The following is a 57671-nucleotide window of genomic DNA, read 5'->3' as shown; positions in this document are numbered from 1 at the left end:
GGTAGTTCCAGGGGGCGATCAGCGCGCAGACGCCCACCGGCTCGTGCACGACGATGCTGTGGACGTCGGGGTCGCCCGCGTCGACGACACGGCCGCCGCTCTCGTTCATCACGAGGTCGGCGAAGTAGCGGAAGGCGTTGGTCACGTCGTCGACGTCGACGCGTCCCTCTTCGAGGGTCTTGCCGGTGTCGCGGCTCTCGACGAGGGCGATCTCCTCGCGGTCGCGCTGGAGGAGGTCCGCGACGCGGCGCAGCAGCCCGGCGCGGTCGGCGACGGTCCGGTGGGGCCAGGGGCCGTCGTCGAAGGCGCGGCGCGCGGCGGCGATCGCCCGGTCGGTGTCCTCGGTCCCGCCTTCGGCGACGAGGGCGAGGACGGTGGCGTCGGCGGGGTCGATGATCTCGCGCGTCGCGCCTGATGCGGCGGCCTGCCAGATGCCGTCGATGTGAATGGTGTCGAGCGCCGCCATGTCCTGTATCTGCCTTCCGTACCGAAATGCCCCCGCCGGATCGGCCGGGGAGCGTATCGCGGGCGGCCACGACTCGGACGCACCAGCGGCCTGGGACCCTCCCCGGTCCGGCGGAATGTATGCCAGGAACTTCACGCTGAGTGACGCGGCTCACTCCGAGCAGCTGCGGTGGGGCGGCCGGGGCGGCCCGGGAAACACGGCGGCCCGCCGGGGGCCCCTGGTGGGGGACCGCCCGGCGGGCCGGCGGCGACGTCTGAGCGGGCAGGCGCACTCGGTACGGATGTGGTGCTTGAGGTGCTTGAGGTGCTCCAGTGCTCCAGTGCTCCAGTGCTCCAGTATTTGAGGTGCTCCGGTGCTCCCGGGGGTGGGCTCAGCCGGTGACGGTCACCGTCCCGGTTCCCTCCCCAGTCGCCCCCGACTCCTCCACGCTCACGCGGTACGCCCGGTCCGTTCCATCCGCCGTCACCCGCACGGTGCCGCCGTCGCGTACGACGCGGAAGACGGCGGCCGGAGCACCCGACAGATCCGGTACGGAGACGGCTGCCGACGCATCCGGCTCATCCGGTCCGAACACCCGGAGGGTGAGTCCGTCCAGCCAGTCACCGTCCGGCCGCTGGTCGTCGGCGCCCCAGGGCAGTACGGCTCCGGGCCTCACGAGCAGCGGCAGACTGTCGAAGCCGTGCGTCTCGTGGTGCCACGCAGGGCCGGTGATCCGCTCACCGGTCAGCAGCGAGGTCCAGGTGCCCTCGGGGACGTAGAACTCCACCTCGCCGTCGGCGGAGAAGACCGGGGCTACGAGCAGGTCGGGGCCGAGCATGTACTGGCGGTCCAGTGTGCGGGTGGCCGGGTCCTCGGGGAACTCCACCAGCATGGGGCGCATCATCGGGACGCCCGTGCGGTGCGCCTCGGCGGCCACCCCGTACAGATACGGCATCAGCCGGTGCTTGAGGAGGGTGAACTGCCGTGCCACGTCCACCGCTTCCTCACCGAAGGCCCACGGCACCCGGTAGGACACGTTGCCGTGCAGCCGGCTGTGCGAGGACAGCAGCCCGAAGGCGAGCCACCTCTTGAAGACCTCCGGGTCGGGCGTGCCCTCGAAGCCGCCGATGTCGTGGCTCCAGAAGCCGAACCCGGACAGGCTCAGCGACAGACCGCCGCGCAGCGACTCGGCCATCGCGGTGAACGAGGCGAAGCAGTCACCGCCCCAGTGCACCGGGAACTGCTGTCCGCCCGCCGTCGCCGAGCGGGCGAAGAGCACCGCTTCGCCGTGCCCGCGCTCCTTCTCCAGCAGCTCGAAGACGGTGCGGTTGTAGCTCTGCGCGTAGAAGTTGTGCATCCGTTCGGGATCGGAGCCGTCGTGCCAGACGACATCCGTGGGCACGCGCTCGCCGAAGTCCGTCTTGAAGCAGTCCACGCCCTGGTCGAGGAGGACCCGCAGCTTGCTGTTGTACCACTCGCGCGCGGCGGGGTTGGTGAAGTCGACGAGCGCCATGCCGGGCTGCCACAGGTCCCACTGCCAGACGTCGCCGTTCGGTCTGCGCACCAGATAGCCGTGCTCCGCGCCCTCCGCGAACAGGACGGACTTCTGCGCGATGTACGGGTTGATCCACATGCTGATCCGCAGCCCGCGCTCCTTGAGCCGGGTCAGCATGCCCTCCGGGTCGGGGAACACGTCGGGATCCCAGAGGAAGTCCGACCACTGGTACTCACGCATCCAGAAGCAGTCGAAGTGGAAGACGGTCAGCGGGATGTCGCGCTCGGCCATCCCGTCGACGAAGGAGGTGACGGTCTCCTCGTCGTACGAGGTGCAGAACGAGGTGGTCAGCCACAGGCCGAAGGACCAGGCGGGCGGCAGCGCGGGCCGGCCGGTCAGCGCGGTGTAGCGGGCCAGCACCTCCTTGGGCGTCGGCCCGGCGACGACGAAGAACTCCAGCGACTGGTCCTCGACGCTGAACTGCACCTGTCCGACCGACTCCGAGCCGATCTCGAAGGCGACCTTGCCCGGGTGGTTGACGAAGACGCCGTATCCGCGCGAGGAGAGGTAGAACGGGATGTTCTTGTACGCCTGCTCACTGCTGGTGCCGCCGTCGGCCTGCCAGATGTCGACGCTCTGGCCGTTCTTGACGTACGGCGTGAAGCGCTCGCCGAGGCCGTAGACGTTCTCACCGACCGCCAGGGCGAGTTGGGTGATCATGTGGTGCGCGCCGCCGGGTGTGGTGGCGAAGGCGGTGCCCTTGGCGTCGACACCGGTCAGGCGTCGCCCCTCGTCGTCCAGGAAGGTCATGCCCCACGGGCCGTCGCCGTCCATGCGCAGGGTCAGCGGGCCGCTGGTCAGCTCGGTGACCGTGCCGTCCCGGCGGACCTGGGCCGACGAGGCGGGGTCGGGGTCGGGCAGCAGGGTGAAGTCGGGCCCGCGTCTCGCCTTTCCGGCGTGGTGGGTGGTGCGCACGCCGATGATTCCCTCGGCCGGAGAGAAGCATTCGACGGTGATCAGCGGGGTGTTGAGGGTGTCTCCGCGTTCGGCGACGTGCTTGACCGCCGCGTAGGCGGTGAAGCGGTCGTCCTCGGCGCGCAGATCACGGATCTCGGTCGCGTAGCAGGCGCGGACGCCCTCACGCATGAGCCAGAAACCGTCGGTGAATTTCATGAGGACTCCTTGCCGGGGACGAAGGCGAGGTGGGCGAGGCGTACGCCGTCGCGCAGTGCGACACGTACGTCGTGGACTCCGCGGACGGAGAGCTCCGCGTCATGGGTGCGGAGGTCGTACGGTCCTTCGCCGCCCGGGACCGCGATGTCCGCCGACATTCCGTCCACCGTCACCACGACGGACCCCTGCCCCGCCACCGACACCGTGACGGCCCGGACGCCGTCGCCGAAGTCGCAGCGCGTGAAGAGGAGTTCACCGAACTCTCCGGCAGGGGACACCGCGTCCCCGTCCGTCTTCGAGCGGTCGACGATCACCGTGCCCCGCTGCTCGTCGTAGTCGGCCGCCTCGATTCCGTGCTCCAGGACGGGCCGGGGGCCGGACGGCTCGCCGTCGACGACGACCGTGGCGACGGCCCGGATGTCGGTGCTGGAGGCACCCGCCAGCAGTTCGTACGTACCCGGCTCGACCGTCCAGCGGCCGTGCGCCACATCCCAGTGGCCGAGCTCCGCCACCGGGACGAGGAATTCGACGCGCTCCCCCGCACCCGACGCCAGGTGCACCCTGCGGTGACCGATCAGCTTGCGCAGTGGCAGGTCCGTCGCCGGCCGGACGGCCCGCGCATAGAGCTGGGCGACCTCGTCGGCGTCGACGGCACCGGTGTTGGTGACGGTGAGCGACACCCGGATCAGGTCCTCCTCCCGTACGGCGCTCGGAGCGGAGTACGTGAAGTCGGCGTACGTGAGTCCGTGGCCGAACGGGTAGAGCGGGGTCCCCCGGAAGTAGAGGTAGGTCTGCCGGGAGCCGATGATGTCGTAGTCCAGCAGGTCCGGCAGATCGGTGTCGGAGGCGTACCAGGTCTGCGGGAGGCGACCGGCCGGGGACACGTCCCCGGCGAGGACGCGCGCGAGCGCGGTGCCCGCGGCCTGGCCGCCGTGGGCGGTCCACAACAGGGCGGGCAGGGTGGCCGCGGCCTCCGTCACCGCGTACGGGTAGGCCGAGGTCAGCACGAGCACGGTGCGCGGGTTGGCGGCGTGCGCGGCGCGCCACAGCCGCTCCTGCTGGGGCGGCAGGTCGAGCGTCGTACGGTCCTCGGTCTCCCGGCCGTTGATGTGCGGGTCGTTCCCGGCGACGACGACCACGGTGTCCGCGGCCGCTGCGGCGCGTGCCACGGCGTCCTCACCGCGCTCGACCACCTCGACCTCGAAGACCGCGCCGAGGGCGGCGGAAACTTTTTCGCCGGAGACGGCAACCTTTACCCCGTCGGTGGCGACAGATACGTACCCACCCGTCCCGACGTGCAGAAGGCGGTGCCCGCCGTCGTGTCCCTCCACCGCTTCCAGGCGGAACGTCTCCTGGACGACCCAGCCTCCCGGTTCGTCGGCGGACGCCCGTACGTACCCGTCGTCCGCGACCGACAGATAGCGGCCCCCGGCGGTACGCAGCGTGAGGACACCGCCGCCCCAGTCGACGAGGGCGAGTTCGGTGGCACGCTCCCCGCAGGTGAGCGGCGGCAGGTCGGTGCGGCCCGCGAGCAGCGCCGGGTCGAGGGCGCCCTCGGCGCCGCGCGCCCGGTCGGCGGCCTCGTCCGTCTCGGGGACCTGGAGCCAGCCGTCGGCGCACTTCAGCCGGACCCGGTCCGCGCCCTCGGCGAACAGGACGTTCTGCGCGCCGTACCGTTCCCGCAGTCCGTCGAGCGGGGTCGAGCGGTGCAGGAGCGTGCCGCTGTACCAGTCGAGTTTGCAGGCGTCCGCGAGGAGCCCGACGACGGCGACGGTCCGGCCCCGCTCCGGTGCGAGGGGGAGCAGCCCGTCGTTCTTGAGCAGCACCACGGCCTGCTCGGCGGCCTCCTGGGCGAGGGCGCGGTGCCCGGCCGTGTCGAAGTCGGCGGCGCCCGCGTACGGGTCGAGTCCGGGGTCGAACTCGCCGAGCGAGAAGCGCAGGGCGAGCAGTCTGCGCACCGCCGTGTCGATGTCGCTCTCATCGATCAGGCCCTTGGCGAGCGCGTCACGGATGCGCCCGGTCATCACGGTGGAGTCCTGGCCGTGGTCGGTGAAGCTGTCGACGCCGGCCTTCAGGGCGGCGGCGGTCGCTTCCTCATGCGTGTCGAAGTAGTGCTCGGAGTCGACAAGGTTGGAGGGCGCGCCGGCGTCCGAGCAGACGACGAGGGGCTGCTCGGTCCAGCGCCGCAGCTGCTGGCCGAGGAGCGGCGAGACGTGGTTGGGGCGGCCGTTGACCAGGTTGTACGCCGGCATGACACCGGCGACCGCCCCGGCCCGCACCGCGTCGCGGAAGGCCCGCAGGTCGTACTCGTGCAGTACGCGGGGCCGGACCGACGAGGAGGCGGTGTCGCGGTCGGTCTCGTTGTTGTGCGCGAGCCAGTGCTTGAGGACCGGGGCCGTACGCCAGTAGCGGGGATCGTCGCCGCGCAGCCCCCGGGTGTACGCGACGGCGATGGCGGAGGTCAGCGCCGGGTCCTCGGCGTAGCCCTCCTCGCCGCGGCCCCACAGCGGATGGCGCAGCAGGTTCACTGTCGGGGCCCAGACGTTGAGTCCGACCCGGTCGTCGTCGGCTCGCTTGGCGCGGACCTCGTTGCCCACGGCTTCGCCGATCCGGCGCACCAGTTCGTCGTTCCAGGTGGCGCCGAGCCCGACGGCCTGCGGGAAGACGGTCGCGGTGCCCATCCAGGCGACTCCGTGGAGCGCTTCCTGTCCGGTGCGGAACGCACCGAGTCCCAGCCGCTCCACCGGGGGCGCGAACTGGTGGAGCATCGCGATCCGTTCGTCGAGCGTGAGCCGCCGGAGCAGATCGTCGGTGCGCCGGGCGAAGGGCAGCTGCGGGTCGCGGAAGGGCAGCGAATGGTCCGTCACGTGCGGGTCCCCTAGGAGAGGTGGGAGGTCTGAGCGCTCCGTCGAGGCGCAAGCCTGAGAAGATCTTTCGAAGCGCTTCGATGCTCCGTGCCGGACCCGGCAGGTGTCAAGGGTGCGGCGCAGCTCAGCCGAGCCCGGCACCCCGTAGAAGCCCAGCTGGCGCCTTCAGCGCAGGGGAAACAGAACGGAAACAGCTCCGAGGAATCCGGGATCGGACTCTTGTGCGACCGGATGGCTTCACTTAACCTCGCTGCAACATCGAAGCGCTTCGACAGTGCTTCGAAACCGGCCGGTTCATCCGGCCCAGTCAGTAACGCCCCACCTCAGACACAGGAGCCGATCGGCGGTCACCCGCCGTGTGTCGTCCTGGTGCGCCTCGAAGGGTTGACGCAATGACGCCGAATTCCTCCTCTTCCCCGAGCCGGAGAAGCTTCCTCGCCTCCACCGCGGTCGTCGTGGCCGCCGTCGGCGGCGGGATACCGCTGCTCGCCGCGTGCGGCGGTTCGGACAACGAGAAGAACGAGGGCACCACGACCGGCAAGAAGCTCAAGGGCATGCTGCCGGCGTACGTGCCCTCGGAGGCCGTCACCCCGGACATCCCCGCCAAGAACGGCTCCGCGATCGGCTTCACCACCGCGAAGCCCGCCGACCAGCTGGCCGTGTCGGTGCCGAAGAAGCTGGGCAAGGGCGGCGAGGTCAGCATCATGGCCCCGCTGTGGGGCACCTCGCCGGGCACCGGCAACGCCTACTGGACCGCGATGGACGAGGCGGCCGGCGTCAAGGTCAAGTGGCAGAACCAGGACGGCAACGTCTACGGACAGAAGCTGGGTGCCGTTCTCGCCTCCAGCAACGTCCCCGACGCCGTGGTCGTGCCCAGCTGGGAGCTGAACGGCAAGATCCCGAGCGCGATCGCCAACAAGTTCGCCGACCTCGGCCCCTACCTGGCCGGCGACAAGGTCAAGGCGTACCCGAACCTCGCGGCCATCCCGACCGGCGCCTGGCAGCGGGCGGTCTTCGGCGGCAAGCTGCGCGGCCTGCCCTTCCCGGCCGAGTCCACGCCCAACATCGCGCCGTTCTACCGGCCCGACGTCTTCGAGGAGAGGGGTTACGAGGTCCCCACCACCACCCAGGAGTTCTACGACCTCTGCAAGGAGATGAACGCCCCGAAGAGCAAGGTGTGGGCCTGCGGTGACATGACCTGGTCGGCGTTCGCCTTCTTCGGGGTGCTGGCCGAGAAGCCGCACTACTGGAAGCTCGTGGACGGCAAGCTGGTCAACCGCTACGAGACCGACGAGTACCTCGAGGCGCTGGAGTGGTCGCGCTCGCTGTACTCGGCCGGCTTCGTGCACCCGGACGTCAAGGCCGAACGGGGCGACCAGAAGACCCTGTTCTCCTCGGGCAAGCTCATGATGTACAACGCCGACATCTCCGACTGGTACGGCTCGACGGCCGTCCAGCGGCTGGCCGACCCGAAGTTCACCATGGCGGCGATGGACATCTTCGCCCACGACGGCGGCAAGCCCACCCTCTACGCGGCGCCGCCCTCCAACATCTGGTGCTTCATCAGCGAGAAGGCCGACAAGAAGAAGATCGAGGACATCCTCGCCCTCGCCAACTTCACCGCGGCCCCGTACGGCACCAAGGAGCAGCGTCTGAAGGCGTACGGCGTCGAGGGCGTGCACCACACCGTCAAGGACGGCGTGATCGCCAAGACCGAGGACGGCAACAACCAGGTCTTCGCCACCTACGAGTACATCGCGGGCCCGCCCGCCTTCCGCGCCTTCCCCGACCACCCGGACGTCGCCAAGGGGATGGTCGAGTGGCAGCAGCGCCAGGGCGCGCACACCCAGAAGCCGCTCTTCTACGGCATGCAGATCCAGGAGCCGGCGCGCTACGCGGAGCTCAACGCCCAGTTCGAGGACCTGGAGAAGGACATCGTCCGCGGCCGCAAGAAGGTCAGCGACATGCAGCAGAACGTCTCCGACTGGCGCTCGCGCGGCGGCGACAAGCTCCGCGACTGGTACAAGAAGCTGCTCGACGAGACCGGCGACTCGGCCTCCTGACATGGTCGACACCGAACCCCGCCCCAAGGCCGAGGCGCGTCGCCCGGCCGTGAAGAGGAAGCAGGCCGGGGCCGTCAGGGCCGCGGGTGGGATCACGCTGCGGCACCGGCTGCGGCGTGATCGCACGCTGATCCTGATGACGCTCCCGGCGATCCTTCTCCTGGTCGTCTTCGCGTACATCCCGCTCGCCGGTAACGTCGTCGCCTTCCAGGAGTACGACCCGTACGTCGCCGACAACGCCTTCCAGGCCATCCTGCAGAGCCCCTGGGTCGGCCTCGACCAGTTCCAGCAGATGGTGAACGACCGCCTGTTCTGGGCGGCGCTGCGCAACACGCTCGCGATCTTCCTGATTCAGCTGACGCTGTTCTTCCCGGTCCCGATCCTGCTCGCCCTGTTCATCAACAGCTTCGTCCGGCCGCGCGTCCGCGCCGTCGCGCAGGCGATCCTCTACCTTCCGCACTTCTTCTCCTGGGTGCTCGTCGTCACCGTCTTCCAGCAGATGTTCGGCGGGGCGGGCCTCATCTCGCAGACGCTGCGGGACCACGGCCACGACGGCATCGACCTGATGACCGACCCGGGTCTGTTCAAGTTCCTGATCACATTCGAGATGATCTGGAAGGACGCCGGCTGGGGCGTCATCGTCTTCCTCGCGGCCCTCGCCTCCGTCAGTCCCGACCTGTACGAGGCGTCCGCGATGGACGGGGCGAACCGGTGGCGCCGGATGTGGCACATCACGCTGCCCGCCCTGCGCCCCGTCGTCGCCCTGCTGCTCGTCCTCCAGGTCGGCAACGCGCTGACCGTCGGTTTCGAGCAGATCCTGCTGCAAAGGACGGCGGTCGGCCCCGGCGCCTCGGAGGTTCTGGACACCTACGTCTGGAACGTCGGCATCACCAACGGCGGCTTCAGCTACGCGGCGGCCGTCGGCATCGTCAAGGGAATCTTCGGCCTGCTGCTCGTGCTCGCGGCCAACAAGGTCGCCCATCTCATGGGCGAGCAGGGGGTGTACAAGAAGTGAGCCTGCTCGCAGGGAAACTGAACGGACGGCAGCGGGGCCCGTTGGTACGGGGCAGGCTGCGGCCGGTCTGGGAGGAGGAGCCGACCAGGGCCGGACTCGCGACCAAGGGCGTCGTCCTGGCCGGGGTCTGCCTCGCGGTGCTCTTCCCCCTCTGGGTGGTGATCGTCACCAGCCTCTCCTCGGTGGACACCATCACCGAGACGGGCGGACTCGTCGTGATCCCCCGGGACATCACCTTCGTCGCCTACGAGGAACTGCTCGGCGGCGGCCAGGTGACCCGGGCCACGCTCGTCAGCCTCTCTGTGACGGTGGTCGGCACGCTGTTCAGCATGACGGTGTCGATCATGTGCGCGTACGGGCTCTCCCGCAGCGGATCGGTCCTCCACCGGCCGTTCCTGATCATCCTGCTCGCCACGATGTTCTTCGGCGCCGGACTCATCCCGACCTACCTGGTGGTGCAGGGCCTCGGCCTCACCGACTCGTATCTGTCGCTCATCCTCCCCAGCGCACTGAACGTCTTCAACATCCTGGTCCTGCGCGCCTTCTTCATGAGCACCGCGCAGGAACTCATCGAGAGCGCCAGGATCGACGGTGCCGGCGACTTCCGCATCCTGTGGCAGATCGTCATGCCACTCTCCCGGGCCGTCATCGCGGTGATCACGCTGTTCTACGCGGTCGGCTACTGGAGCGCCTGGTTCAACGCCTCGATCTACATCAGCGATCCGGACATGCTCCCGTTGCAGAACATCATGAATCAGCTGGTCCTCAAGCAGGAGCGGCCAGTCGGGCTCGCCCAGGCCATCAACACCGGGGGGCTTTCCCCGCTCGCCATCCAGATGGCCGTGATGGTACTGGCCCTGCTGCCCGTCGCGGTCCTGTCGCCCTTCGTCCAGAAACACTTCAAGAAGGGCATGCTCACCGGCGCGGTCAAGGGCTGAGCCCGGAAACCCCCGCCCGTTCCTCCCGCACCTCCTTCTGTTCCGTCACCTCTTTCTGTCCCGTCACCTCCTTCTGTTCCCGCACAGTGCGACCCCACCACTCCCCCACCGGAAGGTGTTCGTCATGCGCGATTCGTCCCTCCCCACGCCCCGCCGCCGTACCGTGCTCGCCGGAGCGGCCGTCGCAGCCGCGGCCGCCACCCTGCCGGTCGCGGCTCCCGCCGGGGCCGCGTCCCGTCGGGGAAGGGCGACCACCCAGGCGTACCGCTGGCGGACCGCCGCGATCGGCGGCACCGGCTTCGTGACCGGCGTGCTCTTCCACCCGGCCGTCGCGGGCCTGGCGTATGCCCGTACCGACATCGGCGGCGCCTACCGGTGGGACGCGGCCGAGGCCCGGTGGACCGCGCTCACCGACCACCTCGGCTGGGACGACTGGAATCTGCTGGGCGTCGAGGCCCTGGCCGTCGACCCCGCCTTCCCCGACCGGCTGTACCTCGCACTCGGTACGTACGCCCAGTCCTGGGCGAGTCCGGGCGCGGTGCTCAGATCGAACGACCGGGGCGCGACCTGGGCCCGCACGGACCTGACCGTACGGCTCGGGGCGAACGAGGACGGCCGGGGTGCGGGCGAGCGGCTGCTCGTCGACCCGCGCGACAGCGAAACGCTCTGGCTCGGCACCCGCCACGACGGCCTGCTGCGCTCCACCGACCGCGGGGCCACCTGGGCCCCGGCGGCCTTCCCCGCCACTGCGTCGGCAAGCGGCCAGGGCGTCACGTTGCTCGTGGCGGCGGGCCGGACGGTGTACGCGGGATGGGGCGACGGCGGCACCGCGCTCTACCGCACGGACGGTTCGGGCGGCTGGCAGGCGGTGCCCGGCCAGCCGTCGGCCGGCGCTGCGGCGACGAAGGTACCGATCCGTGCCGCGTACGACGCGGGCACGCGGGCGCTGTACGTGACCTACGCGGACGGCCCCGGCCCCAACAACCAGTCCAACGGCTCCGTCCACCGGCTCGACACGGTGACGGGTGTCTGGTCGGACGTGTCTCCAGTCGCCCCGAGCAGCGGCGATGCCTTCGCGTACGGAGGTGTCGCGGTCGACGCGAGCCGCCCCGGCACGGTCGTCGTGTCGACCAACAACCGCTGGGGACCCGTCGACACCCTCTTCCGTTCCACGGACGGCGGCGCGAGCTGGACCTCGCTCAAGGACTCCGCGGTCCTCGACGTGTCCGAGACCCCGTATCTGCGCTGGGGCGGGACCGACGCGAAGTTCGGGTGGTGGATCCAGGCACTCGCCGTCGACCCCTTCGACTCGCGGCACATCGTGTACGGCACGGGCGCCACGATCTTCGGGACGCGTGACCTGGTGCACTGGTCACCGGAGATCCGCGGGCTGGAGGAGTCCGCGGTGCGGCAGCTGATCGCGCCGCCCACGGGCGGTGCCCAACTGCTCAGCGGGCTCGGGGACATCGGCGTGATGTACCACGACTCGCTGACCGCGTCCCCGTCGCGGGGCATGGCGTCCAATCCGGTCTTCGGCTCGGCCACCGGCCTCGCGCTGGCCACGCTCAAGCCCTCGTACGTCGTACGGGCCGGCTGGCCCTCCGGGGGCGCGGCCGGGGCGTACTCGAACGACGGCGGCGCGAGCTGGCAGCCCTTCGCCTCCCAGCCGTCCATAGCCGCTTCGGCTCCCGGTCCGATCGCCGTGAGCGCGGACGGCAGGACGCTCCTCTGGTCGTTCATCCACTGGGACGGCACGAAGTACGCCGCCCACCGCTCGACGAACAGCGGCGCCACCTGGGCCGAGGTCCCCACCTTCCCGAAGGGCGGCACACCCGTCGCCGACCCGCTCGACTCCACCCGCTTCTATGTGTACGACACCGACACGGGTGCGGTGTTCGTGTCGAGGGACTCGGGCGCCACCTTCACCCGGGGGGCCGCGCAACTGCCTTCCGGCGACGTGCAGTTCCGCATCGCGGCGGCCCCCGGCCGCCGCGGTCACCTGTGGCTGTCGGCGAAGGACAAGGGGCTGTTCCGCTCGACGGACGGCGGCCTCCGCTTCACCCCGGTGGCGGGCTGCCAGGCATCGCACGCCCTCGGCTTCGGCAAGGCGGCGGCGACGACGGGCCGGCTGGCCTACCCGGCGATCTACCAGACCGGCCGGGTCTCCGCCACGTACGACGGTGTGGCGGTGCTGCGCTCCGACGACGCGGGCGTCACCTGGATCCGGATCAACGACCAGGCGCACCAGTGGGGATGGACCGGCGAGGTCATCACCGGCGATCCCCGCGTCCACGGCCGTGTCTACCTCGGCACCAACGGCCGCGGCATCCAGTACGCAGACCCCCAGTGAGAGACGAGTCGTCCATGCCGTCCCTGCGTGACGCCACCCGAGGCCGCGTCCTCTTCGGTGGCGACTACAACCCCGAGCAGTGGCCCGAGGAGGTGTGGGCCGAGGACGCCCGGCTCATGCGGGATGCGGGCGTCAACTCCGTCACCCTCGGCGTCTTCTCCTGGGCGATGATCGAACCGCGCCCCGGCGCCCGGGAGTTCGGCTGGCTCGACCGGCTGATGGATCTGATGCACGCCCATGGCATCGGAGTCGTCCTCGCCACGCCGACCTCGTCGCCACCGCCCTGGATGGGCGCACAGCACCCGGAGACGCTGCCGCGTGCCGAGGACGGTTCGGTGATCTGGTACGGGTCCCGGCAGCACTTCTGCGCGAGCTCGCCCGTCTACCGGCGCTACGCCGCCGCGCTCACCGAGGACCTGGCGGCGCGGTACGCGAACCATCCGGCGCTCACCGTGTGGCACATCAACAACGAGTACTGCACGCACTGCTGGTGCGATGCCACGGCCGAGCACTTCCGTCGCTGGCTGGCCAGCCGCCACACCACGGTGACGGCGCTCAACGAGGCATGGGGCACCGCCTTCTGGAGTCAGCGCTACGACTCCTGGGCGGAGATCCTGCCGCCCCGCAAGGCGCAGTACCTGCACAACCCGGCGCAACTGCTGGACTTCAAGCGGTTCACGTCCGACGCCCTGATGGAGTGCTACCTCGCCGAACGGGACATCGTCGCCCGGCACAGCCCGCACATCCCGGTGACCACCAACTTCATGCCGTTGTGGGCGGGCCAGGACGCGTGGGCTTGGGCGGCCGAGGAGGACATCGTCTCCGTCGACGTCTATCCCGATCCACGGGACCCGCAGGGCGGCCAGTACAACGCGATGCTCGCCGACATGACGCGCTCGCAGGCCGGGGGCCCGTGGATGGTGATGGAGCAGGCCGCCGGGCCGGTCAACTGGCGCGGGGTCAACCACCCCAAGCCCGCCGGGCTCAACCGGCTCTGGTCGCTGCAGTCCGTGGCCCGGGGCGCCGACGCCATCTGCTACTTCCAGTGGCGCCAGTCCCGGCAGGGCGCTGAGAAGTTCCATTCGGGCATGCTCAGCCATGCGGGCGAACAGGGCCGCACCTTCGGAGAGATCAAGCGGATCGGAGCGGAACTCGCACGCATCGGGCCGGAGGTGAGCGGCGCAGCCGTGGCCGGCGACGTGGCGATCCTGCACGACTGGGACGCGTGGTGGGCGGGTACGCAGGAGGGCCGGCCGTCCGCGCTCCTCTCGTACACGGAGGTCGTCCAATCCTGGCACCGCGGCCTCTGGGAGAGCGGGATCGCGACCGAATTCGCCCGCCCTGAAGCCGACTTGAGCGGATACCGGATGGTCGCGGTACCCCATCTCTATCTGCTCACGGACGCGGCGATCGATAATCTGGTCACCTACGTACGGGGTGGCGGCACGCTGGTATGCGGCTTCTTCACCGGCGTCGCCGACGAGGACGACCGGATCAGGCCGGGCGGCATGGACGCCCGGCTGCGTGAGCTGTTCGGCATCCGTACGGTCCACGAGTGGTGGCCGCTCGACGCGGACGCGGTGGTGGAGTGCGACGGCTTCGAGGGCGGGCTGTGGTCCGAGGAGCTGGAGCCGGACGGCAGTGCCGAGACGGTGGCGGCCTATCGTGGCGGCGAGCTCGACGGCCTGCCCGCGGTGCTGCGCAAGGGCACCGCGTGGTACGTGTCGACGCTGCCCGCCCCGGAAGCCCTGCGTGAGCTGCTGGGCCGCGCGGCGGCCGGGGCGGGCGCCCGCCCCGTACTGGCGGACCTGCCCGCCGGGGTGGAGGCGGTTCGCCGGGGTGACGTGCTGTTCCTGCTGCACCACGGCCGGGACCGGGTGACCGTCACGCTGCCGGGCCCGCACATCGACCTGCTGACCGGCGAGAAGACGGACGGCAGCGTCCAACTGGACCGCTACGGCGTCGCCGCGCTCAGGAGCACCACGGCGGCATGACCGACGGCATGGTGTACCGGCTCCCGCTCCCCCGGGGGCCGGTGCGCCATGACCGACGGTACGGAGTACCGGCTCCCGCTCATGCTCCCGCGGGGGCCGGTCCCGTGCTCGCCCTGATGGTCAACTCGGGTGTCAGCAACTCGACTTCGTCCGTGCCGCGGCCGGCGAGCTTGGCCACGACCTGCTCGACCGCCCGGCGGCCCATCTCCTGTGCCGGTATGGCGACCGAGGTCAGCCGCACCGATGCCTGGGAGGCCACCTGGTCGGGGCAGATCGCGACGACGGACACGTCCTCCGGCACGGCCCGGCCCTGCTGTTGCAGCAGGTTGAGCAGTGGCTCGACGGCGGCCTCGTTCTGGACGATGAATCCCGTGGTGCCCGGCCGCTCGTCGAAGATGCGGGCCAGCGTGCCGGCCATCGCCGCGTACCCGCCCTCGCAGGGCCGGTGCAGCACCCGGACGCCCGTGTCGCGGGCCTTGGCCCGCACCCCGTCCACGGTGCGCTCGGCGAATCCGGTGTGCCGTTCGTACACGGCGGCGGCCTCCCCGATCACGGCGAGTTCGCGGTGTCCGAGCCCGGCGAGGTGTTCGACACACAGCGCCCCGGTCGCCTCGAAGTCGAGGTCCACGCAGGTCAGCCCGGCCGTGTCGGCGGGCAGCCCGATGAGTACGGCGGCCCGGTCGGTCTCCCTGAGCAGGGGCAGCCGCTCGTCCTGGAGCTCGACGTCCATCAGGATCATGGCGTCCGCGAGGGAGCTTCCGGCGATCCTTCGTACGGCCGCGGGACCTTCCTCCCCGGTGAGGAGGAGGACGTCGTACCCGTGGGTGCGGGCCGTGGTGGCGACGGCGATGGCGATCTCCATCATCACGGGCACGTACATGTCGGTGCGCAGGGGCACCATCAGCGCGATGATGTTGGACCGGCTGCTGGCGAGTGCCCGGGCGCCCGCGTTGGGGTGGTAGCCGAGCTGCTGGATGCTCTGTTCCACCCGCTCGCGCGTGGAGGCCGAGATGGAGCGCTTCCCGCTGAGGACATAGCTCACCGTGCTCGCGGAGACTCCGGCGTGCTGGGCGACCTCGGCAAGCGTGACCATTCAGCTCTCCATTACGGGACGACGAATGACGGAATCTTCGAAGCGCTTCGACAAATCGACTCAGCGCCCTTCTTACCATCTGACATGCACAGATACCCTTGAGCCTAGAGCGCCCCGTACGGCCTGTCCAGACAGCCATCGAAGCGCTTCGATGACCCTCTGCCCCCGCCTCGCTGCCGGACGGTCCCGCCGGGGTGCACGGGCGGACACCGGGGGACAGTCCTTAGTCGCCGCCGACGGCGAAAAGGTTGCCGCGCACTTCCCCAGGAGTTTGCCGCGCACTTCCCTGAGTGTTGCCCGGACGGCGATGGGTGCGTCGCCTGCCAGTCATAGCCGCCAGACTAACCGCGGCCCACGGCGGCCGGACGGGAACCGGAGGCCACTGTCGGAGGCGGGTGATATCCATGATCCCCATGGACACCGAGCACGCTGCCCCCGCCGACCTCGACGCTCTGCGCGCCGCCTTCGGCATCGACGACGGCGGCGCGTCCGCCCTCGGCCGGACGGCGGTACACGCCTTCGAGACCGAGCACGGCGTCGTCCTGCCCGAGCCGTACCGGACGTTCGTCGCGGAGATATCCGACGGCTCGTACAGCGGGCCCCCAGGCTTCGGCCTCGTCGCCCTGGCCGAACTGCCGGACGACTGGGGGGACGACCGGCCGGAGCGCCGGCTGGATCTGCCCTTCCCCCTGACCGAGGCATGGCTGTGGGAGGACGACCCGAGGGCGCCGGAGGAGGTCGAGGCACTGCTCGACCCGGTCTTCGACCACGGCTCGATCGTGCTCGGCACGGACGGTTGCGGCATGTACTGGCACCTCGTCGTGACCGGACCGCACCGGGGGCACGTCTGGAACATCTGCGGTGAAGGGGCTTGGCCGTTCGGCGAGGAGTTCGGCTCCACCACCGGCACCGCCGGCTTCGCGGGATGGGTGGAGCACTGGGCCGCGGGCAAGCCGTGGTGCGACGCCCCTTGAGACCGCCCCGCTCGCGGCGGGGTGCCCCCGACCACGGCGCTCGCGCAGCCCTCCGCCCTCAGCCCTGCACCCCTCAGCCCTCCAGCAGGACGGGGAAGGACTCCATGTCGTTCTGTGTCATCACCGGCAGCTTGCGGATCTCCTCGTCCGCCACCGCGAGCCGCAGCCCGGGGAAGCGCCCGAACAGTGCGGGAAGCGCGATGGCCGCCTCCACCCGGGACAGCCCGGCTCCGGGACAGATGTGCGGACCGTGCCCGAACGTCATGTGGCGGATGGGAGCGGACCTGGTGATGTCGAAGGCGTCCGCGTCGGCTCCGTGCTGTACGGTGTCGCGGCCGATGGCCCGGTAGGAGATGACCACGCCCTCCCCCTTGGCGATCACCTCGTCGCCGACCTGGATGTCCTCCGTGGCGAAGCGCATCAGCAGGTGTGTGGTGGGGGTGTCCCAGCGCAGCGTCTCCTCGATCACGTTCTCCCAGGAGACCTCGCCGGCCAGCACCATCCGCAACTGCTCGGGGTGTGCGAGCAGGGCCCGTACGGCGTTGAGGATCAGTCCGATCGTCGTCTCGTGCCCGGCCGCGACCATCGCCTTGAGGTTGCCCACCACCTCCTCCTCGGTGAGCGGCTCGCCGCCCTCGTCGGCGAGGATGAGCGCGGTGGTGAGATCGTCCGTGGGCCGGGCGGCCTTCTCGCGTACCAGCCGCGTGTAGAAGACGTCCAGTTCGGCGAGCAGCGCCAGTCGTTCCTCCTGCGGCGTGAGCATGGAGAAGAACGCCTTGTACCTCTGGGTCAGCATGGCGTGCTCGGACTCGTCCACACCCATCAGCAGGCCGACGACCCGCATGGGCAGCGGCTGGGCGAAGACGCTCTTCAGGTCGACGGTGACACCGTCCTTGCCCTGCGCCGCGAGCTCGTCCAGCAGTTCCCGGGTGAACCTCTCGATGTCCGGGCGTATCTCTTCCAGGCGGCGCGGAGTGAGGGCCTGGGAGGTCTTGGTCCGCAGCCGCCGGTGCTCCGCCCCGTCCACGGTGAACATGGAGCGGCCCGCGTCGATCATGCCGATCAGCGGCCAGGCGTGTGTCACCTCGCCGCTCCGCCAGAGCCCCCAGGCGTCGAGATCCTTCACCAGCCGGGAATCGAGGAGCAGGTGGCGTGCCTCGGCGTGCCGGGTGACGGTCCAGGCCGGCACGCCGAGCAGCTCGATCCGCGCCAGCGGCCCGGCCTCGCGCAGCCGCTCGGTCTCACCGTCGAGGTCCTGCACCATGGGGTCGATGACCACGGTGGCATGGGGGCACTTCACAACGAGTCTCCTGTCGGACGTACGGGGGTGAAGCGGACGGGAAGTGACGTCATGCCGCGCAGAAAGGCGGAGGGCCGCCGCACGAGATCCTGCGCGCCGACGGCGAGTTCGAGGTCGGGAAGCCGGTCGAGAAGCACCTCGATGCCGGTACGGGCGATGATCTCGGCGATCTCCTGCGCGGGGAACGGGCAGCGGTACTCACCGTGGCTGAAGGCGAGATGCGCGCTGTTTCCGCCCTGCCCGGACAGGCTTCCCGTGGCGGGCATGTGCTGACGCATGTGCGGGTCGGCGTTGGCCGCCCCCAGGCCGAGCAGCAGCATGTCTCCCGCCCGGATGGACCGGCCGCCGAGCTGGGTGTCTCTGGCCGCCCAGCGCCCGGCGAGTATCTGGGTGGGGCCGTCCTCCCAGAGCACCTCGTTCATGGCCTCGGCGACGCTGCGCCGGCCGCCCGCGAGAGCCTCGGCGAACTCGTCGTCGGTGAGCATCAGCCGCATGGAGTTGCCGATCCAGTCGGCGGTGGTGAGATGTCCGGCGGCCGTGATGGCCATCAGATCGAGTACGTACTCCTCGTCGGTGAACGCTTCGGGGTGGGCCAGCATCCGGGACGTCACGTCGTTGCCCGGCTCGGCCCGCCGGGCGGCGAGCAGCCGCCGCATGTGCTCCCCGAACCGTAGGTGAGCCTCCTGAGCCCCGGGCCCGCCGTCGGCCAGCTCCTTCAGCACCTGGGCGATCCTGAGCCCCTCGTCGTCCGGAAACCCGACGAGGCGGGCGAGGACGAGAACGGGCAGGGGCTCGGCGAAGTCGGCGATCAGATCGGCGGTTCCGCGCCGGCACACGTCGTCGATCAGCCGGTCGGCCAACTGCTCGCAGTGGCCGCGCAGTTCGTGCGGCTCCACACCTTCGAGCGCGGGCCCCACCATCTCGGCGTGCCGCCGGTGCTCGGCACCGGCGGTGAAGTAGATGGACGGCATGGGACGCCCGACCATCGGCAGCAACGGCCAGTCCTCGGGCAGGCTGCCCCACTGGTTCCACAGCCCGACGTCCCGGGGGAACAGCTCACCGTCGCTGGTGACCTGATGAAGCTCCCGATACCCGATGACCAGCCAGGCCGGAACGTCCCCGGCAAGCTCCACGGGCACGACGGCCCCGTGATCGCGGCGCATGGCGTGGTAGAGGGCCCGGGGCTCGGTATGGAACCCGGGCCCGCTGAGCGCAACGGCGTCCGGCACCGGGCTTACGGGGCAGCCGCTGCCCGAGCGGGCCTCCGTCACGGGTTCCGGCGATGGCACGGCGGAAGAGGGGTGCGTCATCGTCCTGACTCCTGTGGCGGAAGCTTCACGCGTCGCGAACATACGATCAACGCGGCCCCACTATAAGGAGATTGAGCCCACCCGGGCCATCATTCAGGAGCCGGAATCCGCCCTCACCGTGCCTCGCCGGACTCCGCCGCCCCGTCAGACCTCGGGCCGCACGGCGCCCGGGTTCAGGACCCGGGCGAGGAACGCCTTGGTCCGGGGGTGTTCCGGCCGGGCCAGTACCTCCTCCGGGGCACCCTCCTCCACCACTCGGCCGTCGTCCATGAAGACCACACGGTCGGCGACGTCACGGGCGAAGCCCATCTCGTGGGTGACGACCATCATCGTCATGCCCTCGTCCGCCAGGGTGCGCATCACTCCCAGGACGTCGCCCACCAGTTCGGGGTCGAGCGCGCTGGTCGGCTCGTCGAAGAGCATCAGCCCGGGTCCCATCGACAGGGCCCGCGCGATAGCCACACGCTGCTGCTGACCGCCGGACAGCTGGGAGGGGAAGCTGTCCTCGCGGTCCGCGAGGCCGACCTTGACGAGGTTCTCCCGGGCGATGCGGCCCGCCTTCTCCCGGTCACGCCCGAGCACCCTGCGCTGAGCGATCGTCAGGTTGTCCAGCACGCTCAGATGAGGGAAGAGGTTGAACTGCTGGAAGACCATGCCGATCCGGCGGCGCATCGCGTCCAGATCGATGTCCGGATCGCTCATGTCGACACCGCCGACGGTGACCGTGCCGCTGGTCGGCGCCTCCAGCAGGTTCACACAGCGCAGCAGGGTCGATTTCCCCGACCCCGAGGGACCGACCACGCAGACGACCTCGCCGGCCGCGATCGTGAAGTCGATGCCGCGCAGCACTTCGACCTCGCCGAACGACTTGTGCAACCCGCGGATCTCGATCGCCGGAGTGGACTCCGTCATGTCTCCCGCCCCCATCCCGTGTTCACCTTGCCTGTGCATGACGGGCCTCAAGGCGCCGTACGAGATAGCCGAGCGGGATCGTGACCAGGAGGTAGCACAGGCCCGCCACGAAGATGGGAGTGGTGTTGGCCGTCGTGCTGGCCAAGTCCCTGCCGAACTTGGTGAGTTCACGCTGTTGGAGCGTGACACCCAGAAAGAGCACGAGCGAGGAGTCCTTGAAGAGCAGGACCATTTCGTTGGTGAGCGGCGGCACGATGATCCGGAACGCCTGGGGGATCACGATCGACCGCATCGCGGTGGCATGTGACATGCCGAGCGTCCGCGCGGCCTCCAACTGGCCGCGTGGCACGGCCTGGATGCCCGCCCGGATGGTCTCGGCCATGTACGCGGCGGAGACCAGACCGAGGGCGCAGGCGACCTGCCCGTAGGTCTCCCCGGGGAAGACGATCCCCGGGAAGGCGAGGGGGACACCCACCCCGACGAAGATGAAGATCAGCAGGGCGGGCAGGCCGCGGAAGAACTCGATGTAGGCCATCGCGAGCCAGCGGTAGGGCGCGACGGAGGACAGCCGCATCAGCGCGACGACGAGCCCCAGCACGAGTCCGACGCCGAAACCGGTCAGTGTGTACACCACGGTGTTCAGCAGCGCGACCGTGATGAGCTCGGGGAAGAGCTGCCGGGCGACCGACAGATCCAGGAACTGCTCCTGGAGCTGGCGCCAGTCGGCCAGCGCGCCCACGACCACCACGACGATCGCGAAGACGGCGTACTGCACACCCTGGGAGATACGGCGCCGGCGGCGCGGTGACATCCGGGGCCGCGCAGCCGTCTCCTCCTGGTCCTTGCCGGTGATCAGGGCGGTCACTGGGCGTCGGCACCCTTCGGCATCGGCCCGATCCACTGCTCGTACAGCTTCTTGTACGTCCCGTCGGACTTCGCGTCCTTGATGGCCTTGTCGATCACCGCGAGCAGCTTGGGATTGCCGCCCTTGCGGACCGCGAAGCCGTACTGCTCACCGGTGTCGAGATTGCCCACGATCTCGAACTTGGCGGCCGTGGCGGGGTCCTTGAGCCAGTTCTGCACGACGGGGTAGTCCTGCACGATGACGTCGACCTGGCCGGTACGCAGTCCGTTGAGCTCGGCGTCGGAGCTCTCGAAGGACTGCGGGTCGGCGCCGTGCTCACGGGCGAAGTCCTCGCCGGTGGTGGAGGACTGGGAACCGAGCTTGAGTTTCTGCGCGGTGATGTCCTCGACAGTCGCCGCCTTGACGCCCTTGCGGGCCAACAGGGCCTGGGTGGCGTCGAAGTACGGGGCGGAGAAGTCCAGATTCGCCTTGCGCTCGTCGGTGATCGTCATACCGGCGGCGGCCACGTCACAGACACTCGCGTTGAGGTCCGCGCCGGTCTTGATCGTCTCGAACGACTTGTCCACGACGACCTGCTTCACGCCCAGGTCCTCCGCGACCAGATCGATCATCGAGACATCGAACCCGACCACCTCTCCGTCCTTCTCGGACTGGAAGGGCGCGTACGGCAGATGTGTACAGGTGGTTATCTGGCCGGACTTGACCAGCTTCGCACCTTTGACGGTCGCTCCGTCATCGCTGCTGCTACAGGCACTGAGCGGAAGAGCGAGCGCGGCGGCCGCGCAGACCGCGGCGATCCGGCGGGAAGGCAGACGGGACGAGCTCATGGCGGTTCCCCTTGTGCACGAAGGACGGACTCGCGGACGAACTCGCGGATCGACGGTGATCCGCGATCAAAGTCCGCACAGAATGTCGGAGCACCGGGCGAAAGTCCACCCTGCGCCAGTTGGCCGGGGACTTCGTCCCGCTTCACACCGCGCTGCCAACTCCCGTGCCACGGACGGGCCTTCGGATTCGCCGGGGCCGGACGAGTGTCCGGCCCGATCACGGTGCCTTGAAGAGGGCCGGGAAGCGTGGAGCCAGCCACGCCTTGCGGCCCCAGGAGAGCACGCGGCCCGAGGCGATGGCGGCCGGCGTACGGCGACGGCCCAGGGTCATCAGGAAGAAGGTGACCGGTTCGGTGTGGATCGTGCAGTCCGGGCGGCTCGGTGGCCGGGGGCCCACCGTCACCGCTCCGTCGGCGAAGGTCACGCCGAAGCGGCTGCCGCCCCACAGGCGGATCGTGTAGCGAGCGGTCAGCCCCGCGGCGGCCGCGTCGTCCTTCATCCGTGGCATCGCGGTGATCAGGAAGGGGAGGGTCAGCTCGACCCGGGCCCGGTCGATCATGTGCGGCCGGTCGAGCGCGCGGGCCAGGTCGTAGCCGTGGCCGAGCATGTGCGTCAGCAGATAGGAGCCCACCACCTCGGGGCTCATCGGGCCCATCGGGGTGGTCACCGTCCCCTCGCTCGCGCGCCGTTCCGCTGCCTCGATTGCCTCGATGTACGCATCGGCCTGCGTGACGATCATCTCCGCCAGCGGACCTGCGCCCCTCTCGTCGAACGCGGCGAGCGCCCGCTCGTTCGCTTCGGCGATGCTCTGTGGCGTGCCGTCGCCATGGCGGAGTTCATGCCCGGCCGCGACCGCGGCCATCAGGTAGTTGGCCTGCGCCAGGTGCGCCGCCACCTCCCCGACGTTCCACACCAGGCCGGGTACGGGAGCCCTCATGTCGGTGCCTTCGGGCAACAGCGCGGCGACCTCCCTGGCCGTACCCCGTATCGCATCGGCGAGCCCTTCGGGCAGGGTGTCGCGCACGCCTTGCCCAGCCACTGATTCCACGCCGTTCCGCCTCGGTCTCGTGTCGGTGCCAGAGGTGCACAGCCCGTTGGCGGGCTGTTCTGGGTTACCCGCGGTACACAAGACCAGGCGCTGCGCGCTTCGACAAGACCTCGGGCAGCACTGCGCTCGCCGACCTCGACGGCGAAGGCGAAGGCGCTGCGCCGACCGGTCAGCTGACCTTCGTCCATTCCTGGCAGCGTTGGGTCTGGAAGTACTCGCCCTTGTTGAGGGTAACGCGCCCCGGTCCTTCCAGGTTGTTGTTGGCGATGATCGCGTCGAACTCACCGCTGGCGTCCTTGAGCCGGGCCCAGTAGCAGCCGAACGCCCCGTCACTGCCTGCGGTCTTGTACGTCCCTGCCGCGATGTCCTCACCGACCAGGTACTCCCCGTCCCCGCCGAAGGTGCTCACAGGACCGGCCTCCTTCGTCTCCTTCGGCTTGGCAGTCACCGTCTTGGTCACCGTCGGCGCGGGAGCAGCCTTGGCCGTCTCGGTCACGGTCACGGTCACCGTCGGACCCGGCTTCGCGGTGGCGTCGGCCTGGCTGCCCGCTTCAGCCTCTGTGCTGGAGCCGATGCCCGTGCCGATGAGCAGGGCGACGAAGGCGACCGCGCCGTGTGTGAGCCACGCCTTGCCGCGCGAGGGCTTGCGCGGCGCGGGGGCCGGCGGGGCCGGGACGCCGTACTGGGGCGCGCTGTACGGTCCGGGGCCCTGATACTGCGGAGTGTTCATGGCGTGCTCCAAGTAGGCGTGGTGAGTGGTGGGTTCGGGATTTCCCCCGCCGGAACGACGGGCCGGGCTGGTGCGGGCGCGTGTCGGATCCGTTGCTACTGGCCGCGGATCCTGCGCCCCGCCTCGGTGCCGGGGTAGAGGATCGCGTCGGCGACCCGGCCACCGGAGTCCTTGACTCCGCCGCTGAAGTTGAGCCGTCCCGTGGCGCTCGCCTTGGCAGCGACGCCGTCCCAGTAGCGGGGCTCACGGTCCCACTGGATGTCGGCGAGGAGCCGGTACAGGTCCTCGGCGGCCAGCGCGTTCATCGGGTCGGCCCACGGGGTGGTCTGGTGCACGGCGATGCCGAGGCCCGCGAGTACGGCCGGCGCCGTGATGGCACTGCGCGAGGCGAAGTGCGGGTAGTGGTCGGAGATCAGCCGGGCCAACGTGGGGACGACATTCCCCTCCACGTGCTCGGCGTTCGCCCCGGAGGGGAGCTCGTCCTCGTGGACGGTCTCCGCCGAGCGGGTCAGTCCGGCGCGCCCGTAGATCGCGGTGATGACGAGAGCACGCAGCGCGGAGAGCGTGATGACCTCCGGGTCGGTCTTGCCGACCTGCCGCTTGCTGGCGTTGACGAGCTTCGTGAACGGTACGAGTCTGTCGTCGACTTCGACCTTGACGGAGTCGGCGAGTCGGTGCGCGAGACGGGTCGCGAAGTCCCGCTGATCCATGGACATGGCCAGGTTCTTGGCGACGACGACGCCCTGCACATTGCGGTCGTAGAAGATCTGACGGGCATCGGCGACGGACAGGTCCACGTACAGCTCGAAGGGGACGCGGATGTGGGCGAGTTCGGCGTAGGTGAGCCCGAACCGCTCGGGGTCGTCGTAGAGCTCGTGCCAGGCCGCCGTCTGCGTCTCGCCGTCGATGGCGACGACGCAGGTGCCGGGGGTGATGGTCAGCGTCCGCAGTCCGGTGCCGGGCAGCAGCTCGTCGCTGAGGGCGGCGAGCGGGCCCGCGTGCCAGAACGTGATCGGCGGCGTGGACCAGCCGGCACCCAGCTCGCCCTTCACGCCGTCGGCGATGTACTCGGCGTACGAGCCGACGTTCTTCCCCTTCTGCGTGGACTTCAGCGCACGCTGCACCAGGGCCCGCAGCTCGGCATGGCGCCGTACCGCGCCGGACGCGGCCTTGAGCGTCTTGGTGTCCTCCTCGCGGCGGGGCGAGGGGACGAGCTGGACGAGGGTCGCCACGGACATGGTCCCGATCACGGCGTCCGCCCGGAACGGCATGACGGTGAGCTGGATTCCTTCGACGACCGTGGTCGGCAGGGTGATGTGCATGAGGCGTCTCCCTCGGGATCAGAGGAGCGGCACACGTCTGGGCACCGCGTCGCAAGGTGTGGGGAACAGGCACGCCGAAGACTTTCGCCGTGACGAGCGCCGCCAACCGGAAGCTCCACCAGATAAGCATCGCCGTGAAAGCACTGTCAAACGCCTTGAGGGATTTGACTCGCGCTGTACAGTGTTTACTGTTCACTCCCGAGAGGCCCAGGAACCCATGCCCCAGCCATCAGCTCAGGTGACCGCCGCCGAGATCTCCCGAATCGCGGGGGTCACGCGTGCCACCGTCAGCAACTGGCGCCGTCGGCACGACGACTTCCCGGCCCCGTCCGGCGGCACCGACAGCAGTCCGCTCTACGACCTGGAAGCGGTACGGATGTGGCTGGAGGCGCGCGGCCAGTCGTCCGCCGCCACACCGTCCGAGGAGCTGCGCACCGTACTGCGGCTCCACGGGTCGGGGTCCGGCGTCGCAGGCCGCTTGTTCCCTCTCGTCCTGGCGGCCTCACGCCGCAGCGCGGACGAGCTCACCGTGCTTGACGGCCTGCCCGACTCCGACGTCATCGCGCAGGCCGACAGCGCTGCGGCCGAGCTGGCCGGCTCGGTCCCGGAGGCCCAGACCGTCCACTTCCGTCCGGACGACGTCAGCGCTCTCCGTGCTCTGATTCGCTGCGTACGCAGTGAGGGTGCGCAGAGCACTCTCGATGTCCTCGCCGAACGCGAACTGGACGACACGGCCTCCAGCGGTACGTATCAGACGCCTCCGGGACTCGCGGACCTCATGGCACGGCTCCTGTCGGATCACACCACGCGCGTCCTCGATCCGGCGTGCGGCAGCGGCAGTCTGCTCGCGGCGGCGGCCCGTCGGGGCGCGACAGGGCTGTACGGCCAGGACTCCCTGTCCGTACAGGCTCAGCGCACTGCGGTACGGCTGCTGCTGTCGGCGCCGGATGCGCAGGTCACCGTGCGCGCGGGCGACACCCTGCGCGCCGATGCCTTCCCCGAGCTGAGGGTGGGCGGCGTTCTCTGCAATCCGCCGTACGGCGATCGCGACTGGGGCCACGAGGAGCTCGCATACGACCAGCGATGGGCTTACGGAGTACCGCCGCGGATCGAGTCGGAGCTGGCCTGGACGCAGCACGCACTGGCGCACCTGGAGCCCGGCGGCTACGCGGTGATCCTGCTGCCCCCGGCCACAGCCGCTCGTGCCTCCGGCCGCCGCATCCGTGCCGAGCTCGTACGCAGCGGCGCGCTGCGTGCGGTTGTCGGCCTGCCCATCGGCGCTTCCGCTCCCCTGCACATCGGCCTGCACCTGTGGGTCCTTCAGCGCCCGGAGCCGGGTGGCACGGGCGGCGCGTCCGTGCTGTTCGTGGACGTGAGCGGGGACCAGGGCGAAGGCGCTGCGAGCTCACCGCAGGCTACGCAATCCCGTCTGCGGCCCCGCCGTACGGGTGTGGACTGGAGCGGGCTGTCGGACGAGGTCCTGGCCCATTGGGCCGCGTACAGGGGGGATCCGGAAGCCTTCGCCGATACACCCGGCGCGGCGCGCGCAGTCCCGACCATCGATCTCGTCGACGACCTCGTCGACCTCACGCCGGCCCGACAGGTGCGTGCCGCACCTGTCGACATCGATCCGGCGGAGGTGGCAGAGCGCGCGGAGGAACGGCGCAAGCTGCTCGTCACGTCCCTCACCGCGCTGGAGAGCGCGGCGGGTTTCGGACCGTGGAGGGCAGCAGTCACAGAGTCCGCACGGGCGTGGCGTACGGCTACGGTCTCCGATCTCGCCCGAGGAGGCGCGCTCTCCTTGCTGCGGGCGGCAGTCCCCGTCAGCCGTGGGGACACCCGCGACGAGAGCCCGGACACGGACGGCAGGGAACGCCCGGTGCTCACCGCGTCCGACATCAGGAGCGGCGCCAGCCCCTCGGGCTCGGCGGAAGACCTGCGTACCGATGCGGCGCACACCGTCGCCACGGGTGATGTTCTCGTACGAGGTGTAGCCGGCGGCAACGGAATGATGGTTCGCGTCGCGGACGAGGCGGACGCCGAAGCCCTGCTCGGCCACCACATCCACCTGCTGCGGCCGGACCCGGCTCGGCTCGACCCCTGGTTCCTCGCGGGGTTCCTCGGCGCCGAGGACAACATCGCCGGAGCCTCCACGGGCAGCACCGTCCTGCACGTCACGCCGGGCAGGCTGCGCGTACCGCTGCTTCCGCTGGAGGAGCAACGACGGTACGGGGCGGCGTTCCGCCGCGCACACGAACTACGCGCCGCGGCCCGCCGGACGGCCGAGCTCGGCGAGGAGACGGCACGCGCGCTGCTCACCGGTCTGACGGCCGGAGCGCTGCTCCCGCCGCCGGAGAGCCCGTTGGCCTGAACGGCAACGCCGCCTCCACATATCGACCACACTGGATCGCAACCGTCCCAAGCGGGCCGGGGCCATCGAAGGGAACGCGTTGAACAGCAGTAAGCACACGGAACTGGCGAACCATGCCTGGTCCGTCGCCGACCTCCTGCGCGGCGATTACAAGCAGTCCGACTACGGCAAGGTCATCCTGCCGTTCACGGTGCTGCGCCGCCTGGAGTGCGTCCTTGAGCCGACGCGCGAAAAGGTCATCGAGGTCGTCGCCGAGCTCGAAGGCCAGGAGGTCGACAAGGGACGCTTCCTGCGCAGGGCGTCGGGCCACTCCTTCTACAACACGACGCCGCTCACGTTGAAGAAGATCGCCCATGATGCACAGAACGCCGCGCAGAACCTCCAGCTCTACGTCGCGGGTTTCTCGGACAACGCCCGCGAGGTCCTGGAGAAGTACGACTTCAACCAGCAGATCAAGAAGCTGGAATCGGCGAAACTGCTGTACGACGTCATCGGCCGGTTCACCGACCTGGACCTGCGTCCCGAGGTCGTGCCCAATCACAACATGGGGTACATCTTCGAGGACTTGATCCGCCGCTTCTCCGAGCAGTCGAACGAGACCGCGGGTGAACACTTCACCCCGCGCGAGGTCATCAAGCTGATGGTCAACCTCCTCGTCGCCCCCGACGCGGACGCCCTGACCCTGCCCGGCTCGGTGCGCACGGTGATGGACCCGGCCTGCGGCACGGGCGGGATGCTCAGCGCCGCCGAGGACCACGTCAAGTCGCTCAACGAGAATGCCCGGGTGAAGGTGTATGGGCAGGAGCTCAACCCCGAGTCGTGGGCGATCTGCCGTTCCGACCTGATGATCAAGGGCCAGGACCCGGAGAACATCGCTCTCGGCAACTCCTTCTCGGACGATGGTCATTCGGGCCAGACGTTCGACTACATCCTGGCCAACCCGCCGTTCGGTGTGGACTGGAAGAAGGTCAAGGACGACGTCGAGACGGAGTACGAAACGCTCGGCGACTCCGGCCGCTTCGGAGCGGGCCTGCCCCGCATCAATGACGGCTCGCTGCTTTTCCTCCAGCACATGATCTCGAAGATGAAGCCGGTGGACGTGAACGGCGGGGGCGGCTCGCGCGTCGCCATCGTCTTCAACGGTTCGCCGTTGTTCAGTGGTGCCGCCGAGTCCGGCGAGTCCAACATCCGCCGGTGGATCCTGGAGAACGACTGGCTGGAGGCGATCGTCGCCCTCCCCGACCAGCTCTTCTACAACACCGGTATCTCCACGTACTTCTGGATCCTGACGAACAGGAAGTCCGCCGACCACAAGGGCAAGGTCGTGCTGCTGGATGCGCGCGGCTCCTGGCTCAAGATGCGCAAGTCGCTCGGCGACAAGCGCAAGGAGCTGGGCGACGGCACGGGCAACCGCCCGAACCACATCGGCGACATCACGAAACTGTACGGAGAGGCGCTGCACGTCGCCGCCGACCCGGAGCACGCGGACCACGGCAAGGTGAAGGTCTTCAAGAACGAGGACTTCGGCTACCACCGCATCACGGTCGAACGCCCGCTGAGGCTGCGCTTCGAGCTGACGGACGAGACCTTGGCAGCGCTCGTCGCGTCCAAGCCGGTCCAGAAGTGGGCGGAGGAGCGGGCGCTTCCGAGGCACCCGGAGCTGGCCGCAGTGGTCAAGGCCCGCCGCAAGCTGACGGATGAGGAGGCGGCGCAGGTCCAGGAGGTGGTGGGCACTGAGGCTGCGGTGTTCGCAGAGGCGCTGCGGCCATTGGTCGGTACGTCGTGGCCGAAGAAGTCGGAGGCGACGGTCGCGCTCAAGGACGCGGTGATCGAAGCCGGCCTGCTGTGGCCGACCGGTGCGCCGTTCGCGAAGGCGGTCAGGGACACGGTGGGGGTACGTGACCCTGAGGGCGAGCTCCAGAAGCTCAAGGGCGGTGCTCCGGAGCCGGACACGGAGATGCGGGACTACGAGAACGTGCCGCTGGACGAGGACGTGGAGGACTACCTCAAGCGAGAGGTGCACCCGCACGTTCCGGACGCGTGGATCGACCACACGAAGACGAAGGTCGGCTACGAGATCCCGTTCACGCGCCACTTCTACGTGTACGAGCCGCCGAGGCCGCTGGCGGAGATCGACGCTGAACTGAAGTCGCTTGAGGCGGAGATTCAGGCGCTGCTGGGTGAGGTCACCGAATGAGTAATAGGCTTCCGTTGAAGCGCGTGGCTCAGGTACGTTACGGTCTCGGCCAGCCGCCACCACTTTCTGATCAAGGGGTGGCAATCATTCGGGCAACCAACATCAGCAGGGGACGAATCACCGAAGCGAACATGCTTAGGGCCGCAATTGATGATCTGCCGTTGGATCGTGCTCCTCTACTCGCCGAGGGTGAGATCCTCGTCGTCCGCAGCGGTGCCTACACTGGAGACTCTGCGCGGGTCTCGTCCGACTGGGTCGGTAGTGCGCCTGGGTATGACATGCGAGTAACTCCGCGAGCCATTGAATCCCGTTATTTGGCGTATTCACTGCTAGGTAATTCGGCTCTTGACCAGATGACTTTGGCGAGCACGCGCGCAGCGCAACCACACCTTAACGCCGAAGAGCTGGGTGAGGTTGAACTCTGGGTTCCCGCACTGGAGGAGCAACGCCGCATCGCCGACTTCCTGAATACCGAAACCGCCCGCATCGACCGCCTGATGGCGCGTCGTCAGGCACAGGGGAAGCGGCTCGATGAACGGGCTTACGCCTCGGTTTCCGAGATTCTCGTACCAGGGATCCTGTCTAGTCCGCTGACTCAATGGCCTTGGACCTGGCTGCCTGAAATGACCTCGGATCGTCCACTCGTGCGCCTCGGCTACGTATGTAAGCTGCAGAACGGTCTGACAGTTGACGGAAAGCGTGACGTCTCAGGCGATGTCGTAACGCGTCCGTACTTGCGAGTGGCTAATGTGCAAGCTGGTCGCGTGGATCTGGGGACCGTCAATGAGATCACGGTGCCACGAGACATCGCCGAGCGGAGCACGCTTCGTCCGGGGGACGTGCTCATGACTGAGGGTGGCGACTTGGACAAACTTGGTCGCGGCACGGTCTGGCAAGGAGAGCTTCCTGGGTGCCTGCATCAGAACCACGTATTCGCTCTACGGCCGGCGCCCGACCGACTGGATGGTGACTATTTGGCTCTCATGACACGGACACTGCATGGGCGCTGTTACTTCGAAAGCACCGGCACAAAGACAACGAACCTCGCCTCGACGAATAGCAGCAAGATCCTCAGCTTCCCGATTCCGCTCCCCGATGTGGCCGTTCAACGCGAACTGGCCCAGCGAGCGCAACAGGCGCTAGACAGCATCGAGAACGCGAGTCAGCTCTTGGACCGGCAGCTCAGACTCCTGCAGGAGCGCCGCCAAGCTCTCATCACCGCCGCCGTAACCGGCCAGTTCGACGTCTCCACCGCCTCCGGTCGAGGAGTTGACTCGCCATGACCACCGAGCCCGAGCGCTCCTCCCACCCCGTCCCCTTCGTCACCCGCGTCCGCATCGAGAGCTACAAGTCGATCGCCACCTGCGACGTAGCCCTCGGACCCCTCACCGTCCTCGCCGGATACAACGCCGCCGGAAAGTCCAACTTCCTCGATGCGATCCGCTTCGTTCGCGATGCTCTGGAACACTCACCGGCCAAGGCGCTGGCCGCGCGCGGTGGGCTCGACCGGGTGTTGTTCCGGTCGCCCGAGCGAGAGGGAGCCGAGCAGGCGGCGTCCTTCTCGATCTGCCTGGACCTCCAGCTCGTACCCGAACAAGGCGACGGTCTGCCTCGACCCGCGCTATATGCCGTCGAGATCGGCAGGGGCCCAGCCGGCGAGGGGGCTCACGTCGTCCTGCGTGAGGAGAGTCGGCTACAGCTCTCCGACGACTGGACCGAGTCCTTCGTCCTCACCCCTGATGGCCTTGATTCCACCGATGGCCTCGATGTCTCGCGCCGCGCCCTGTCCGGCCGGCGCGACCGCCTCTTCCTTTCGGCCGCCGCGCTGCAAGGGCCGTTCTTCTCCGTCGAGACCGCCCTCCTCAACACGGCCTTCTACGAGCTGGACTCAGCGGCGCTGCGAGCGACCGACGACGAGGCGTCTCGGCACTCCCGACTCGGTCCGGCCGGGGAACACATCGGGCATGTGCTGGGGCTGATGGCCGACGAGTACCCGTTGCTGAAGGAGGAGACGGACGCGTCCCTCCGGGCCGTCGTTCCAGCCTCGCTCGGCGTGGACGAACGGCGAGAGGGAAACTTCTCCTCGCTTCAGGCCCGATTCTGGACGGCGGATCAGACCAACCCCCTGCCGTACTGGGAAGCAGTCAATTCAGGTGCTGTCGCCGCCGCCGACCCGCATGTGCAGGTGTTCCACCAGCAACAGCTCTCCGAAGGCACGGTGCGAGCAGCAGGCGTGCTGACGGCACTCTTCCAGCCCGATGCCGCCAACGGGACCATCCCGCTGCTTGCCATCGAGGAGCCGGAGCTGGCGATCCACCCGTCAAAGGCGGGGGCGCTCTTCGAGGCGGCGGAGAGTGCTTCTCTCCGCACTCAGATCATCGTGACCACGCAGAGCTCCGACTTCCTGGACGACGAGCACGTCCGGCCCGAGCACCTGCGGATGGTGGAGATGGTAGGTGGAGTGACGTACGTCGGTGAACTCGACGCACGCACCCGCCACTACCTGGAGGAGCGCCCCGACATGCTCCCCGAGCTCCATCGCAAGGAACAGTTGCGTCCCGCTCAGCTGACCGAGGGCACCCCGTGAGCACTCCGTCCGTCAGGCCCCGACGGATCGTCACCATCGTCGAAGGACACGGCGAGGTCCAGGCCCTGCCGGTACTCCTCTGGCGTCTCCACAGTGAACTGGCTCCCGAGGTCTGGCTGGACTTACCGCGCCCCTTCCGTGTCGGCCGGGATTCCCTGCTCGTCGAGCGCGGAATCGAAGACGCGGTCGACGCAGCGCTGTCGACCGCACAGGACGTAGAAGGATTACTCGTGCTCTTCGACTCCGACGACGACTGTCCGGCCACGCTCGGCCCCGCGCTCCGCGAGCGGATCGAACGCGCCCGTCCCGGATTGCCGACGGCCGTGGTCCTGGCGCACCGGGAGTACGAGTCCTGGTTTCTCGCCGCTGCCCCGTCATTGCGCGGAGTCCAGGGAATGGCCGCTGACCTGGATTCGCCGCCGCGTCCCGAGGACATCCGCGGCTGCAAGGAGTGGCTGACCCGGCACCGTCCAGCCGGCCGGCCCTACAAGCCCATGGAACATCAGCCGGGCTTGACCATGGCCTTCGACATCGCCATGGCTCGCGCCAACTCACCCTCCTTCGACAAGTTCTGCCGAGACGTCGCCTATCTTCTGACCGGAAAACGGGGAGCATAGTCATGGCCGTTCACCATGAGTCCGCCTTCGGCGACGCCATAGTCGCCTCTATGTCCGAGCGCGGCTGGCGCGAGGCGAGTCCGAAGGACTATCAGGCAGACCTCGGCCTGGACACCAACGAGTTGTTCACTTTCATCGGCGAGACCCAGGGTGACGCGTGGCACGACCTCGTCGACACCTACTACCACCGCGACCCGGACGACGCACAGCGCGGTTTCGCCAAGCGGCTCGGCCAAGCCCTCGCCGATCCCAAGCGCGGCGTCATCGACGTGCTGCGTAACGGGGTCAAGGACCAGGGCGTCCTGATCCGCGTCGCCTACTTCAAGCCGAACCTCGTCGCGGACGACTCCGTGCTCGATGGTTACCGGGCCAACCGCCTCACTGTCGTACGCGAGGTGAAGTACGCGACCAAGCGGGCGGACAAGGACAATGAGCTCGACCTGACCCTGTTCCTGAACGGAATCCCGCTCGCCACCGCCGAGTTGAAGAATCCGCTCACCCGGCAAGGGGTCGAGGACGCCAAGGCCCAGTACCGCACGAAGCGAGACGCCACCGAGCTGATCTTCCAGCACCGCGTGGTCGCGAACTTCGCGGTCGACCCGGATCTCGTCTTCGTCACCACCCGACTGCGCGGCGAGAAGACGCACTTCCTGCCCTTCAACACCGGCTCCGCGGGCCCCGGCCGGCCGGGCGGCGCCGGAAACCCGGCGCCGAGCGCGCCGGGCACGTACTCCACCTCGTACCTGTGGGAGCAGGTGTGGCAGCGGGACAACTGGCTCGACCTGCTGCACCGGTTCGTGCACGTCCACAAGGAGAAGACTCCTGGAGGTGGCAGCACGAAGAAGACGATCTTCCCGCGCTACCAGCAGTGGGACGCGGTCAAGAAGCTCACCGCGCATGCCGCCGCGCACGGCGCAGGACACAACTACCTGGTCATGGCCTCCGCCGGCTCCGGAAAGTCGAACACCATCGGCTGGCTCGCCCACCGTCTCAGTGACCTGCACACGCCCACCGATCCGCGCGAGTTGGCCACCGAAGCACTCGCCTCGGGTGTGCGCCCCGGCGAGCCGGTCTTCGACAAGGTCATCGTCATCACCGACCGCCGCAACCTCGACTCACAGCTCCGCGAGACGATCGGCGGCTTCTCGCAGACCGCGGGACTCGTCGTGAAGATCGACGAGCAGTACGGGGCGAAGGGCGCCCAGTTGGCGAAGGCGCTCTCCCGGGACACCGGCAAGATCGTCACGGTCACCCTGCACTCCTTCCCGGCGCTGCTCGACTACGTCAAGCGCAACCCCACCGAGATCCAGGGCTCGAACTTCGCGATCATCGTGGACGAAGCGCATTCCTCGCAGTCCGGCGGTGCCGCCACCGACGTACGGAAAGCCCTACGCGACCTCGGACTGGACTCCGACTCCGACGACGCGGGTTCCACGGAGGCACAGGCGGAAGAGCCCGCCCCCACCCTCCAGGAACAGTTGAAGCAGGAGGCCAAGAACCGCTCCATGGCCTCGAACCTCTCCTACTTCGCGTTCACCGCCACGCCCAAGGACAAGACGCTCCAGCTCTTCGGCACGCTCCAGGACGTCGAGGGCGAGGCGAAGTACCGGCCGTTCCACACCTACTCGATGCGGCAGGCCATCGAGGAGGGCTTCATCCTCGACCCGCTGCGCAACTACGTCACGTACGAGACGTACTGGAAGCTCGTCAACAAGAACCCCGACGAGGTGGAAGTCGACCCGACCAAGGCGAACCCGCTGCTGGCCCGGTACGCGCTGACGCACGAGTACACCGTCGCCCAGCACGCACAGGTGATCGTCGAGCACTTCGTCGCGCACACCCGCGGTCGTCTGGGAGGTCGCGCCAAGTCGATGGTGGTGACCGCCTCGCGGCAGTCCGCCGTGCAGATGGCCCGTGCCATCAAGAGCTACCTCAAGGACCGCGGGTACGACACCAAGTACCCGGAGCTCGGAGTTCTCGTCGCCTTCTCCGGCTCGCTCACGATCGACGGCGAGGAGACGACCGAGCCGAAGGAGAACGGCGGGATCGCGGAGAGCGCGCTGCCGAAGGCGTTCGCGTACACCCGTGCCGATGACAAGGCGATCCGCTCCGGCGGGAAGGGCCAGCAGGAGTACCGGATTCTCGTCGTCGCGGAGAAGTACCAGACCGGCTTCGACCAGCCGCTCCTCACCACGATGTACGTCAACAAGACGCTCAGCGGCATCGCGGCCGTACAGACCTTGTCCCGGCTCAACCGGACCGCCGAACGCAAGGCCCAGGCGGACCTCGCGGTGCTGGACTTCGTCAACAAGGCCGAGGACATCCAGGATGCCTTCCGTCCGTACTTCGAGGAGGCGATGACCCTGCCCTCCGACCCGAACCTCCTCTACCAGGCACAGAGCCGGGTGATGTCCGCGCCCATTCTCGCGGCGAAGGAAATGGACGAGTTCGCCGAGGCGTACTTCGAGGCCCAGGAGAAGGCGGCAGGCTCACAGGCCAAGTGGGAGAAGCTGCATGCCGAGCTCTACCGGCTGCTCTCCCCCGCCGTCGCCCGCTTCACCGCCCTCCAGGCGAGCGACGACGAGGACGACGAGCAGACCGCCGAGGACTTCCGCGCCGATCTCAACGACTACGTCCGCAAGTACGGCTTCCTCGCACAGATCGTCCCGTACCAGGATGCGGAGCTTGAACGGCTGCACCTGTACGGCCGCCACCTCCTCAACCGGCTGCCGCGCAGGGCGGACGGAGGGGTGGACATCGGAGAGGTCGACCTCAGTCACCTCCGGGTGGAGCAGACCGGCGAGCACGATGTCAGCCTCTCCCCCGAGGGTCCGACGACCATGCCGGGCTTCGGCGACGGAACGGGCGGGGCGCAGGAGCCGGAGAAGTCCCTGCTGTCCGAACTGATCGACCGGTTCAACAGCAAGTTCGGCACCGACTTCACCGAGCAGGACCTGCTGCCGGCCTTCAACGCGGCCGTCGCGGACTCCGAAGTACGCCGCGTGGCCGTCGTGAACGACGAGGCGAACTTCGGCGAGGTCTTCGACGAGGTCTTTGCCGACAAGGTGGAGGAGCACGTGGGCCTCATCACCGACCTCGGCAAGCGGTACTTCGCCCCGGACAAGGGCTTCCAGTCCTCCCTCAACCGCAGCGCCCGCCGCGCGGCGTGGCGGATGATCCGCCGCGAGGAGGGCGTGGACGACGCGGCCTGATGGCCGGGGGACGGACACACGCGTGGGACCTGTCGCTGGTGGTTCGCGGCAGGTCCCACGTGGCTGCGTACGGCTCAGATCGGCCGGTCGGCCGCCAGCCCGACGAACCCGGCCCACGCGTGGGGGGAGACGGTCAGGACCGGACCGGCGGAGGTCTTCGAGTCGCGGATGTGTACGGCTCCGGGGGCGTTGGCCACCTCCACGCACTGTCCACCCTCGGCGCCGCTATAACTGCTCTTGACCCAGGCGAGTTCCGGAACGGCAACCGAGGGTTCTGCGGTGTTCATAGCTCTCCCAGCAACTTCTCGACGTATCCCAGGGTCTCTCGCGGAGTGAGAGCCTGGGACCGGATGATCCCATAACGCGCCGCAGCCAGACGGACCTCTTCGCGATCCGTCAGCAGGCTGCTCCGGCCTTGGACCTCCATGTACGTGAGATGCTCTCCGCCTTTGCGCGTGATCACTGTGAACGGGCCGTCCACCCCGGCGTTGTCCTCACGGTCGAGGGGCATGACCTGGATCTCCACATTCCGATTCTGACCAATGAGGAGAAGTTGTTCGAGTTGGCCTCGCAGCACGGGCTTTCCGCCAAGGCACCTTCGCACAACTGACTCCTCAAGGACGAAGCTCAGCAATGGTGCGGGCCAGCGGCTGAAGATCTCCTGTCGAGCGAGGCGCGCTGTCACTCGGAGCTCGATCGTCTCCTCGTCCAGCAACGGGCGACGCATCGCAAGCAACGCCCGCGTGTACTCCTCCGTCTGCAACAGCCCGTTGACTACGTGGGTGTCGTACACGCACAACTCGACCGCCTCGGCCTCCAGCCGCGCCATGTCCCGGAAGAACGCCGGATACTGCGCCCGCGCGACCTCCTCCTTCAGCGCCTTGAGCACACCCCCGGCATCCAGAACCTCGTCCGCCCGGTCGATGAACGTCGGCGGTGGAATCCGTCGCCCCTGCTCGAACGACGCCACCGACTGTCCCGCGTATCCCACCCGCTTCCCGAACTCCGTCCGGTCCAGCCCCGCCCGCACCCGCAGCAGCTTCAGCTGCCTCCCGAACACGGTCACCACACCCGAGCCCGGCTCGTCCTCCGGACGAGGCCCGGCGTCATCCCGTTCGCCCGGCTCGCCCCGCTCGCCCAGCCCCATCGGCTCCGAAGTATCCATCGGCCTCACCACCTCACCGGCCCAACGCCGCGCCCCGGAGATCGTCACGCGGCGTGCCACGTACACATCGCACACCGTCGCGTACAAGCAGCACTCGACGGCGCGTCACCACTGGTCACGCTACGCCACCGAGCGTCACCGTGAAGGCATGACAAGCAAGCAGCCACTCCCCGTACGCCCCACCCGCACCGCCCAACCCCTGTTCCCCTGGCATCACTTCACGATGCGCTTCAGCTCCACCCCACGCGGCGCCCGTCTCGCCCGACGCCTGGCCGGCGAACGCCTCGACGCCTGGGGCATCCCCTACGCGAGCGATGCCCATGACGTGCTGACGCTGATCGTGGCGGAGCTCAGCGCGAACGCCGTACGCCACGGGCACGTACCCGGACGTGACTTCCGCCTTCGGCTGTCCGCGGAGGGCCGGGCTCTCCGCGTGGAGGTCACCGACACGCGCGGCGAACGCATCCCCGTCCTCGCCGAACCGTCGGACGACCTGGACGGAGGCCGCGGCCTGCTCCTGGTGGCCGCGCTCACCGACCGCTGGGGCTGGTATCCGTGCGTCGACGGGCCGGGCAAGACGGTCTGGGCGACATTCGCCTTGACCGGTCACATCGAAGCGCACTGCGTCACCGGCGACGGCTACGGTCGGCCGACCGAGTTGTAGGCCGCCCCGCCGGGACCCGATTGGCACGCATGTCAGAACGCCTGCATGTAGACCCGAGTGCTGTCGGCGTCCAGTTCAAGGACGTGGATCTCGATCCACCCGACCCCACTCCGTCGCTTGTCACCCGCGCAGGGCGGACACACCCCAGCCCAACGGGCGCCCTTCTGGGTCTGAGGCTCAGCAAGACCGAGGTGCCCGAAGAGTTCGGCCGCAGGGGGAAGGTCGTGGTTCCTGGTGCGCAGCGGCTTCTCGGGACGCAGATCTGCTGCAATCCGTTCGGCGGTCTTCTCGTCGGTGACGAAGGAGAGCAGGTAGATGTCTTCCTGCGGGTTGACCTGAACGGCGCCCTTCACTTCCTTCGCTCGCTCGGGCACCTTCACCTTCATGAACGCGGACGCCTCGGAAGCGCCCATGCCCTTTCCCCAGTGCGTGGTACGTCCGTCGGCCACGCTCGGATCGTCCGCGCCGGCATTCGAGCAGGAGGTGAGAAACAGGGCGGTGCAAAGAGCCGCGAACAGACTTGTCCAGCGGGCGTGTTGAGTATTCATCTGTTTTCCTCGTCGCCGCGCGAGACGTCCCCGCGGGAGCCTTCACGGCCAGGGTCTGGCGGCGTAACCCCGGAGGCTGAGCCACTGTTCAGGTCATGGGTGAAGGTGGAGCTGCTGCCGCGCATGTCGAATTCCTGAGCGAAGCCCACCTTGTGCAGTCGCCCCATGTCGTCGTCCGGGATGACGACTCCACCGGGAAACGTCGTCGACTTGCCGCTGTCCCAGTTGTAGCGGTCCCACACGTTGACCTGGTAGTCGAGCGAGACCTTGGGCGTACCGCCCTCACCTGGGGTGACCGTGACCATGCCCGAGACGTTCTGCTGGTGCGACCCGACCGCGTGGAACCATTCGTCCTCACCGAACGTCCGGCCGAGAGCCTGGCTCTCCACGGGAACGACGACTGTCTTGTCGCTACCCGCCCTCTCGAATTCATCGAGAGCCTGCCGGCGCCATACCTCCTGATTCTCTGCGAGGTGAAGCGTGCCGATCTCGGACCGAAACCCGGAATCGGCGTGCAGAATGCGGTCGACGTCCAGGTCGAGCGGCTCACCGGTGCCGCGAAGATAGTGCTCCATGTTGCGGGACGCCGCGACCTCTCCCGTAACGTCACCCCCTGCGGCGATTCCCTCTGCCCGGGCCAGAAGCAGTAGGTCGCGGGGCGTGGGCTCCTCGGAGTCGAAGGCTCCCGAGCCTTCGTCGGCGGACGTCCACTTGTACTGGGGGTCCATGATCCCCGCCGCTCGCAGCTCCTCGCTCCGCTCCCTCAGCAAAATGCCGCGGGTTACCGGTTCGAGGTCGCGCCACCACTCCGCTACCGCCTTCCTTCCCTGGGGCATGTTGGCGGCCTTGCCGGCCTCCTCCAGGGACGGGTAGGGGCTGTCTGTGGGGTGTCTGTTGAAGCCGTTGATCGTGCCGTCCAGGACGTCGGAGTCGAGAACGGCGGCTGCAAGGGCAAGTCTGATGCCATCGTCGGCGTCGGTGACCGACTTGACCGCCTGGCCGAGGCGGTCAGCCCACTCGGCCTCCGCTGCGCGTGCGCTCTCCTGATAACTGGGGTCGTGCACGTATGCGGTGCGCGCGCTCTGGCTGAGCCGTTCGGTATCGAAGGCGACAACGCCTTGATCAGAGACTCGCATTCCGTCCTTGACGGCATCGGCGCGCACGGTCTCCACCCTGCTTCGGAGATCGACGAGCTGGGTGTGCGCTTCGCTCAGGATGGAAGCAACCGCCTTGGCCTCTTTCTGCGCTCCTTGGAGTTCCATGAGCGTCACAGTGAACCGGTAGTTCGCGGCGTCGGCGCTCAGGCCAACCCACGACTCCCCGAGCGAGACGCCGTGGACATCCCGTTTGTACTGGTCCTCGATCGTCTTGAACTTGCCCGCCATTTCACGCCACTTATCGGCGGCTGTCGTGAGCTTGGACAGATCGGTGCTCATCACTTCGTGGTAGGTCGGCATACATCCCCCTGGAGCCGGACGGCGGTCGACTGATCAGCAGTTGTCGATCCGGGACTGCCGAGCCAGCTGCGCGGCGACGTCGAGATCGTTGTTCTGGAGGTCGATGCCCGTCTTTCCCAGGGCGTGCTTCTCTGCGGCCAAGCGGCTGCGCAGCGCCTCGACCTGCTTCTCCCACGTCTCATGCGCCTTCTTCAGCTCACCGGAGGTGTCCCAACCATAACCGTCCCTGGCGCCGAACTCCTTGACTGCTGCGTTCACGCTCTCAGCAGCGTGCTTGCCATCTCTCTCGACGCTGGGCTCCAATTCGTCATTGATCGCCTTCGCCGCCGCGTTCTTCTTTGCTGGGCTCGCGGCGAGATCAGGGCAACCGCCGCCTCCTGCCGCCGGAGCGAGTTGGTTGAGCTGCATCGGGACGGCATGCCGGGTGGTCACATCCGCCTTGATCTGCTCCCACTCTTCCCAGGCCATTGGGTTCCCTCCGTAAGTGTGATCGCTCCCGTCAAACATACGGAACGGCTCTCACCAGGCCCCTCGAACGGCTCGAAAGCGACGTCCAGGTCCCAGCCATTCTCCCGACGGCCGCGCCACCGCTGGACTGGAGATCGCCGCACCCGGGAGACTTGGGCCCCAACCATGTCGGGACCGACGCCGCAGCGCGCCCCGGTCAGCACACGCACATCGGGGGCAAGGTGCCGCAGCAGGTGATCTCTGGCCGTTACGAGCTGCTGGAGCAGTTCAACGAGGGCGGCATGGGCGTCGTGTGGCGCGGCTACGACGCCGTCCTCGACCGGCCCGTGGCCGTGAAGGTCATTCGACAGGCGTCGATCACCTCCCCGCAACTCGCCGAGGAGTTCGCCAAGCGGTTCCGCCGCGAGGCCCGCATCACCGCGCGCATCCAGCACCCCGGGGTGCCGCAGGTGTACGACGCGGTCCTCGACGAGTCGTACGAGCGACTGTTCCTGGTGATGGAGCTAGTCGATGGCATGCCGCTCTCCGCCTATCTCCACCCCGATCATCCTCTGCCCGTCAGCTGGGCGGTCGCCGTCGCCGCTCAGGTCGCGACCGTGCTGTCGCATGCGCACGACGTGCCGGTGATCCACCGCGACCTCAAGCCGGGGAACATCCTCGTGGCGCGGGACGGAACGGTGAAGGTCCTCGACTTCGGGATCGCGGCGATTCTGCGTACCGACGTCACCAAGCTGACCGCGACCGGAAGCCCGGTCGGCACCTACCAGTACATGTCGCCGGAGCAGGTACGCGGTGGGCGCATCACTCCGCAGACCGACCTGTACGCGCTGGGGTGCGTGCTGCACGAGCTGCTCAGCGGGCGGGTCGTGTTCTCTGCGGAGAGCGAGTACCTGCTGATGTTCCAGCACGTCAACGCAGCTCCCACCCCGCTGCGGGAGCTGCGGCCGGACGTACCCGAGGCGCTGGAGGAGCTGGTGCTGCACCTGCTGCACAAGGCACCCGAGCAGCGGCCCGCCGACACGCAGGAGGTGTACGAGCGGCTGCTGCCGTTCCTCCCGCCACCCGGCCAAGAGCCCACCGCGGCCGAGTCCGGACCGGCCGGTGTACCCGACCCGACGGGTCTGTTCCGGCATCCGTACGCACCCCGCGCTCGTGCCCAGGCATCGGCGGCCGGGAGTCCCGCGCCCGCCGGCCCCGCCCCGCTGGCCCCACCGGTGCCCGTGCCCGCGCAGCTACGCCAGGACATCAAGGAGGCGTACGACCATTCCGACGCCCTTCTGGAGGAGGAGCGCTTCGCGCAGGCCGCCGAGGTCCTCGGTGAGGTCATCGCGCCCGCCGCTCTCGCCCTCGGGTCCGAGAGCAAACCGGTTCTGGCGCTGCGTCGCCAGCGTGCCGCGATCCGCCTCCTCGGTGGCGACTACCGGGCCGCGCTGCCGGAGTTCGACAGCCTTGCCGACGCCTACGCCCGCATCAGCGGCCCCACCGGCGAGCAGTCCCGTGCCTGCCACGCCCAGGCCGCCCGCTGCCGCGCGGAACTGGGCCAGGTCACCGACGCGCTCGCCGCCCTCCAGAGCGTGCTGGACGTCGTACGGACCCTCGACAGCGACGTCAGCGAGGAGGCCGTCGAGCTGCGGCACAACATCGGGATGCTGCTTCTCGCCCAGGGGCGTGCGGCCGAAGCCCTGCGGATTCTCGAACCACTCCACGAGGACATCTGCATGCTGTTCGGGCCCGCGGACGAGATGAGCGTCGAGATCGCTGAGGCGCTCGCCGTGATCCGCCTCGGGCTCGATGATTCCGAATAGCGGGAAAAGCCTGGTAGGTCCCACCGGACGTGGGACGATCTTGCCGATCAATAGGCGACCCAATCGTGCGTGGTCGGGGACGAAGGCACGGAGCCCGTCTACGTCGCCTGACGGACATCCCCGGGCCGAGACCCCGTCCACGTCCCGGCCGCGAAGGCGACCCCACCCGCCACCGCACCCCGTACTTGAGTGAGGAGAACTCTTCCGTGCCGCACCTTGCCTTCGACATCGGCTTCTGCGCCCAGCTCGGCAAACTTCAGGGCTCCGTGCGGGAGGGTGTGTTCGGGGCCTGGGAGAAGTTCGAACGCCTCACGCTGGACCAGCTCTTCAAAGACCCGGGTCTGAAACTGGAGACGTTGAAGCAGGCCAAGGACCCGCACATCCGCACCATCCGCATCTCTCAGGGCACACGCGGCGTCGTCCTCGCGCCGGACCACGGCGACACCTTCGTCCTGCTGCGTGTGATGCCCCACGACAAGGCCATCGCCTGGGCGATCAAACAGAAGGCCAGCATCAATGCGGTCACCCGGGCCATCGAGATCCGCGACATCGCGATGCTCGATGAACTCACCCCCGCGTACGAGCAGATGGCAGCCGCGCCCGACGACCGACTCTTCTCCAAGGTCTCCGACGGCGACCTGTCCGCCCTCGGCATCGACGGGACCACCCTTCGCCAGGCCCGCGCTCTCACCACCAAGGAACAGCTGGAGGTGTTCGCGCCCTACTTCCCGCAGGACCAGCGGGAGGTGCTGGAGTACCTGGCCGAGGGCTTCACCGTCGAGGAGGTCTGGCGAGACCTGGTGTCCCTCAACCTCCCCACCTCCTCCGCCGATCCGGTGGACACGAGCGACTATGCGACCGCCATCGGTCACACCCGCACCCGTATCGCCCTCATCACCGCCTCCGACGAGCTGCGTGACATCCTCGACAAGCCGTTCACTGCCTGGCGCATCTTCCTCCACCCCTCCCAGCACAAGGTCGCCTACCGGGCCAGCTACTCCGGGCCTGCGCAGGTGACAGGCGGCCCCGGCACCGGCAAGACCGTCGTCGCACTGCACCGGGTGCGACACCTGCTGGCGTACCTGCGCGACGGCGAGCGCATCCTGCTGACCACCTACACCAACGCTCTCGTCGCCGCGCTGCGCAACGGGCTTGCGGCACTCGTCGAGGACGAGGAGCTGCGCGACCGCGTGGACATCACCACCGTCGACGCCCTGGCCAGCCGAGTCGTCTCCACCTCACGCCGTCCGCTGCGGGGCGGCGAGGAGGAGGCCCGTTGGGAGCAGGCCGCGCGCACCACCGGCTTCACCGGCACGGCCCAGTTCCTCGTGCAGGAGTACAAGCACGTCGTCCTCGCCCAGAACCTGCGGAGTCCGCAGGAGTACGAGATCGCCGACCGGCGTGGGCGAGGCAGCCGCCTCCCTGCCGCCGAACGCCCCCTGGTGTGGCGTACGGTCCAGGAGTTCTCCGACGGGCTCAGCGCCGACGGCCTGCGCACCTACTTGGGTACGTGCGCCGAGGCTGCCGACCTGCTCGAATCGAGGGGACCTCTGTACCGCCACATCGTCGTGGACGAGGCGCAGGACCTGCACCCCACCCAGTGGCGGCTCCTGCGCGCCGCTGCTCCCACGCGCCCCGACGACCTGTTCATCGCCGGTGACCCCCACCAGCGAATCTACGACTCGAAGGTGTCACTCAAGGCCCTCGGCATCAAGGTCGCGGGCCGCTCGACGAAGATGCGGAAGAACTACCGCAGCACCCACGAGATCCTCAGCTGGTCCACTGCACTGCTCGTCGGCCGTCCCATCGCACAACTGGAGGACGACGACCGCAACGAGACCCTGCTGGGATACCGTTCCGCCCTCCACGGCAGCGGCCCGGCCGTGTACGCGGCTGCCTCCGAGGAGGCCGAACTGGACGCGCTCGTCGCGCAGATCCGCACCTGGACCGAGGCCGGTGTCAGCCCCGGCGAGATCGGCGTCAGCGCACGCTTCAACAGGAACTGCGCCCATGCAGTCGAACGACTGACGGCCGCCGGCATCCCTGCCGCACAGCTACGGTCCGACGCATCCGAGGACGCGCCGACCGTACGCATCGGAACGATGCACTCCTTCAAGGGGCTGGAGTTCCGGTGCGTGGCCGTCATAGGGGTGCACGAAAGGGCGCTGCCCTTTCCGCGCGCCGTGACGCCGGTCGAAGTGGACCGTCTCCAGCACGAGGCGGACCTCATGGCTGAGCGCTGCTTGCTCTTCGTTGCCTGCACCCGTGCCCGCGACGGGCTGTACGTGTCCTGGTCAGGCGACCCGAGTCCGTTCCTGGTCGAGGCGGGAGCCGCTTGAGGGCGGTGCAGGAGGAAGCCACTTCTCAGGTACGCCCCTCCTCTGAGGCGATCGAGCGCCACACGGACATCAGCCCACGGGCCAGTGGCTCCGAGCCCGCAGCCAGGACAGGCGAGCCGAACCCGAACTCTCCCCCATCCAGGCCAAGCACCGCCTTGCCGCGTTCCCGCACAAGCGCCGTCCCGGCCGCCACGTCCCATGGCTTGGGCCCGATGCACACACACGCGTCGAGCCAGCCCTCGGATACGCCCACCAGGTCCAGACTCATGGCCCCCTGCAAGCGGATGCGGTAGGCCTCGTCGTACAGCCGGCCGATGAACCTCCCGGCCCGGGTCCTTCCTGAGCCGACGCCGGTCAGGCCGACCACCGCATGTGACAACTCCACCGCACCGGACGAACCGGTGGCCGCAAGACGCGTCGTCCCCGTGCTCCAGCGCCTGCCGAGGGCCGGCGCGTGCACCACCCCCAAGGACGGCGTGCCGTCCGCCACGTACGCCAACGAAAGAGCGTGTCCTGGGGCACCCCGGGTGAAATTCATCGTGCCGTCAATGGGATCCAGCAGCCAGCACCTGGGCGGCAGCGGCCCCTTCCCGGACGATTCCTCGCCGATCACCGGAATCCCGGGGGTACGCTGCCTCAGGACTCGCGTCACCCGTCGCTCGACCTCGACATCAGCGTCCGTGACCTCTTCGCCCGAGGGCTTGAACCGCGTGCGCGCCCATTCCTCCCCCGCCGCGGCGAGCCACCGCGCTCCCGCGTCCATGGCCTCCTCGGCGACAGCGCGCAGCTCCCGCACCTCACTCACGTCAGGTCGAGCGGCCGCTCGACAAGCTTCTCGGCATGGGCTCCGTGCTCCCCCATTACATAGAAGCTGAGGCGGTCGAAGGTCCAATGGACCGGTACGGAGGTCCTCTCAGGGGCGGTCCTGACCAGCTCCAGGGCAGCCTCTTCGCCAGTCCGGCCCAGGGTGATGTGCGGCGCGTACGCGTCGCCGGTGTATCGGTACCCGTACCGAGTGAAACTCGCGCGCTCGCTCTCCGTGAACCTGCTGGTGTCCTTGGCCGTGTCGAACGCCGAGCGGTCGAGGTAGGGGTCGAGTACGCCGAGGACCGCTTCCTGGAGCTTGTCCAGCAGGAGTGGCCGCTCGACCGACATGAACAGCCAGCCCGTGGGCTGATAGACGATTCCGGTGGAGGTGAGGTGGAGCTCGCTCGGCAGGCTCACCGAGGCGCCGATGGTCACCAACTCCCGCACCGGGTCCAGGGCGTCGACGAACGGGCCCTGAAATACGGTGAGATGAGGAAGGTTTCCCTCCGGACTCAGCGGGGGCTGAAGCCGATGCTCACCCCCCACGTCTTTCTGCAATTGGATCGCAGTGCGGGTGTGCTCCGCGCTCGGAAGCAATGCGACACCAAGCCATCTGGTCACGGATGAGCTCCTATCCTCGAAATCACGTGCAAGGCCGCATCGAGCCCGCGGCGCATACAGGCTGTCGGCGGCTCCCCGTGCAGCCACGCCGCGATGACACCCGCGTTGAAGGCGTCGCCGCCTCCGGTACGGTCCACTGGTTCGACGGCCTCCGTCGGCTCGTGGAAGACCTCACCGGCGGCCGATGCCCAGACGGCACCGCGGGACCCCACAGTCAGAATCACATCTCCGGACAGCCGTTCGGCGTACCGCCGCGCAGTGCCGGCGTCGTCGTCCACCAGCGCCCCGGGCAGCCGACGCGCCTCGTCCGCGTTCATCAGATTCAGTTGCACGTCCCAGGCGAGGGAGCTCATGTCGCGACCGTTCCATTCGACCGAGACCGAGCGGCCGGTACGGCGGGCGAGATCGACGACGCGCGTGAGGGATAGCGAGGGCTCGCCGACGACATGCACATGGTCCACATCGCGCACATCGTGCTCGGTGACGGCCTTGATCGCGAGATCACGGTCGGCTCCGGCGAACGTCATCATCCGCTTTCCGGTCCCGGAAGACAGCACGATTGCCATGCTCGTCTGCGCCGAGGTGTCCAGGTGGATCAGCGAGGTGTCGATCCCTCCAGCACGCAGGTCCTGCAGGCACAGTCTCCCCAGCACGTCGTCGCCCACCGCGGAGACCAGACGGACCTCGCAGCCCTGCCGGGCCAGGCCCAGGGCCGTGTTGGCAGCAGAACCCCCGGGCCGTGCCGCGTACGCGTTGCCTCGAAGCTTTTCGTGCTCCTCCGGCAGGCGCTCCGCGGCCACGATGATGTCGAAGTTGGTGCCTCCGACCGCAAGCACACGCTTCGGCCGCGTCACGGGTCCCCCAGCCGGTAGCTCTCGAACAGGACGTGCCGCACCAGGCGTTCCCGGCTGTGTTGGCTGCTCTGATGGGGGAACGAGGCTTGGGTGATCAGGTCGTGCACCAGCTCTTCGAAGCGTTCCTCGTCCGAGCCCATGTCATGGAACCTGCGCATCAGTTCGCGGTGGAGTTCCGCCGGCTGCATTCTCATCTCGGCGAGCCACACTCGGTTTGCGATGAGCACATTAGCGGCGGCCGAGCGCAATTGGGCCTGCGCACTCTGCGGGAGCATGTCCGAGTTGAGCAGTTCGAAGTAGTCGTCCTCGTCCCGGGCATGCATCCGCAAGTTCTGCCCGCCGACCGCCAGGACGTCCCTGTTCAGATGGAAGAGCTCAAGACCGAGATGGTGCGGGACATCGAGAATCCGTATGCCGCGCTCGTGCAGTCCTGCCTCGTCCGTCGAGAACGCCGCCAGGATATTGGCGAACATATCGCTGTGCCGGGGGACGGCGATCTCGGCGCCTGCCGGATTCCGGAGGAATTCCACCGCTGTCGTGTCTCCCCAACGCCCCCCGCGCGCGGCAAGCAGGTAGAAGTTTCGGCCACCCATGGAGTGCCCCACCCGTCCGACGGAAACCACTTGGGAGCGGAGTTCCTCATCGCCCTCGGTCATCCGCGTCAGCCGCTGCTCGTTGTAGATCGCAAGGTCCAGCCCGCGCTCCGCGACATCCTTCACCAGGTGGTCCGACCAGGGCCGCTGAACCGAAACCACCCGGTGGTTACGCTGGGCCAGGGCCTGTTCGAAGCCGCAGCCGAGCAGGAGAGCCTTCACCACGATGAGCGTCGAGTCAGCGAGGCGTGTCGTTCCGGCCCGGTGTTGCACAGCGGCGAGTGCATGCCGCTCCTCGTTCTCGGCGAGAGACGAGCTCGTCTGTCCGTACCAGGCGGCCAGTTGTGTGAGCGCGTTGAGACAGGGCCGTACGTCCTCGGCGGAGATCTCCTCGTCCGCCGCCTTGTGTGCGTGGCTGCCGAAGTTGCCGTAGTTCTGAATCGTGCGAATGGCGAGCACGACCTTCGAAGGTACAAGCCCCTTGGCGGTGAGCACTGTAAGCAGGGATTCCAGCGTCGGCTTGGAGCCGACTGCCTCCTGCATGGCAATGTCCATGAGGATCGACTCCGCCGCCCGTCTCGCCGTACTGAGAAACACCTCTGGATCCGATTCGGCGTATCTCAGAGCCTTCTTGTAAAGCCGGAGCGACTCACCCTCGTTGACCGTCACGTCGTCCGTGTCCTCTTCGGCAGTGTGCAACTGATGGTACCGACAGGGCCTTTGTGCAGGCCAGCCTCTCTCAATCGCGCCGCCCCGACCAGCCCCTCAGAGAGGCCAGGACAAGGCGCCCGTAGCGGGTGGCGAAGGCCATGGCCGTGGCGGCGAACGCTGCACCGAGGGCGATCAGGAGATGGCCGGGCTTCTCGTCACCCAGCACCTGAAGGATGCTCAGTGCGGTCCCCAGCGGCAGGCCCAGGATGGTGAGGACCCCGAGAGCCCCGGCGACCTGCTGGCCGTCCTGGGTCTGTACGAGCCTGGCATAGTCGGCGGCCTCGGCGAGGATGTCCTGGAAGCGCTCGGGCAGCCGGTACTGGTCCTGATAGGCGACTAACAGTTCATTGGCCGGGCCGTGGGCCGTCAGATGCTGGCGCCAGTAGGTGCTGCGGAAACCGGCGATGTCCAGTTCCAGCGCGGCCACACGCCGGCCGAGTCCGGGACCGTCGAACACGGCGGAGAGCCCGTCGGTGAGTTCGTCGATGTGGTCGCGCTGGGCGATCCCGAGAAGCATGGCATCGAGGTAGACCGAGCGGACGTGCAAGGCCGCGAAGTCGTAGAAGTCGCCGTCGCCCCGGTCCGGGCGATGGCCGAGGAACGCCGCGCCGTGTCTGAGTACGAGCGCGCTCCAGTCGGCGGAGATCCGTACGGCGTGTGCGGTCTGGTCCCGCAACTGTTCAGGAGGCGTGGGGAAGTCGGCCTCGTTCGAGCGGGAGGCGAGAGACCAGAGCCAGCGGTCAGCGGTGGCCGGGAGCGCGTCCTCGCCACGGAGTACGGCCGTGTGCGCTGGTCCGGGGGTGAGAAAAGCGACCGTATAGGCGTGCGCGGCTGCGAACGGGGCCGCGGTGGTCCTGGCCTCCGCGATGCCGTCCAGCAGCGCCTCGGGGGCTATCGGTCCGGTGAGCGGGTCGAGTTCCGCCGATTCCCGTCGGCCGATGGCCCGGAGTACGTCGAGGAGCACTGGTCCTTCGACGGTGAAGTGCAGGACTGCCAGGGCATGTTGATGATCCTGTGCAGTGGCGATGTGCAGGAGCTCCATGCCGTGCAGTCGCAGGGGACCGTGTGTGACGTCGGCAATCCGGTGCCAGCGGCAGGGCCGGTCCGGCGTTCCATACAACGCCCGCCCGGCCGCCTGGGTGAAATAGGTCTGCCGGGTCGCCACATCGGTCCGGTGGTGACCGAGCTCGAAGGGTAAGGGGCCCTCCTGCCACCCGGGCGCTGCCGGGAGCCGGACCGGCAGGATGACGGTAAGCGCCTGCCGCACGCCGGCGACGGAACCCATCTCGGTCACCGGTGTCCCGCCTCCGCACCACGACCAAGAACCTGGCCACAAGCCTTCTGTTCCTGCACCGGCACCCCCGCTTCCCCCGAATACTGCGCGACGCCGGGACAGGTTACCGGGCGCCCACCTCGCCCTGTGTACCGAACTCGATCAACAACGCTCCCACGCGATCGCCGACGACATTGTCGTGTATGCCACCTGCCGAGCCGAGCCCCGCACCAACGAGCTGGGGGCGCTCTCGTCGACGACCGCCCGTATGTCGCCGCCATCGTGGCGGGAGAGCATGATGCTGGTGTGGCTACCGATACGGTCTGAGGTCCCGCTCCAGTAGACCTACGCCGAGGTGACGGGCGGGTTCTGGGCCAGAGGACCGTAGCCGTTTCAGACCGACGAGAAGGTTCACGGTCTCTCTGCGGTGGCCAGGTCGTTGAACGCCGGGTTGTAGACCTTGCTCTTCGTCGCCTGCGACGGGCCGGACGTGCCCTGGACGGGAGACTCGAGTCCGTTCCCGGTCGAAGCGGGAGCGTCCTGAGCATGGCGGAGGGGAGAGCTTGCCCCAAGCGGCCACTTCCCCACCTATGAACACACCACGCCTGGGCATCCCGGGGCGTTGGCATGCGAATACTCCGCCCGGTTCAGGGCGCCCTGAACAGCTCCGGGAAGCGCGGAGCGAGCCACGCCCTGCGGCCCCAGGCGAGAATGCGGCCCGAGGCGATGGCAGCCACCGGGTTGCGGCGGCCCAGCGCCATCAGGAAGAACGTGACCGGCTCGATGTGGATCGTGCAGTCCGGGCGGGCCGGAGGCTGCGACGCGACCGTTACGGCTCCGTCGGTGAACGTCACGCCGAAGCGGGCCCCGCTCCACAGGCGGATCGTGTAACGGGCGGTCAGGCCGGCTGTGGCAGCGGCATCGGTCACCCGGGACATCGCGGTGATCAGGAAGGGCAGGGTGAGGTCGACCCGGGTGCGGTCGATCATGTAGGGGCGGCCCAGTGCGCGGGCGAGGTCGTAGCCGTGGCCGAGCATGTGTGCCAGCAGATACGAACCCAGGACCTCGGGGCTCATCGTGCCCAACGGGGTGACCACTGTCCCCTCGGTCGCGCGCCGGTCCATCGCCTTGAGGTACGCGTCGGCCTGCGCGACGATCATCCCGGCCAGCGGACCGGCCGCGCGCTCGTCGAACGCGGCGAGCGCGCGTTCGTTCGCCCCTGCGAGGCTCTGTGGCGTGCCGTCGCCGTAGCTACGTTCCTGGCCTGCCGCGATGTCGGCCATCAGCTCGTTGGCTTGCGCCAGGTGCGCGCCCGCCTCGCCGATGTTCCACTCCGAGCCGGGTATGGGAGCACCTGTGTCGGTGGCTTCGCGCAGTACCGCGGCAATCTCCAGGGCAGTGTCTCGTATCGCATCGGCAAGCCCCTCGGGCAGAGTGCCCCGTACGTCCTGCCCGGACTGTCCGGACCGTCCAGCCACTGATTCCACGCCGCACCTGTCGTCGACAGGGTGTACCCGCGGTACACAAGACCAGGTGACGGGGGCGTCGACAAGCCCTCAGGTGGCACTCCGCTCGCTCGCCTCCCGCAGATCGCGCTCCACCGCCCGGTGGAACGCCTCGTCCGGGTCTCCCGCCGCGCTGCCCGGACGGCCGGCACGCAGCAGGTCGCGCCAGCGGTCCTGGCTCCAGTTCGCGGGGGTCGTGGTGCGCATGAAGTCCTCGACCAGGGCGAGGAAGCGGGCGGGGTCGCTGTGGAAGGGGAAGTGGCCGGCGCCCTCGAAGATCTCCAGACGGCTGCCCGGCATCGCCGCGTGGGCGCTGTAGGCGTGATCGACCGGGACGATGCTGTCACGTGATCCCCAGAGCAGCAGTGTGGGCATGCCCTCCGCCAGGTAGCAGCGATCGAGCATGGTGACCACCTGGCCGCGCCAGTCCACGACGGCCCTCAGGGTGCTGATGAACGCGCTGCGGGACGTGGCGTCGGGGAGGGCGTCCACCAGGTCGACGAGTTCGGCGGCGTCCTGGCCGAGGTCCGTGTCGAGGAGTTTCATCAGGCGGGTGAAGAGGCCCACCTGGGCGCGCATGCCCGGCAGGCGCAGGGCGGACAGCATCAGGTCGGCGCCCGGCAGCGAGACGGCCCTGAGGACCGGGGTGACCTCGGCGCCCACTCCGCCCGCGCTCACCAGGATCAGGCGGTCGGTGCGCTCGGGGAACTGGTAGGCGAACTGCATCGCCACGCCACCGCCGAGGGAGTGACCGACGAGGGTGGCGCGTTCGATGCCCAGGACCCCCAGGAGGTCGCGCATGCCGTTCGCGTAGCCCGCCACCGAGTAGTCGGCCCGTGGTTTGGCGGAGGCGCCGTGGCCCAGGAGATCGGGGGCGATGACCGTGTGGTTCCGGGCCAGCTCCGGGATCAGGTTCGCCCAGGTCGCCGAGGAGTCGCCGATGCCGTGGATCAGGAGGATCGCCGGGCCCTCGCCCACGATCCGGTAGGCGCGACGGTAGCCGTGGACGACGTGGTGGCTCAGGCGTACGTCGTGGTCGCCCACCGCGTGCAGGCGGTCCGCGCGGGACGCGTGCGGTCCGGGTACCGGGGCATCGGCCACAGGCTCGCCTCCTGTCGTGTCTCCATGTCCCCCTCAGCGTAGGAACCTCTGCCGCACGGGGCATTTCGACCGCGTTTCGCGTGGGATGCCGGACGGGCGGTGCTTCCGGGGCCGGGGGCGACCCCCAGACGGCCATGGGGGTAACCCCCCAGCGAAGTCGGGGATAAACCCGGTCGCTCGGCTGACGACCGGTCCGTAGGTTCTGAGGTGGAATCGAAGCATCGCTTCACACGACCTCCGGAGGACCCCCGTGACCGCCCCCTCGCACCGGCCGACGCGTACCGCCCACCCGGTTCTCGCGGCCTTCGTGCGCTTCGTCGTGTGCGGTGGTGGTGTCGGGCTCGCCTCCAGCGGGGTCCTCGTCCTGCTGAACGACCGCATGCCGATGGCCGTGGCCAACGCGCTGGTCACCGTCGTCTCCACACTGATCGCGACCGAGCTGCACAGCCGGGTGTCCTTCCGGAGCGGACGACGCGGCTGGGGAGTCCACCTTCAGTCCGGGCTGACGGTGGCCGTGAGCTATGCGTTCACCACCGGGGCCCTGCTGTGCCTGTATGCCGTGCGGCCCGAACCGTCGGCCCTGGTCGAGCAGACCGTCTACCTGTCGGCTTCGGCGCTGGCGGGGGTCGGGCGGTTCGCGTTGCTGCGGATCGTCGTATTCGCCGAGCGGGCGACGTCCGGTGATGCCGCCCTGGGCAAGGCGTCCGTGGTGATGGCCGCCTGACGTACCGTGCGAGCCCCTGGACGGTGCGGGCAACCACCGTAACCATGGGTTACATGTACATGTCGATCCCCCTTCAGCGGACGGCCACTTCCCTGACCGCCGGGCGGGGCTTGATGTACGCGGCGGCGAGCCCCCCTCACTCGCCGCACCACCCGATGACAGGAGTGAGTTGCCCATGCAGAGACGCACCTTCCTGCGCACCGTCACCGCCGGAGCGGGCGCTGTCGCCTTCTCCGGCAGCCTGTGGCAGCAGGCCGCGTCCGCCGACAGCGGTGCGGGCCCGTACGGACCGCTGCTGGCCCCTGATGTCAACGGAGTCGCCCTCCCGGCCGGCTTCACCAGTCGCGTGGTGGCCAGGTCCCTCCACCCGGTCGGGGGCACGATCTGGCACTCGGCACCCGACGGCGGCGCCTGTTACGCGGACGGTGACGGCTGGATCTACGTCTCCAACTCCGAACTCCCCCTGATCGGCGGCGCGTCCGCCATACGGTTCCGCGCCGACGGCTCGACCGACCGCGCGTACCGCATCCTCTCCGGCACCAACCTCAACTGCGCGGGCGGGGCGACCCCCTGGGGGACGTGGCTGTCCTGCGAGGAGATCTACCGCGGACGCGTCTTCGAGGCCGATCCCTTCGGCCGGCGGACCGCCGTGTCGCGCCCCGTCATGGGCCGCTTCAAGCACGAGGCGGCCGCCTGCGACCTGGACCACCAGGTCATCTACCTCACGGAGGACGAGGAGGACGGCTGCTTCTACCGTTTCACCCCGGCCACCTGGGGCGACCTGTCCCGCGGCCGCCTCGACGTCGCCTGCGCGACCACCGGCGACGGCATCGAGTGGCGCGCCGTGCCCTCCCCGTCCGCCCTCCTCACCCAGACGCGCCACCAGCTGACCGCCGCGCGGCACTTCGACGGCGGCGAAGGGTGCCACTACGCGGACGGCATCTGCTACTTCACCGCGAAGGGAGACCGCAAGGTCTGGGCCTACGACACGGACGCCCGGACCATCACCGCCGTCTACAACGGCGACGGCACCCTCAACGGAGTCGACAACGTCACCGGCACCACCGCGGGCGACCTGTACGTCGCGGAGGACGGCGGGAACATGGAGATCAACATCATCACGAGGGACGGCACGGTCGCCCCTGTCCTCCGCCTCGACGGGCACGCCGAATCCGAGATCACCGGTCCGGCCTTCTCCCCGGACGGCTCCCGGCTGTACTTCTCCTCGCAGCGCGGGACGAGTGGCGAGCGGACGGGATCGGGGGGCATGACGTACGAGGTACGCGGCCCGTTCCGGCACTGACGCTCCGGCATCGACGCCCCGACGCCACCCCCGGCCCTCTGGACGGCCGGGGGTCCAGTCGTGTGCGGGCTGTTCCCCGGCCGGGGGTTCGTGTGCGGGCTGTTCCCCGGCCGTGTCTGTGACCTGCCCCTGGCCTGGTATGTCCGACGTGTCAGTGGCGCCGTCTACTGTTCTCGGCAGGGCGCCGGATGTCCGTCGCACGGTATTCGACGCCCGTCGCACGGCATTTCGACCTCGGCCGCACGGCGTCCGAGGGGCGGGGCGGCGTTCGACGGTCGTCGTGCGGCATCGGAACAGTGAGGAGCAGGGAGCGAGCAGTGGCAGCGACACACCGGGTCCCGGCCGAGATGTTCCGGTTCACCATGGGCGACAGGGCACCGCTGTACTCGGCGATTCTGCAGACCTTCGGCGATGCCAACGAGCGTCTGGTGACGGCGCTCGGGCTGGACGAGGTGCGGGAGCAGCTGCGCGGTGTGGGGTGGTTCGGCGCGTTGACGGACGACGACCTCACGGGGGCTCTGAAGCAGCTCCGGGAGTGGGAGTTGCTGGACGTCATCCAGAACCACGCGGAGAACTACCGCACCGCGGAGGAGTACGAGCGGCGCAACCTGCAGTATTCGCTGACGCGGCGCGGGGAGGCGGCGTTCGCGGGGGTGCAGCACGCCCTCTCCGTGCTGGTGTCGACCGGCGCGCTCCAGACCGCTGTGCTCGACGCGATCGCGGACCGGCTGGCGGAGCTCGACCGGCTGGCGCAGGACGCGGCCTCGGGAGACCGGCGGATTTTCGCCACCCTGCAGGAGCTGGAGGGGCACTTGGACGCCCTCCGGGGAAACACGAAGCAGTTCAACGGCGAGCTCCAGCGGCTGTTGCGGACCGACGGTGCCGAGCTGTCCACCTTCCACGAGGTGAAGGGCGCCACGGTCGCCTATCTCCAGGAGTTCCTCACCAATCTCGATCAGCGGGCCCACGCGGTCTCCGCGGCCGTCGCCCGGGTCGAGGAACACGGCACGCCAATGCTGTGGGAGCGGGCGTTGCGCGGGGCCGAGCTGCCGCCGGCCGGGGGCGACGATCCCGCCCCGGCATGGCTGGCACGCCGGCAGGCCCGCTGGGACGGACTGCGGGCCTGGTTCCTGCCCGCCGACGGATCGCCCCCGCGCGTGGAGCATCTGCACCATGTGGCGCGCCGCGCCATCGTCACCCTGCTCCAGGTGCTGGACCGGATCACCGAGTCGCGGCGCAGGTCGACCGGTGCCGTGCAGGATTTCCGGGAGCTGGCCAGGTGGTTCGCCGCCGCACCCGGCGAGGACGATCTGCACCGGCTGTGGGCGACCGCCTTCGGGCTCGGGCCGTCGCGCCATGCGCATCTCGCCCACGCCGACCCCGAGCTCGTCGCCGCCACCGAGAGCTGGCACGACGCCCCGCCCGTGGAGGTCTCGGCGCTGCTGCGCACCAGTGGCCGCACGGAGAGGTTCACCCGCACCGCGCGGGTCCGGGACGTGGCGGCGCTCAAGGCGGAGCGGGCCGGGCGGGCGCGGGCGGAGCGGGCCGAGCTGGAAGCCGCGTGGAGTCTGCTGCGTACCGAGTCACCGGTGCGCCTCTCCCACTTCGGGGCGCTCGACCACGAGGTGTTCGAGCGCCTCCTCGATCTGCTGGGACGGGCCCTGGCGGTGCGCCCCGACACCACGGGGGCGCGGCGCGCCGTGACCGGTGACGGGCGGGTCGAGGTGGTGCTGCGGCCACCTGCCGACGCCGACGGGGCACCCGCTGTCCTGCGGACGGTCCGCGGCGTGCTGACCTGTCCCGATTACGTCATCGAGGTGCACACGGCGGGTGTTTCGGTACCCACTGGTGCCATGGACCGGGAGGTGGCGGCCGGATGAGTAATTTCGCCAATCAACTGGTGGTGGCCGAGCGGGAGGAGATGTCCCGCTGCATCCGTACGCTGCTGGTCCGGCCGTTGCTCACCGAGCGCTCCGACCCGGTGGTGTTCGACCTGGTGCGCCGCCGCAGGGACCCGCTGACGCACTGGTTCGACTATCACTGCGGCTGGACGCTGGCGGTCGAACCCCGGCTCGGGTACGCCCGGCTGCTCAAGGTCAACGCGGACGCCGACGCGTCCCGCCCGGCCAGGCGGACTCGGGCGGGCCGGGCGCCGTTCGACCGGCGGCGGTACGTCCTGCTGTGCCTCACCGCCGCCGAGCTGCTCTCCGTCCCGGTCACCACGATCGGGCTGCTGGCCGACCGGGTCGTACAGGCCGCGTCGGCGGACGAGGCCCTCCCCGCCTTCGACACGGCACAGCGCTCGGAGCGCGTCGCGTTCGTCGACGTCCTCCGGCTGCTGGAGTCGTACGGCGCGTTGCAGACCGTGGACGGGACAACGGAGAGCTTCGCCGAATCGGCCGAGGCGAAGGTCCTCTACCGGGTGGATTCCAGTGTGCTGATGCGGCTGCTCGCCGCGCCGTGCGGGCCGTCCCGGCTCGCGGTACCGGCCGCCGGCATACCGGCCGGCTTCGAAGCCCTGCTGGCCGGGCTCGTGCAGGAGCGCCGGTACGGGCTGCCCGGCAGCGGGGACACGGAGGACGACACCCCGGCGGACACACCGTTCTCCCCGGTCCAGCGCAATCTGTGGCTGCGGCACTCGGTGCTGCGGCGCCTGTTCGACCAGCCGGTGCTGCACCGTGACGAGCTGACCGAGGCCGAGCTCGGCTATCTGACCTCGCCCACGGGCCGGCAGATCCTGCGGCGAGCCGCCGAACAGGCCGGGTTCGTGCTGGAGGAGCGGGCCGAAGGCTTCCTGCTGGTCGATCCGGACGCCATCGCCACGGACAGCCGCTTCCCCGACGACGCGAACCACGCCAAAGTCGCCGCACTGCTGCTCCTCGACGTGCTGAACGCCACGCCCGCCGGGTGCGCACCCGAGCAGCTGGCCGTCGAAGCCGAACGGATTCTGGACCGCTTCCCGCGCTGGGGCAAGGCGTACCGGACGGAGGGCGGTGCGGCGGCGCTCGCCGGCGACGCGGTACAGGTCCTGGCCGATTTCCGGCTCGTACGCCGCGAGGGCGGCCGGGTCGTGCCCAGACCCGCCGCCGCCCGCTACCGCGTCACCAGTGCCACTCTCAAGGAAGAACACCCCGCATGACGGTCACCGCACTCCCCCTCCGCGCCTCCGGCTCCCCCACCGGGAGTCCCGGCCCCGGCGAGCGATGGCAGCCGGCCCGGGCCGGCGTGCTCAACGTGTGGCGCTACTACGACGAGGTGTTCACCTTCCACCACGGGCGTCTGCTGCTGCGCGGACCGAACGGCACCGGGAAGTCGAAGGCGCTGGAAGTCCTGTTGCCGTTCCTCTTCGACGCGAGCCTGCGTCCCCATCGGCTGTCCACCTTCGGCGGCTCGGAACGCACCATGCACTGGAACCTCATGGGCGAGGGCGCCACGGGGCTCACCCGGGTGGGATACGTGTGGCTGGAGTTCCGGACGGAACGGGGCGAGGACGGTGCGGAAGGGTTCCTCACCATCGGTGCGCGCCTCCAGGCCGGGGAGCGGACCACGACCGTCACCACGGACTTCTTCACCAGCCGTCGACGTGTCGGCGTTCCCGACGGGCTCTCCCTGGTCAACGAGTCGGGCCAGCCACTCACCAGGGCGGCTCTCGCGGCGGAGCTGTCCGGGCACGGGGAAGTACACGCGTCGGCGTCCGACTACCGGGACACCGTGCGCCGGACCCTGTTCCCCGGCCTCAGCGAGCAGCGCTACAACGCGCTGATCACCGCGCTGCTCCAACTGCGCACGCCGAAGCTGTCCCAGCGCCTCGATCCCTCGCTGCTCTCGGAACTGCTCTCGCGTGCCCTGCCCCCGCTCGACCAGGGTGAGATCTCCGAACTGGCCGACGGGTTCGAGCGGCTGGACCGCCGCCGCGAGCACCTCGCCCGGCTGGAGGACGAGGTGCGGGCCGCGCAGGCACTGGGCGCCCGCCAGCGCGCGTACGCCCAGCGGGTCCTGCGTGCCGGGGCCGCCGCCCTCATCTCGGC

At 69.0% G+C, this 57671-nt stretch carries 43 protein-coding genes and 1 pseudogene (1 of these 44 running past the window's edge); 20 read left to right on the top strand and 24 right to left on the bottom strand.

Annotation, left to right across the window (positions count from 1 at the left end):
* The 3 genes from ACFWSK_RS24120 to ACFWSK_RS24110 all read right to left on the bottom strand — a co-directional run.
* A protein-coding gene (locus ACFWSK_RS24120) for an aldehyde dehydrogenase family protein (protein ID WP_383789791.1) crosses the window boundary here: on the bottom strand, nt 1–466 show its 5' portion. It extends 1037 nt beyond the left edge of the window; the window shows 466 of its 1503 coding nt (coding positions 1–466); the start codon lies at nt 464–466; the stop codon falls past the left edge of the window.
* A 370-nt stretch (nt 467–836) separates the two neighbouring features.
* On the bottom strand, nt 837–3113 hold the full coding sequence (yicI, locus tag ACFWSK_RS24115) for an alpha-xylosidase (RefSeq protein ID WP_383789789.1): 2277 nt from the start codon (nt 3111–3113) through the stop codon (nt 837–839).
* The gene (locus ACFWSK_RS24110) at nt 3110–5980 is read right to left on the bottom strand and encodes a glycoside hydrolase family 3 C-terminal domain-containing protein (protein ID WP_383789786.1); all 2871 of its coding nucleotides are present in this window, start codon (nt 5978–5980) and stop codon (nt 3110–3112) included. Before ACFWSK_RS24110 ends, yicI begins: the two co-directional genes overlap by 4 nt.
* Before the next feature lie 392 nt (nt 5981–6372).
* Here ACFWSK_RS24110 and ACFWSK_RS24105 point away from each other — a divergent pair, with 392 nt between their 5' ends.
* The 5 genes from ACFWSK_RS24105 (at nt 6373) to ACFWSK_RS24085 (ending at nt 14340) form a co-directional block, all read left to right on the top strand.
* Nucleotides 6373–8043, top strand: a complete 1671-nt coding sequence (locus ACFWSK_RS24105) for an extracellular solute-binding protein (RefSeq protein WP_383789784.1) — start codon at nt 6373–6375, stop codon at nt 8041–8043.
* A 1-nt stretch (nt 8044) separates the two neighbouring features.
* Entirely contained in the window at nt 8045–9058 is a 1014-nt protein-coding gene (locus tag ACFWSK_RS24100) for an ABC transporter permease (RefSeq protein ID WP_383789781.1), read from the top strand.
* 2 nt (nt 9059–9060) lie between these two features.
* On the top strand, nt 9061–9996 hold the full coding sequence (locus tag ACFWSK_RS24095) for a carbohydrate ABC transporter permease (RefSeq protein ID WP_383789887.1): 936 nt from the start codon (nt 9061–9063) through the stop codon (nt 9994–9996).
* 124 nt (nt 9997–10120) lie between these two features.
* Nucleotides 10121–12346: a 1,4-beta-glucanase gene (locus ACFWSK_RS24090; protein WP_383789777.1), complete on the top strand. Its 2226-nt coding sequence runs from the start codon at nt 10121–10123 to the stop codon at nt 12344–12346.
* 14 nt (nt 12347–12360) lie between these two features.
* Nucleotides 12361–14340, top strand: coding sequence for a beta-galactosidase (locus ACFWSK_RS24085; protein WP_383789775.1), 1980 nt, complete (start codon nt 12361–12363; stop codon nt 14338–14340).
* A gap of 79 nt (nt 14341–14419) precedes the next feature.
* Here ACFWSK_RS24085 and ACFWSK_RS24080 read toward each other — a convergent pair whose 3' ends face one another.
* Nucleotides 14420–15433, bottom strand: a complete 1014-nt coding sequence (locus ACFWSK_RS24080) for a LacI family DNA-binding transcriptional regulator (protein WP_383789773.1) — start codon at nt 15431–15433, stop codon at nt 14420–14422.
* Nucleotides 15434–15846: 413 nt separating this feature from the next.
* Between ACFWSK_RS24080 and ACFWSK_RS24075 the strand changes: the two genes are divergently transcribed.
* The gene (locus tag ACFWSK_RS24075) at nt 15847–16407 is read left to right on the top strand and encodes an SMI1/KNR4 family protein (protein WP_383789770.1); all 561 of its coding nucleotides are present in this window, start codon (nt 15847–15849) and stop codon (nt 16405–16407) included.
* A 73-nt stretch (nt 16408–16480) separates the two neighbouring features.
* Here the strand turns inward: ACFWSK_RS24075 and ACFWSK_RS24070 are convergent, their stop codons facing one another.
* The 8 genes from ACFWSK_RS24070 to ACFWSK_RS24035 all read right to left on the bottom strand — a co-directional run bounded on the left by ACFWSK_RS24070 (nt 16481) and on the right by ACFWSK_RS24035 (nt 24721).
* Nucleotides 16481–17671 carry a cytochrome P450 gene (locus ACFWSK_RS24070; RefSeq protein ID WP_383789884.1) on the bottom strand — a complete coding sequence of 397 codons (1191 nt, stop codon included), beginning with the start codon at nt 17669–17671 and terminating at the stop codon, nt 16481–16483.
* A gap of 32 nt (nt 17672–17703) precedes the next feature.
* Nucleotides 17704–19017 (bottom strand): cytochrome P450, encoded by a 1314-nt coding sequence (locus tag ACFWSK_RS24065; protein WP_383789767.1) that lies wholly within the window; start codon nt 19015–19017, stop codon nt 17704–17706.
* A 144-nt stretch (nt 19018–19161) separates the two neighbouring features.
* The gene (locus ACFWSK_RS24060) at nt 19162–19929 is read right to left on the bottom strand and encodes an amino acid ABC transporter ATP-binding protein (protein ID WP_383789764.1); all 768 of its coding nucleotides are present in this window, start codon (nt 19927–19929) and stop codon (nt 19162–19164) included.
* Nucleotides 19930–19951: 22 nt separating this feature from the next.
* Nucleotides 19952–20740: an amino acid ABC transporter permease gene (locus ACFWSK_RS24055; RefSeq protein ID WP_383789881.1), complete on the bottom strand. Its 789-nt coding sequence runs from the start codon at nt 20738–20740 to the stop codon at nt 19952–19954.
* A gap of 50 nt (nt 20741–20790) precedes the next feature.
* Nucleotides 20791–21621, bottom strand: coding sequence for an ABC transporter substrate-binding protein (locus ACFWSK_RS24050; RefSeq protein WP_383789761.1), 831 nt, complete (start codon nt 21619–21621; stop codon nt 20791–20793).
* A 217-nt stretch (nt 21622–21838) separates the two neighbouring features.
* Nucleotides 21839–22669 (bottom strand): maleylpyruvate isomerase family mycothiol-dependent enzyme, encoded by an 831-nt coding sequence (locus tag ACFWSK_RS24045; RefSeq protein WP_383789758.1) that lies wholly within the window; start codon nt 22667–22669, stop codon nt 21839–21841.
* Nucleotides 22670–22838: 169 nt separating this feature from the next.
* A complete protein-coding gene (locus ACFWSK_RS24040; protein WP_383789755.1) occupies nt 22839–23399 on the bottom strand; it encodes a hypothetical protein in 561 nt (186 codons plus the stop codon).
* A gap of 95 nt (nt 23400–23494) precedes the next feature.
* Nucleotides 23495–24721, bottom strand: a complete 1227-nt coding sequence (locus tag ACFWSK_RS24035; RefSeq protein ID WP_383789752.1) for a DNA sulfur modification protein DndB — start codon at nt 24719–24721, stop codon at nt 23495–23497.
* Nucleotides 24722–24938: 217 nt separating this feature from the next.
* Here ACFWSK_RS24035 and ACFWSK_RS24030 point away from each other — a divergent pair, with 217 nt between their 5' ends.
* The 6 genes from ACFWSK_RS24030 to ACFWSK_RS24005 all read left to right on the top strand — a co-directional run bounded on the left by ACFWSK_RS24030 (nt 24939) and on the right by ACFWSK_RS24005 (nt 35705).
* Nucleotides 24939–27092 (top strand): N-6 DNA methylase, encoded by a 2154-nt coding sequence (locus ACFWSK_RS24030; RefSeq protein WP_383789749.1) that lies wholly within the window; start codon nt 24939–24941, stop codon nt 27090–27092.
* Nucleotides 27093–27171: 79 nt separating this feature from the next.
* Nucleotides 27172–29289 carry an N-6 DNA methylase gene (locus ACFWSK_RS24025; RefSeq protein ID WP_383789746.1) on the top strand — a complete coding sequence of 706 codons (2118 nt, stop codon included), beginning with the start codon at nt 27172–27174 and terminating at the stop codon, nt 29287–29289.
* Between the two features lie 23 nt (nt 29290–29312).
* The gene (locus ACFWSK_RS24020; protein ID WP_383789743.1) at nt 29313–30572 is read left to right on the top strand and encodes a restriction endonuclease subunit S; all 1260 of its coding nucleotides are present in this window, start codon (nt 29313–29315) and stop codon (nt 30570–30572) included.
* Nucleotides 30569–31876 (top strand): AAA family ATPase, encoded by a 1308-nt coding sequence (locus ACFWSK_RS24015; protein WP_383789740.1) that lies wholly within the window; start codon nt 30569–30571, stop codon nt 31874–31876. The genes ACFWSK_RS24020 and ACFWSK_RS24015 overlap by 4 nt, the downstream gene beginning before the upstream one ends.
* Entirely contained in the window at nt 31873–32493 is a 621-nt protein-coding gene (locus tag ACFWSK_RS24010; protein ID WP_383789737.1) for a DUF4276 family protein, read from the top strand. Before ACFWSK_RS24015 ends, ACFWSK_RS24010 begins: the two co-directional genes overlap by 4 nt.
* A 2-nt stretch (nt 32494–32495) precedes the next feature.
* Complete coding sequence (locus tag ACFWSK_RS24005; RefSeq protein ID WP_383789735.1) at nt 32496–35705, top strand: type I restriction endonuclease subunit R; 3210 nt, start codon at nt 32496–32498, stop codon at nt 35703–35705.
* 74 nt (nt 35706–35779) lie between these two features.
* On the opposite strand, the gene ACFWSK_RS24000 is transcribed toward ACFWSK_RS24005, so the two are convergent.
* Nucleotides 35780–35992, bottom strand: a complete 213-nt coding sequence (locus tag ACFWSK_RS24000) for a DUF397 domain-containing protein (RefSeq protein ID WP_383789732.1) — start codon at nt 35990–35992, stop codon at nt 35780–35782.
* The gene (locus ACFWSK_RS23995) at nt 35989–36870 is read right to left on the bottom strand and encodes a helix-turn-helix domain-containing protein (RefSeq protein ID WP_383789729.1); all 882 of its coding nucleotides are present in this window, start codon (nt 36868–36870) and stop codon (nt 35989–35991) included. The genes ACFWSK_RS24000 and ACFWSK_RS23995 overlap by 4 nt, the downstream gene beginning before the upstream one ends.
* Before the next feature lie 148 nt (nt 36871–37018).
* Between ACFWSK_RS23995 and ACFWSK_RS23990 the strand changes: the two genes are divergently transcribed.
* On the top strand, nt 37019–37534 hold the full coding sequence (locus ACFWSK_RS23990; protein ID WP_383789726.1) for an ATP-binding protein: 516 nt from the start codon (nt 37019–37021) through the stop codon (nt 37532–37534).
* A gap of 32 nt (nt 37535–37566) precedes the next feature.
* Here ACFWSK_RS23990 and ACFWSK_RS23985 read toward each other — a convergent pair whose 3' ends face one another.
* From ACFWSK_RS23985 to ACFWSK_RS23975, 3 genes are all read right to left on the bottom strand, one after another.
* The gene (locus ACFWSK_RS23985) at nt 37567–37983 is read right to left on the bottom strand and encodes a hypothetical protein (RefSeq protein WP_383789724.1); all 417 of its coding nucleotides are present in this window, start codon (nt 37981–37983) and stop codon (nt 37567–37569) included.
* A 95-nt stretch (nt 37984–38078) separates the two neighbouring features.
* A complete protein-coding gene (locus tag ACFWSK_RS23980; RefSeq protein ID WP_383789721.1) occupies nt 38079–39539 on the bottom strand; it encodes a hypothetical protein in 1461 nt (486 codons plus the stop codon).
* Nucleotides 39540–39572: 33 nt separating this feature from the next.
* Entirely contained in the window at nt 39573–40007 is a 435-nt protein-coding gene (locus ACFWSK_RS23975; RefSeq protein WP_383789718.1) for a hypothetical protein, read from the bottom strand.
* Between the two features lie 221 nt (nt 40008–40228).
* Between ACFWSK_RS23975 and ACFWSK_RS23970 the strand changes: the two genes are divergently transcribed.
* Nucleotides 40229–41812 (top strand): protein kinase, encoded by a 1584-nt coding sequence (locus tag ACFWSK_RS23970; protein WP_383789878.1) that lies wholly within the window; start codon nt 40229–40231, stop codon nt 41810–41812.
* Between the two features lie 206 nt (nt 41813–42018).
* On the top strand, nt 42019–44151 hold the full coding sequence (locus ACFWSK_RS23965; RefSeq protein ID WP_383789715.1) for a UvrD-helicase domain-containing protein: 2133 nt from the start codon (nt 42019–42021) through the stop codon (nt 44149–44151).
* 25 nt (nt 44152–44176) lie between these two features.
* Here ACFWSK_RS23965 and ACFWSK_RS23960 read toward each other — a convergent pair whose 3' ends face one another.
* The 7 genes from ACFWSK_RS23960 to ACFWSK_RS23930 form a co-directional block, all read right to left on the bottom strand.
* Nucleotides 44177–44956: an inositol monophosphatase family protein gene (locus tag ACFWSK_RS23960; protein WP_383789712.1), complete on the bottom strand. Its 780-nt coding sequence runs from the start codon at nt 44954–44956 to the stop codon at nt 44177–44179.
* The gene (locus tag ACFWSK_RS23955) at nt 44953–45579 is read right to left on the bottom strand and encodes a 2'-5' RNA ligase family protein (RefSeq protein ID WP_383789710.1); all 627 of its coding nucleotides are present in this window, start codon (nt 45577–45579) and stop codon (nt 44953–44955) included. The genes ACFWSK_RS23960 and ACFWSK_RS23955 overlap by 4 nt, the downstream gene beginning before the upstream one ends.
* Nucleotides 45576–46415, bottom strand: a complete 840-nt coding sequence (locus ACFWSK_RS23950; RefSeq protein WP_383789875.1) for a carbohydrate kinase family protein — start codon at nt 46413–46415, stop codon at nt 45576–45578. Before ACFWSK_RS23950 ends, ACFWSK_RS23955 begins: the two co-directional genes overlap by 4 nt.
* A 14-nt stretch (nt 46416–46429) precedes the next feature.
* Entirely contained in the window at nt 46430–47695 is a 1266-nt protein-coding gene (locus ACFWSK_RS23945) for a DUF4145 domain-containing protein (RefSeq protein WP_383789708.1), read from the bottom strand.
* Between the two features lie 70 nt (nt 47696–47765).
* Nucleotides 47766–49022 carry a hypothetical protein gene (locus ACFWSK_RS23940; protein ID WP_383789872.1) on the bottom strand — a complete coding sequence of 419 codons (1257 nt, stop codon included), beginning with the start codon at nt 49020–49022 and terminating at the stop codon, nt 47766–47768.
* Nucleotides 49023–49657: 635 nt separating this feature from the next.
* Nucleotides 49658–50497: a maleylpyruvate isomerase family mycothiol-dependent enzyme gene (locus ACFWSK_RS23935; RefSeq protein WP_383789705.1), complete on the bottom strand. Its 840-nt coding sequence runs from the start codon at nt 50495–50497 to the stop codon at nt 49658–49660.
* Between the two features lie 69 nt (nt 50498–50566).
* On the bottom strand, nt 50567–51616 hold the full coding sequence (locus ACFWSK_RS23930) for an alpha/beta fold hydrolase (RefSeq protein ID WP_383789702.1): 1050 nt from the start codon (nt 51614–51616) through the stop codon (nt 50567–50569).
* A gap of 250 nt (nt 51617–51866) precedes the next feature.
* Between ACFWSK_RS23930 and ACFWSK_RS23925 the strand changes: the two genes are divergently transcribed.
* The 5 genes and pseudogenes from ACFWSK_RS23925 to ACFWSK_RS23905 all read left to right on the top strand — a co-directional run.
* The gene (locus tag ACFWSK_RS23925; RefSeq protein ID WP_383789700.1) at nt 51867–52340 is read left to right on the top strand and encodes a hypothetical protein; all 474 of its coding nucleotides are present in this window, start codon (nt 51867–51869) and stop codon (nt 52338–52340) included.
* A 175-nt stretch (nt 52341–52515) separates the two neighbouring features.
* Complete coding sequence (locus ACFWSK_RS23920) at nt 52516–53643, top strand: alkaline phosphatase PhoX (protein ID WP_383789697.1); 1128 nt, start codon at nt 52516–52518, stop codon at nt 53641–53643.
* A 347-nt stretch (nt 53644–53990) separates the two neighbouring features.
* Nucleotides 53991–55523 (top strand): TIGR02677 family protein, encoded by a 1533-nt coding sequence (locus tag ACFWSK_RS23915; protein ID WP_383789868.1) that lies wholly within the window; start codon nt 53991–53993, stop codon nt 55521–55523.
* A complete protein-coding gene (locus ACFWSK_RS23910; protein ID WP_383789694.1) occupies nt 55520–56782 on the top strand; it encodes a TIGR02678 family protein in 1263 nt (420 codons plus the stop codon). Before ACFWSK_RS23915 ends, ACFWSK_RS23910 begins: the two co-directional genes overlap by 4 nt.
* Nucleotides 56779–57671: pseudogene (locus ACFWSK_RS23905) on the top strand (TIGR02680 family protein); the annotation flags it as partial. The gene ACFWSK_RS23910 and the pseudogene ACFWSK_RS23905, both read left to right, overlap by 4 nt.

Origin of the sequence: Streptomyces sp. NPDC058620, assembly GCF_042717135.1 — a bacterium.
Classification (GTDB): domain Bacteria; phylum Actinomycetota; class Actinomycetes; order Streptomycetales; family Streptomycetaceae; genus Streptomyces.
The sequence above is the reverse complement of the archived record's forward strand: the minus strand, read 5'-3'. Positions and strand labels throughout refer to the sequence as shown.

Coding starts and splice junctions, on each gene's coding strand:
- yicI (WP_383789789.1), bottom strand. CDS start 3,113: ATGAAATTCACCGACGGTTTCTGGCTCATGCGTGAGGGCGTCCGCGCC.
- ACFWSK_RS24105 (WP_383789784.1), top strand. CDS start 6,373: ATGACGCCGAATTCCTCCTCTTCCCCGAGCCGGAGAAGCTTCCTCGCC.
- ACFWSK_RS24100 (WP_383789781.1), top strand. CDS start 8,045: ATGGTCGACACCGAACCCCGCCCCAAGGCCGAGGCGCGTCGCCCGGCC.
- ACFWSK_RS24090 (WP_383789777.1), top strand. CDS start 10,121: ATGCGCGATTCGTCCCTCCCCACGCCCCGCCGCCGTACCGTGCTCGCC.
- ACFWSK_RS24085 (WP_383789775.1), top strand. CDS start 12,361: ATGCCGTCCCTGCGTGACGCCACCCGAGGCCGCGTCCTCTTCGGTGGC.
- ACFWSK_RS24080 (WP_383789773.1), bottom strand. CDS start 15,433: ATGGTCACGCTTGCCGAGGTCGCCCAGCACGCCGGAGTCTCCGCGAGC.
- ACFWSK_RS24075 (WP_383789770.1), top strand. CDS start 15,847: ATGGACACCGAGCACGCTGCCCCCGCCGACCTCGACGCTCTGCGCGCC.
- ACFWSK_RS24070 (WP_383789884.1), bottom strand. CDS start 17,671: ATGGTGCAGGACCTCGACGGTGAGACCGAGCGGCTGCGCGAGGCCGGG.
- ACFWSK_RS24065 (WP_383789767.1), bottom strand. CDS start 19,017: ATGACGCACCCCTCTTCCGCCGTGCCATCGCCGGAACCCGTGACGGAG.
- ACFWSK_RS24060 (WP_383789764.1), bottom strand. CDS start 19,929: ATGACGGAGTCCACTCCGGCGATCGAGATCCGCGGGTTGCACAAGTCG.
- ACFWSK_RS24055 (WP_383789881.1), bottom strand. CDS start 20,740: ATGTCACCGCGCCGCCGGCGCCGTATCTCCCAGGGTGTGCAGTACGCC.
- ACFWSK_RS24050 (WP_383789761.1), bottom strand. CDS start 21,621: ATGAGCTCGTCCCGTCTGCCTTCCCGCCGGATCGCCGCGGTCTGCGCG.
- ACFWSK_RS24040 (WP_383789755.1), bottom strand. CDS start 23,399: ATGAACACTCCGCAGTATCAGGGCCCCGGACCGTACAGCGCGCCCCAG.
- ACFWSK_RS24035 (WP_383789752.1), bottom strand. CDS start 24,721: ATGCACATCACCCTGCCGACCACGGTCGTCGAAGGAATCCAGCTCACC.
- ACFWSK_RS24030 (WP_383789749.1), top strand. CDS start 24,939: ATGCCCCAGCCATCAGCTCAGGTGACCGCCGCCGAGATCTCCCGAATC.
- ACFWSK_RS24015 (WP_383789740.1), top strand. CDS start 30,569: ATGACCACCGAGCCCGAGCGCTCCTCCCACCCCGTCCCCTTCGTCACC.
- ACFWSK_RS24005 (WP_383789735.1), top strand. CDS start 32,496: ATGGCCGTTCACCATGAGTCCGCCTTCGGCGACGCCATAGTCGCCTCT.
- ACFWSK_RS24000 (WP_383789732.1), bottom strand. CDS start 35,992: ATGAACACCGCAGAACCCTCGGTTGCCGTTCCGGAACTCGCCTGGGTC.
- ACFWSK_RS23995 (WP_383789729.1), bottom strand. CDS start 36,870: ATGGATACTTCGGAGCCGATGGGGCTGGGCGAGCGGGGCGAGCCGGGC.
- ACFWSK_RS23990 (WP_383789726.1), top strand. CDS start 37,019: ATGACAAGCAAGCAGCCACTCCCCGTACGCCCCACCCGCACCGCCCAA.
- ACFWSK_RS23980 (WP_383789721.1), bottom strand. CDS start 39,539: ATGCCGACCTACCACGAAGTGATGAGCACCGATCTGTCCAAGCTCACG.
- ACFWSK_RS23975 (WP_383789718.1), bottom strand. CDS start 40,007: ATGGCCTGGGAAGAGTGGGAGCAGATCAAGGCGGATGTGACCACCCGG.
- ACFWSK_RS23940 (WP_383789872.1), bottom strand. CDS start 49,022: ATGGGTTCCGTCGCCGGCGTGCGGCAGGCGCTTACCGTCATCCTGCCG.
- ACFWSK_RS23920 (WP_383789697.1), top strand. CDS start 52,516: ATGCAGAGACGCACCTTCCTGCGCACCGTCACCGCCGGAGCGGGCGCT.
- ACFWSK_RS23915 (WP_383789868.1), top strand. CDS start 53,991: ATGTTCCGGTTCACCATGGGCGACAGGGCACCGCTGTACTCGGCGATT.
- ACFWSK_RS23910 (WP_383789694.1), top strand. CDS start 55,520: ATGAGTAATTTCGCCAATCAACTGGTGGTGGCCGAGCGGGAGGAGATG.